34 protein-coding genes, 1 tRNA gene, 3 pseudogenes and 1 riboswitch are annotated in these 43,377 nt (G+C 37.4%); of the genes and pseudogenes, 14 read left to right on the top strand and 24 right to left on the bottom strand.

The window, feature by feature from the left end:
- Nucleotides 1-696: glycosyltransferase family 2 protein (locus FJR38_RS20450; RefSeq protein WP_168539091.1), on the top strand; the 696-nt coding region annotated here is incomplete at its 5' end.
- A gap of 204 nt (nucleotides 697-900) precedes the next feature.
- On the opposite strand, the gene FJR38_RS20445 is transcribed toward FJR38_RS20450, so the two are convergent.
- From FJR38_RS20445 to FJR38_RS20395, 11 genes and pseudogenes are all read right to left on the bottom strand, one after another.
- Nucleotides 901-974, bottom strand: a tRNA-Arg gene (locus FJR38_RS20445).
- A 33-nt stretch (nucleotides 975-1,007) separates the two neighbouring features.
- Nucleotides 1,008-2,106, bottom strand: a pseudogene (locus tag FJR38_RS20440) (tocopherol cyclase family protein).
- A 10-nt stretch (nucleotides 2,107-2,116) separates the two neighbouring features.
- Nucleotides 2,117-2,866 carry a M50 family metallopeptidase gene (locus FJR38_RS20435; protein ID WP_168539089.1) on the bottom strand — a complete coding sequence of 250 codons (750 nt, stop codon included), beginning with the start codon at nucleotides 2,864-2,866 and terminating at the stop codon, nucleotides 2,117-2,119.
- Between the two features lie 340 nt (nucleotides 2,867-3,206).
- On the bottom strand, nucleotides 3,207-4,124 hold the full coding sequence (locus FJR38_RS20430; protein WP_168539087.1) for a site-specific DNA-methyltransferase: 918 nt from the start codon (nucleotides 4,122-4,124) through the stop codon (nucleotides 3,207-3,209).
- 77 nt (nucleotides 4,125-4,201) lie between these two features.
- Nucleotides 4,202-4,636, bottom strand: coding sequence for a hypothetical protein (locus FJR38_RS28680; protein WP_371418254.1), 435 nt, complete (start codon nucleotides 4,634-4,636; stop codon nucleotides 4,202-4,204).
- Nucleotides 4,617-5,096 carry a Panacea domain-containing protein gene (locus tag FJR38_RS20420; protein ID WP_168539085.1) on the bottom strand — a complete coding sequence of 160 codons (480 nt, stop codon included), beginning with the start codon at nucleotides 5,094-5,096 and terminating at the stop codon, nucleotides 4,617-4,619. The genes FJR38_RS28680 and FJR38_RS20420 overlap by 20 nt, the downstream gene beginning before the upstream one ends.
- 38 nt (nucleotides 5,097-5,134) lie before the next feature.
- Nucleotides 5,135-5,536, bottom strand: coding sequence for a hypothetical protein (locus FJR38_RS20415; protein ID WP_168539083.1), 402 nt, complete (start codon nucleotides 5,534-5,536; stop codon nucleotides 5,135-5,137).
- 5 nt (nucleotides 5,537-5,541) lie between these two features.
- Nucleotides 5,542-5,760: a hypothetical protein gene (locus FJR38_RS20410; RefSeq protein WP_168539081.1), complete on the bottom strand. Its 219-nt coding sequence runs from the start codon at nucleotides 5,758-5,760 to the stop codon at nucleotides 5,542-5,544.
- Nucleotides 5,761-6,006: 246 nt separating this feature from the next.
- A complete protein-coding gene (locus FJR38_RS20405; protein ID WP_174764072.1) occupies nucleotides 6,007-6,612 on the bottom strand; it encodes a hypothetical protein in 606 nt (201 codons plus the stop codon).
- The gene (locus tag FJR38_RS20400; protein ID WP_168539079.1) at nucleotides 6,602-7,741 is read right to left on the bottom strand and encodes an XRE family transcriptional regulator; all 1,140 of its coding nucleotides are present in this window, start codon (nucleotides 7,739-7,741) and stop codon (nucleotides 6,602-6,604) included. The genes FJR38_RS20405 and FJR38_RS20400 overlap by 11 nt, the downstream gene beginning before the upstream one ends.
- A 107-nt stretch (nucleotides 7,742-7,848) precedes the next feature.
- Nucleotides 7,849-8,742: a hypothetical protein gene (locus FJR38_RS20395; protein ID WP_168539077.1), complete on the bottom strand. Its 894-nt coding sequence runs from the start codon at nucleotides 8,740-8,742 to the stop codon at nucleotides 7,849-7,851.
- 106 nt (nucleotides 8,743-8,848) lie between these two features.
- On the opposite strand from FJR38_RS20395, the gene FJR38_RS20390 reads away from it, so the two are divergent.
- Nucleotides 8,849-9,079: a hypothetical protein gene (locus tag FJR38_RS20390; protein WP_168492019.1), complete on the top strand. Its 231-nt coding sequence runs from the start codon at nucleotides 8,849-8,851 to the stop codon at nucleotides 9,077-9,079.
- On the top strand, nucleotides 9,069-9,416 hold the full coding sequence (locus tag FJR38_RS20385) for a type II toxin-antitoxin system PemK/MazF family toxin (protein ID WP_168492020.1): 348 nt from the start codon (nucleotides 9,069-9,071) through the stop codon (nucleotides 9,414-9,416). The genes FJR38_RS20390 and FJR38_RS20385 overlap by 11 nt, the downstream gene beginning before the upstream one ends.
- Before the next feature lie 168 nt (nucleotides 9,417-9,584).
- On the opposite strand, the gene thiC is transcribed toward FJR38_RS20385, so the two are convergent.
- The 3 genes from thiC to FJR38_RS20370 form a co-directional block, all read right to left on the bottom strand.
- A complete protein-coding gene (gene thiC / locus FJR38_RS20380) occupies nucleotides 9,585-10,958 on the bottom strand; it encodes a phosphomethylpyrimidine synthase (protein ID WP_168492022.1) in 1,374 nt (457 codons plus the stop codon).
- Nucleotides 10,959-10,966: 8 nt separating this feature from the next.
- A riboswitch (TPP riboswitch) is annotated at nucleotides 10,967-11,063 on the bottom strand.
- A 301-nt stretch (nucleotides 11,064-11,364) separates the two neighbouring features.
- Entirely contained in the window at nucleotides 11,365-12,357 is a 993-nt protein-coding gene (locus FJR38_RS20375) for a pentapeptide repeat-containing protein (RefSeq protein WP_168539075.1), read from the bottom strand.
- A 70-nt stretch (nucleotides 12,358-12,427) separates the two neighbouring features.
- Nucleotides 12,428-13,342, bottom strand: coding sequence for a hypothetical protein (locus FJR38_RS20370; protein ID WP_168539073.1), 915 nt, complete (start codon nucleotides 13,340-13,342; stop codon nucleotides 12,428-12,430).
- A gap of 566 nt (nucleotides 13,343-13,908) precedes the next feature.
- On the opposite strand from FJR38_RS20370, the gene FJR38_RS20365 reads away from it, so the two are divergent.
- The 3 genes from FJR38_RS20365 to FJR38_RS20355 all read left to right on the top strand — a co-directional run bounded on the left by FJR38_RS20365 (nucleotide 13,909) and on the right by FJR38_RS20355 (nucleotide 17,627).
- Complete coding sequence (locus tag FJR38_RS20365; protein ID WP_168492150.1) at nucleotides 13,909-14,901, top strand: iron ABC transporter substrate-binding protein; 993 nt, start codon at nucleotides 13,909-13,911, stop codon at nucleotides 14,899-14,901.
- Nucleotides 14,902-14,904: 3 nt separating this feature from the next.
- Entirely contained in the window at nucleotides 14,905-16,521 is a 1,617-nt protein-coding gene (locus FJR38_RS20360; protein WP_168539071.1) for an iron ABC transporter permease, read from the top strand.
- Between the two features lie 65 nt (nucleotides 16,522-16,586).
- The gene (locus FJR38_RS20355; RefSeq protein WP_168539069.1) at nucleotides 16,587-17,627 is read left to right on the top strand and encodes an ABC transporter ATP-binding protein; all 1,041 of its coding nucleotides are present in this window, start codon (nucleotides 16,587-16,589) and stop codon (nucleotides 17,625-17,627) included.
- Nucleotides 17,628-17,754: 127 nt separating this feature from the next.
- On the opposite strand, the gene FJR38_RS20350 is transcribed toward FJR38_RS20355, so the two are convergent.
- The 5 genes from FJR38_RS20350 to FJR38_RS20330 form a co-directional block, all read right to left on the bottom strand.
- Nucleotides 17,755-18,750 carry an aspartate carbamoyltransferase catalytic subunit gene (locus FJR38_RS20350; protein ID WP_168539067.1) on the bottom strand — a complete coding sequence of 332 codons (996 nt, stop codon included), beginning with the start codon at nucleotides 18,748-18,750 and terminating at the stop codon, nucleotides 17,755-17,757.
- Nucleotides 18,751-18,865: 115 nt separating this feature from the next.
- The gene (mgtE, locus tag FJR38_RS20345; RefSeq protein ID WP_168492032.1) at nucleotides 18,866-20,215 is read right to left on the bottom strand and encodes a magnesium transporter; all 1,350 of its coding nucleotides are present in this window, start codon (nucleotides 20,213-20,215) and stop codon (nucleotides 18,866-18,868) included.
- Nucleotides 20,216-20,523: 308 nt separating this feature from the next.
- Nucleotides 20,524-22,128 carry a murein biosynthesis integral membrane protein MurJ gene (gene murJ / locus FJR38_RS20340; RefSeq protein WP_168492034.1) on the bottom strand — a complete coding sequence of 535 codons (1,605 nt, stop codon included), beginning with the start codon at nucleotides 22,126-22,128 and terminating at the stop codon, nucleotides 20,524-20,526.
- Between the two features lie 41 nt (nucleotides 22,129-22,169).
- Nucleotides 22,170-22,676, bottom strand: a complete 507-nt coding sequence (locus FJR38_RS20335) for a pentapeptide repeat-containing protein (protein ID WP_168492036.1) — start codon at nucleotides 22,674-22,676, stop codon at nucleotides 22,170-22,172.
- A 79-nt stretch (nucleotides 22,677-22,755) separates the two neighbouring features.
- Complete coding sequence (locus tag FJR38_RS20330) at nucleotides 22,756-24,261, bottom strand: LCP family protein (RefSeq protein ID WP_168492038.1); 1,506 nt, start codon at nucleotides 24,259-24,261, stop codon at nucleotides 22,756-22,758.
- Nucleotides 24,262-24,647: 386 nt separating this feature from the next.
- Here FJR38_RS20330 and FJR38_RS20325 point away from each other — a divergent pair.
- The 7 genes and pseudogenes from FJR38_RS20325 (at nucleotide 24,648) to FJR38_RS20300 (ending at nucleotide 34,861) form a co-directional block, all read left to right on the top strand.
- Nucleotides 24,648-25,713 (top strand): annotated as a pseudogene (locus tag FJR38_RS20325) (mannose-1-phosphate guanylyltransferase).
- Nucleotides 25,714-26,020: 307 nt separating this feature from the next.
- On the top strand, nucleotides 26,021-27,649 hold the full coding sequence (locus FJR38_RS20320; protein ID WP_168539065.1) for an AarF/ABC1/UbiB kinase family protein: 1,629 nt from the start codon (nucleotides 26,021-26,023) through the stop codon (nucleotides 27,647-27,649).
- A gap of 202 nt (nucleotides 27,650-27,851) precedes the next feature.
- Nucleotides 27,852-28,807 (top strand): annotated as a pseudogene (locus tag FJR38_RS28670) (AAA-like domain-containing protein); the annotation flags it as partial.
- 36 nt (nucleotides 28,808-28,843) lie between these two features.
- Nucleotides 28,844-29,485, top strand: a complete 642-nt coding sequence (locus FJR38_RS28665) for a diguanylate cyclase (RefSeq protein WP_254449525.1) — start codon at nucleotides 28,844-28,846, stop codon at nucleotides 29,483-29,485.
- A 14-nt stretch (nucleotides 29,486-29,499) separates the two neighbouring features.
- Entirely contained in the window at nucleotides 29,500-33,030 is a 3,531-nt protein-coding gene (locus FJR38_RS20310) for an AAA-like domain-containing protein (RefSeq protein WP_168539063.1), read from the top strand.
- A gap of 48 nt (nucleotides 33,031-33,078) precedes the next feature.
- Nucleotides 33,079-34,059 (top strand): ATP-binding cassette domain-containing protein, encoded by a 981-nt coding sequence (locus tag FJR38_RS20305; RefSeq protein WP_168539061.1) that lies wholly within the window; start codon nucleotides 33,079-33,081, stop codon nucleotides 34,057-34,059.
- A gap of 13 nt (nucleotides 34,060-34,072) precedes the next feature.
- The gene (locus tag FJR38_RS20300; RefSeq protein ID WP_168539059.1) at nucleotides 34,073-34,861 is read left to right on the top strand and encodes an ABC-2 family transporter protein; all 789 of its coding nucleotides are present in this window, start codon (nucleotides 34,073-34,075) and stop codon (nucleotides 34,859-34,861) included.
- Nucleotides 34,862-34,873: 12 nt separating this feature from the next.
- Here FJR38_RS20300 and FJR38_RS20295 read toward each other — a convergent pair whose 3' ends face one another.
- From FJR38_RS20295 to FJR38_RS20280, 4 genes are all read right to left on the bottom strand, one after another.
- Nucleotides 34,874-35,131, bottom strand: a complete 258-nt coding sequence (locus FJR38_RS20295) for a hypothetical protein (protein ID WP_168492059.1) — start codon at nucleotides 35,129-35,131, stop codon at nucleotides 34,874-34,876.
- An 84-nt stretch (nucleotides 35,132-35,215) separates the two neighbouring features.
- A complete protein-coding gene (locus FJR38_RS20290; RefSeq protein ID WP_168539057.1) occupies nucleotides 35,216-36,070 on the bottom strand; it encodes an Rpn family recombination-promoting nuclease/putative transposase in 855 nt (284 codons plus the stop codon).
- A 9-nt stretch (nucleotides 36,071-36,079) separates the two neighbouring features.
- Nucleotides 36,080-37,786 (bottom strand): serine/threonine-protein kinase, encoded by a 1,707-nt coding sequence (locus tag FJR38_RS20285; protein WP_168539055.1) that lies wholly within the window; start codon nucleotides 37,784-37,786, stop codon nucleotides 36,080-36,082.
- A 49-nt stretch (nucleotides 37,787-37,835) separates the two neighbouring features.
- Nucleotides 37,836-38,675, bottom strand: a complete 840-nt coding sequence (locus FJR38_RS20280; RefSeq protein WP_174764070.1) for an alpha/beta fold hydrolase — start codon at nucleotides 38,673-38,675, stop codon at nucleotides 37,836-37,838.
- 176 nt (nucleotides 38,676-38,851) lie between these two features.
- On the opposite strand from FJR38_RS20280, the gene FJR38_RS20275 reads away from it, so the two are divergent.
- A complete protein-coding gene (locus FJR38_RS20275; RefSeq protein WP_168539053.1) occupies nucleotides 38,852-40,384 on the top strand; it encodes a SagB/ThcOx family dehydrogenase in 1,533 nt (510 codons plus the stop codon).
- A gap of 176 nt (nucleotides 40,385-40,560) precedes the next feature.
- Here the strand turns inward: FJR38_RS20275 and pheT are convergent, their stop codons facing one another.
- On the bottom strand, nucleotides 40,561-42,996 hold the full coding sequence (gene pheT, locus FJR38_RS20270; RefSeq protein WP_168492065.1) for a phenylalanine--tRNA ligase subunit beta: 2,436 nt from the start codon (nucleotides 42,994-42,996) through the stop codon (nucleotides 40,561-40,563).
- Between the last annotated feature and the right edge of the window lie 381 nt (nucleotides 42,997-43,377).

Raw genomic sequence — 43,377 nt, 5'->3', positions numbered from 1 at the left:
AACACAGGTATTAAAGCTGCTAAAGGTGAAATCATTGCTTTTACTGATGCTGATTGTCGTCCCCAACCCCAATGGTTAAAGACATTAATTCAACCTTTTATAAATTCCGAAGTAGTCATTGTTGCTGGTGAAATTGTAGCTCTACCAGGTACAAGTTTATTAGAAAAATTTGCAGATAAACAAGAAACATTATCTCAAAAACATACCCTTGCTCATAAATTTTGTCCCTATGGACAAACCGCAAATTTAGCAATTCGTCGTCACATTTTCCATACTTCAGGTTTATTTCGTCCCTATCTTACCACAGGGGGAGATGCAGATATTTGCTGGCGAATTCTTAAAGCTAACCTTGGTAAATTAGAATTTGCTCCCAACGCTATTGTTCAACACCGTCACCGCATCTCCATGAAAGAATTAGCCAGTCAATGGCGACGTTATGGACGTTCTAACCGTTATTTACATGAATTACATGGTGTTGAGTTAATGAAGGAAATGAACACCAAAGAATACGCTTATTGTCTACTGCGTTGGTTCTTGAAAGAAGTACCAAGAGAAACTATTAAAAATATTATTGGTAAAGCTAAATTGATAGATTTATTAAATACTCCCATTGGTTTATTCACTGCGAAAGCGCGATCGCAGGGACAAAGAGAGGCGCAGTTACCAGAAAATGCCAAAATCATTGAATGGTTGTAGTCAAATTAATTGACAATTGACAATTGATAATTGACAACGTTTAATAACTAACTCCTTCTTCTTGTCTCTTATACGGGCGTATCTCTGATGGGACTGGAAGCATCAGCATTCGGTGTAAGGGCGAAGCATTCGGAAAATAAACTTGGGAAAAAACTGATAATTGGTCGCCCGAATGCTTCGCCCCTACTAAATTATGGGTATAAACGGGATCGGTGCGGATCGAACGCACGGCCTAGCGCTTAGGAGGCGCTCGCTCTATCCAACTGAGCTACAACCCCAAAGATGAACCAAATATTATCATAGCAGTATTTTTAGTGAGACTGCCAGTAATTATCCCAATTATCACCACCGATTTCTAAACCGCAAAGATTACTACTTGCATTGAGGATAACTTGAGATTTACCACCATTAATTTCTCGTAATTCTAAATTTAGTTCCCCTTGCATTGTATCTCGACAACAAAAAGTTAAACCATCGGTTGTTGGTGCGCGGAGTGGTGTTCCTGGTAAATGAGTAGTTCCTGTCAGTTCAACTTCATAATTTAGGTTTTTGGCTTGCATTTGCCATCTACCCCCAAGGCTGAATTTGCCATTTTACTTCTGAGTTCCACGGAACAAATTCATAAAATTTGCCTTGGTGGTGGATACCAATCATCGCGACGGATTCCATCCACCATAATACACCACGTCTGCCACCGCCGGCTGTTAAAGCTAAGTCGGGTTGATTAATAAAAGAATTGCAATTTAGCCAAAACCATTTTTGCGGAAATGCACCACCCCAATTTTTTTCTGAGTATGCTGGGGCGTTTGTAAACTCATAAATTTTACCATGCCAATCTATCCAACCACTGGCTAAACCGTGAGCCATTAAAATTTGCCAACCGGGTTCAAATATCTGCGAAAATGATAGCCAACCTGCGGTTGATTGCTGGAGGCTATTTTGATTTCCCCATGCGTATACGGGTTGAATTTCGTACTCCCAACGGCAATAATTACCAGTAGCAGGATCAGTAATTATACCTTGATTTAAGGTGGCTGTAGCTTGATAACCTTCTTGAATATGGTGGGAAAATTCATTGGGGAGGAGATACAGGGGAGATACTTGTAAGTTAGTTTTTCCCCAATGTCCTAATGCTAAGTTATCCCTACTTGCCCAAAATTTGTGGACATCAGGAAAGGTGCGACAGAGGTATTCATCATTTATGCCCAGGATTTGGGCTGCACCACCGCTGTAGGGTTGATTACCGCTTGGATCTTCGATGGAGTACATGAAGGCGATAGTTTGACCAATTTCGGGCAGTGTGACGCGGTAATACCAACCTTCAAAGAAGCGACGACTGCTACCGTCCCAATGATAGCCGCTGTGGGGGGTTTGGGTTAAATTAAGGAGGTTTTTGGGAATATTTAACATAGGTGATATTTTATTGCTGCTTTGTGGAATAGGCAACGCGGAGACTTTGGACTAAGATAATGAGGGAGGCGATCGCCATTAAGAATCCCCAAAACCAATAAGGTAAAAACAAATATCGCTGCATTTGTCCTGTATCTGATAGTCCTAGTGGTCCTGCGGTATAGCTAAATAAATAATCAAGTTGATGATAGGTACTTACACAAGCTTGCACACCTAAAAATTTAATCGCAAATCCTTGTACCCAAAGAGGTGTTTTGAACGCAATTGCTAATACCATTAAACCTAACAGGGGAATGGCCACAAAACCAAACAAAGAACGCACCCAAATTAATGTAGATAGCAATAAAAACCCACCTAAAATCTTCAAACTCAAAGAAGCTGTCTTCAAACTACGAGAAGCAAGAATCAAGCTTGCACCAGCAAGAGGTGGACCCATTGGACCCGCAGCCGCGACTAAACCGATACCCAAGTATCCCCATGTTCTACTTAAAGAATAATGAGCTACACCAGAACCGTTCCCGAAAATTTCTAATCTTTGGAAATTTCCCCCTAACATCAAGGCCATCAAACCATGACCCATTTCATGAAACCAGGTTGCTAGTATAGAAAATGGGTATAAAATATAATTACCTATGGGTATTTGCCACATAATTGCAGTAACTACACCTGCTATTACTAGCCAGGTTAACCCCATTTCTTCTACTTCTACTGGAGTTTCTTGAGTAAATAGAGATTTGAAATTTTTACTTGGTTCTCTCATTAGTGGCTATCCTTGCAGTAATTACACCAATTAGTTGAGTATTCTTGAATCCATCCTAATTTACTTCCAGAGCAAGTAGGCAAATTCCTATAAAAATTAATCTTCGTCAGTAAATATTTTATAAAATAACGTAGTTATGACGTTTTTCTATATCTGCTGACCAAGTTTAGTTCTTCCTAAATTAGTTATGAACAACAAGATCCCCGATTCTTGCAATATTTACAAATAAAATAGGATTGCTATATCAATACCTTGTCCAAATCAAAAAAAGTCTTGATTTGTAGGTTGGGTTGACGCTCTTGTTACCCAACAAATGTAATCTTTATCAAATACTCTAGTTTTATCGAATAGACTCCCTCCGTTCTGAATTTTTTCGATCAAAGATGATCCATTCGGCCTTTGTCATGGGACGGACATTTTCTAATCTTTTAATTGCCCAAGAATTATAATCAATATTGAGATCACATCCCATCCAGCGACGATTAAGTTGTTCTGCAACCACAAGAGTTGTTCCTGATCCTGAAAATGGATCAATAATTAAATCTCCTTCCTGAGACGATGCAAGCACAAATTTTCGTAATAATTCTTCTGGTTTTTGAGTTGGATGAGGTGTTGTTTCACCCATTCCATTACAAGTAGTAGGAATCTCTATCACGTCTTTAGGCTTTGCACCTTTTGGGTGAGGTGTCCAGTTATTATATTTTTTAGTTTTACCTTTTCCATAAGCACTTGTTTCGGCTTGGGGATGGGTAGGATATTTTAATGTATGTGCGCTATAAGTAATTCGCACATCGTCAATATTAATTTTAGCTTGATCTGATTTACGAAAATGAATGATACTTTCATGGGATCTTCCCCAATCGTTACCTAAGTTAGCTTTGTTTTTATAATGCCAAATTAACCAACGACAATTTTTAAAATATTTTGATGCCGGATATTTTAAATCAGCTAATATTTCGGAAAAACCACAAATGTAAAGAGATCCGGTGATCTTGAGAATACGTGAAGCTTGACTAATCCATTCAATTGACCACTCAATATATTTTTCTTGGTTCTCAAAATTATCCCATTCAGCTTTTTTAATATTATAAGGTGGGTCAGCAAAAACTAGATCAACGCTTTCTGAATCAAGAGAAGCTAACCAATCTAACGAATTACCTTGATAAATCTTTCCGCAAGGATGGGTATATTGTAATTGAAATCCTTTTGTTAAAGGTGATAATTTTTGTTGACTGATTTGTTGATCTATAACTCCCATCACTTTCATTTATTACTATTATAATATTGGTATGAATCAGAATTTTCCCATATCTGAAGTAGTCATTGTTAATTTATTTAAGAATAAAGTTTGTGATTTGGATCTAACCAAACAATATAAAACACATTTTCAATAAAAAAACCATGAACTCTACCATATTCGTTGGATGAAAGTTGAAACTGATATGGTGTATCTACTAACTGTTCTTCATTCAAAAGACCAAAACCAGTTTCAGTGGTATCTTTCCAGTTTATTGGATGACAGCGCAAATTTTTGGCATTTTTTACTGTCATTTCGTTGACTGTCATACTTGATAAATCCCGCAATCTCTGAAGCAAAGTTTGTAAATATTTAGCATCTTTATCCTTAATCGAAAATTTATCATTATCATATTGAAAATAAGTGTAAGAGAAACTAATTCCTTTCGCAGTTTCAATTTTTGTAGGGTTTATTCCTAGTGATGAAATTTGGTTAATATTCAGTTTTTTAATTTTATTCTTTTTCTGCGGCACGTTTCTTGTAATACTCCCTCATTGACTCTTTACTAATAATTGCATTACAGGGGGCATCCATAGGTAGATTACCTCTAGCATTAATCCAAGGATCTTCTCGATGGATCATTTGCTCTAACTCAAAAGTATCACAACCAAAATAAATTTCTGTTACTTGTTCTAAAAACTCATTAATTTCATTAGAAAAATTTGGTTTTTCAACTTCTTTTAAAATTGGCATCCATGCAAATTGTTTATATTGTTCATATAATTTAGGAATTACTGAACCATGAATCCATGCTTCAAAATCATCATCAAATAAAGGTTGATCATAAATAGCTAAATACCAAGCTTGAGCATAATAAACAAGTTTTTGCAGTTTCAAGTTGCTGATATATGAGCCTGTTTCTCTAGCTTGCCAAATAAAGTAATTGGCAATTGTTTCTGCTGTTAATTGTGAAGTTCCGACTGTTGAAATCATGGTACTAATTTAAACATTTAGGGATAGAGGTTATTTTCCTAAGACTTAGGTTTAATCTCAAATTCAAGTTGGGAACGATAGAAAGAAACATCAAATTCCATAAAAAAGTTAGTTTGTCCCAAAATTAAAGGCGCATTTGGTTTACTCACCCATGCAAAAGCCAATCTAACTGAGGGAAATTCACCTATTTCAGCATTTGCGAAAAATGGCATGGCTGCTTGACTGAGATTACCTGCTAATTGGATAATGGCTTTACTCTCATCCCACACCCCACCTAATTGAAGCCCCATTTCATAAGGTAAAACATTGATAGTCGCACCACTATCTACTAAACCAAGTCCTTCTACTATTTGATCTCCTCGACGTAAAACTAATGGAACTCTTGGTAAACTATCAAATTCGTTTTGGCTGGGGTGGCTTGTTGAATACTTAAACCGCATAAAATTTAATCATTAGAAACTGAAACTGATTGATTTAGTGCTTCCATGAGAATTTCCCCAGCCCCGAAGTTATTATAAGGCGTTGGTAGGTGATATGTTTTGAAGGGTTCTAATGGAGAAATATCTTCAGCGGTGTCCAAATCTTCTGCAAGGATGCGAATTAATTTGAGCTTTTCTGGTGCTGAAAGTTGTCGAATTGACGGGAGTAACTCGGTTAGTGTCATATTTTACTGCTCAATTTTTTTAAGGGGTATCAGAGTCAGAATTACCTTATTCTATTTTATCTAAAAGCGATCGCACTCTCCAAAATCACCCTACGAGCGATCGCACTCCCAAAATCACACTACAGCGATCGCACTTCTCTAAAATCACATCACAAGCAATCGCTCTCCTCAAAATCTTACTACAAGCGATCGCATTCCCAAAATCATCCTACAAGCGATCGCACAAAAACTAATTTTTCAGGTTACTTATTTAGTATCATTTTCTTTTTCTATATTTAAATACGTTTTTGACCTGTAATCTAAAGCTCTATAATACATTTCAGTAAAGTATTGTGCTAAAGGACGCTTATATTTTTTATGATCATTAATAATTGGTTCTAAATCAGTATCACTCAAAAAACTTATAAAGACTAACCAGCCAAGCAAGTGGGGTGTAGTTTGCACAAGCTTAGGAGGTATAACTTCCACAGCAAGATTTCTAGCTTTTATTTCATCTGTCAAAAAAGCTTGATGAGTTTTCTTAGCAAATGCAATAGAGGTTAATTCTCCCTTTCCTAAATTTTTACGCTTTTGAAGAATTGAGACTTCTTGTAGATCTTCAATATCTAAATTATAGTTTTTGATTTTTCCTTCTTCAATTGCTTTTCGGATAATATTTTGTAGTTCAATACTTTCCGGTGTATACGTTGTTCTCGGTTTATCCAAACACTCATAATATACGAAGCTAGTACAACAGAAATGGCATCCTGCTGATTGAGCAGCTACGTAAAGAAGTGAAGATGAAAAAATATTATCAATAGCACATGAATCAACAACATTTAGTTTGTGAAATTCAGATGGATTAATCGCCATATGTTAAAGTTTGTCCGTAAATATTTGCAAGGTTTTGTAATTCAGAATTATCAACTAAAAGCATTTCTGCTAATCTACCTGCTGATATGAAATTTTGATAATAAGCATCAAAGCATAGTCCTACGTAAAAAGTTGATAGGCCTCTTTTTAGTAATTCCTCTTTACGCTGTCTAGATCCTGTTGATAAATCTTCGGGTAGTTCTGGATCAACTTTCATATATGATGGTACTTTAACTGATTTTACTTGTGTTTCATCAGATATCAAATTAGCACTCTTTAAGGCATAAGCTAAGGCTTCTGTGCTAACCTTTAATTTACTTGCCCACTCAATAGCCTTATCAGGATTCCAACTTCTAGAATCTGGAATATTGCTGAGGAACTCTGGAGGCATCAGATAACGAGATGCAAATGTATTTGCTCTGACTTCAACAAAATTTTTTTTGTCTGACACAAGGGAAAGAACAAAATCTTCTTCTTCGTCTAAAATTGCATGAGCAGATTCATGTGCTGCCGTAAATCTTTGTCTATAAACATCTTCACTGTAATTAACTAGCACACACTTACCAGCTACAGGATGTTTAATATATAAACCAGAGATATTTGAATTGCCTAATTCACGGCGGAAAATATGAAATCCTAAACGGCGAAAATCATCATAAATATTACTATTTACTTGATTCCAAGAATATCCTAAATGCTGTCGGAGTTTTTTTGCTGCTTCTTCCCCATGACCCTTGAAGTAATTTCCTACTGTGGTAAAGCTAAATGGTTTGTAGTCTTTTCTGGGAATTAGACTTAATAAAAAATCTTCACACTCGCAGAGAAAAAGAAACTCTTGAACAGCCCAACGGTCTTCTTTTGAAAACTCATCACCATGCTTTCTAAATAAAATTTCAGTTTGCTCAAAAGGTGCTAGTTTTTCATTTGATATAAAGAACTGGTAATCACATTTATAGTAATCTGCTAATATCAAAACTTCGTCGCCTGTCGGTTTTTTCTCTCCATTTTCAAGAGCAGTTAAAGATTGTATTGAAATACCAGTTGACACTGAAATTTCATCAAGTGAATTTTCAAATTGCGCTCTGTATTTTTTCAATTTTGAACTGAATAGGGCAAGATCAAATGTCATACAACTAATTCCCCATAACACAATTCTTTAACTCCGTCAACACATCAGCATCAAACAAAAATCAGCAGTTTGGGAAATCTCCTCAAACTGCCAAAAAATATATTACCCTAACCTTCCTCACTACTCAATCTTTGCAACAACTCCTCACGGGATAAATTACCCAAAGAAAGAAGTAACTGAGTGCGTTCAGAAATAGGAATGTTAGCAATCTTTTCCACCAAACCAGATAACTCAGCATCCAAACTACCAAAACGCCCTTCCAGAAGAGAAGTTATCAAATAAAGTTGTCCTTCTTGCTTCCATTCTTCTATTTGTTGTAAATAAGCTGGTGATAAGTTCATAATTACTTCCTCTTGTTCCTTACTTAAATTATCTCTCAATTCTAAATTCTTGCGCCAGTCCGCTAAAATTTCTAACAAATTTTCTCGGAAAGGGTTATTTTCAGGTAACTCAGTTAACTCCTCCACTGCTCTTTTCTGCGTTCCTCCTTTACCCAAAACTCTCAACCATAACGTATCTTCATTTTCTGGTAATTGATGAATCACAACTATTGCTGTTTTCAGGATATTCGGCAGAAAATAAACACCTTGAACCCAATCTTCGGCAATTTCAACTGCACCTAATCCGGTAATCATCCGAGATGAAAAAGTTGGTGTTAAAATCCATAAAATCGGTAATTCTGATTCAGCAATATTTCTGTTTTCCCGTTTCGCTTTCCTGACTACATCACCATGAACAGCATATAATTTAAGTAAACAACTGCGAATTTCTATTTCTGATGGTGGGTTGCGAAAAGGCTCAAATAAATATTGAGTTTTTGCCATCTTCCCTAATAAACCTAAAGGTAGATTTTCCTGATTTTGAGAAGGAAATGGTTCAAACCAAACATCAATTTCTTGAACTTCACTTTTAACTTTTTCGCTTTTTTTAATTGTTCCTAGAGGCGTTAATAATTCCTCTAGATATTCTTTGGCGAATTGATCATGAGATTGTCGAGTCATTTGATTATACAAAAAATCACACTAAACATGAAAAATGTTATATAATAAGTATGTTACTGTAGTAATTATACTTTTAATAGTAGTTTATACTCTAAAAATTAAACTAATGTTACAATCAATCGAAGGCATTTACAAAGACGGGAAAATTGAGTTAACTGAAACGCCAACAGGCATAAATACAGCACGAGTAATTGTTACCTTTCTTGATGCAAATGCTTCTATAAATTTGTCATCTCGCGGAATTAATGAAGAACAAGCCGCAAATTTAAGAGCTAGATTACAATGTTTTGCACAAGATTGGGATCAACCAGAGATGGAAGTTTACGATGCCTTATAATCGCGGTTCAGTAGTGCTGGTTTTGTTCCCAGACTCAAACTTAAAAACTGCTAAACGTCGTCCTGCTTTAGTTGTTCAATCTCACAATATTGGTACTGGTTTATCCCAAACTATTATAGCTATGATTACCAGTAATATTTCTCGTGCTGGACACCCTAGCCGAGTATTTGTGAATATAGCAACACCAGAAGGAAAACAAACGGGATTAATTACTGATTCTGTGATTATGACAGACAATTTAGCAACTGTTTTAGATACAGAAATTGATAAAGTTATTGGTTTTTGCTCAGAAATGTCTTTAGTAGATGCAGCACTCAGACATACATTAGAAATTTAACGTGGTGTTTTGTATAAAATAGTGTTTCTGCATTTGGTAAAAAATGGCTATTGCTCTAACAAATTATCTAAAATAATGTTAATATTTAGAGATTTTGATTCAAGCACAGTTAAACGATTAATATCGTTACCAGGTTTAACCCAGTAACGATGTTTAACGAGAATTATCTTAGCTTTGCGCTACAGGTTCTTTCGCCAAAAACTTCTCCAACTCAGTCAAAGCATCAGCATCAACCTTAGTCTGCATAGGACAGAACTTAGGTCCACACATAGAACAGAACTCAGCGGTTTTATAGATATCTGCTGGTAAAGTTTCATCGTGATATTCCTTCGCTCTTTCTGGGTCCAAAGATAACTCAAATTGACGATTCCAGTCGAAATTATAGCGAGCCGCTGAAAGTTCATCATCTCTATCTCTAGCACCAGGGCGATGTCTAGCAATATCCGCCGCATGAGCCGCAATTTTATACGCAATTAAGCCATTACGCACATCTTCAGCATTAGGTAAACCTAAATGTTCTTTAGGTGTCACATAACATAACATTGCAGTACCATACCAACCCGCCATTGCAGCCCCAATCGCTGAGGTAATATGGTCGTAACCAGGAGCAATATCTGTTACCAAAGGACCGAGAACATAGAAAGGTGCTTCCGAACACTCTTCCATTTGCTTGCGGACATTGAACTCAATTTGATCCATAGGTACGTGGCCGGGTCCTTCCACCATCACTTGGACATCATGTTCCCAGGCTTTGCGGGTGAGATTTCCCAGGGTTTTCAGTTCTGCTAACTGGGCTTCATCGGACGCATCATGGGTACATCCTGGACGCAGGGAGTCGCCTAAACTGAAGGAAACATCATATCTTTTGAAAATCTCAATGATGTCGTTGTAGTGGGTATACAGGGGGTTTTGTTTGTGGTGATGCAACATCCACCGCGCCAAAATTCCGCCACCACGAGAAACAATACCTGTAATCCGGTTTCTGACTAAAGGTAAATGTTCAATCAAAATTCCCGCGTGGATGGTTTGATAGTCTACCCCTTGCTGGGCGTGCTTTTCGATGATGTGGAGAAAGTCGTCAGCGGTGAGATTTTCGATAGTGCCGTGAACGCTTTCTAAAGCTTGGTAAACTGGAACAGTCCCAATGGGAACAGGTGAAGCGTTGATAATTGCGGTACGAATTTCATCTAAATTACCGCCACCTGTGGACAAATCCATCACGGTATCAGCACCGTATTTTACCGCCAAGTTGAGTTTATCAACTTCTTCTTGCAGGTTGGAAGAGTTAGGAGAAGCGCCGATATTGGCGTTAACTTTGCACTTAGAAGCGATACCGATCGCCATCGGTTCTAAGTTAGTGTGATTAATATTCGCAGGGATAATCATCCGTCCCCGTGCCACTTCGGCGCGAATCAGTTCAGCCGGCAGGTTTTCCCGCTTGGCTACGTATTGCATTTCTTCAGTGATCACACCCTGACGGGCGTAGTGCATTTGCGATACGTTTTTTTGTCCACGTCGCTTGGCTACCCATTCTGTACGCATTATGAAATTCCTCAAATATACAGCTTCCCTCCGCTGGTATTACCCAGACTCAGGTGTTAAGGGTTTGATCTCAGCTTGGTTTCTCAAGCACCCCTAGCATGAATGGAATTGTAGCATTTTGGTTATATTTGGGGGGCGGGACGTTATAAATTGTGAAGATTTGGATTGTGTGGTGCTAACTAATGGCGTTGCTGAATTTAGATATACTCAAAACGGCTTAATCATTTGATTCTATAGGTAGGGGTAATTCATGAATTACCCCTACACATCTAGGAGAGTTTTCCCAATTTTAGAAAAGTCCAAGTCCTAACCGTGTTTAGTATATAAACTTTAAAAATTCTATTTCTCAAACTCTTACTCTTTGCGCCTCTGCGTGAAACAAATTCAAACTTTCACTCAGCCACTCCTAACTAATTGTACCATCTGGCATAATCGCTTCATGCAAATTTGCGCCCATCAGATTTGTACTACTCATTTCGGCTCTCATCAAATTTGCCTTACTTAAATTAGCACCAGTTAAGTCTGTTCTCGCTAGATAAGCATCTACTAAATCTGCTTCAGTTAAATTAGCCTGACGCAGGTTAGCCCGACTGAAATCAACTTTACTCAACCTCGCAAAACTGAGATTTGCTAAACTCATCTTGGTTTTAGTCAGTATAGCACCGGGCATAATTGCTCCAGATAAATTTACCCTTGTCAGTTCAGCTTCACTGAGATTTGCTCGTTCTAATTTTGCATTCATGAGGTTAGCACTTTGCAAATTAGCGCCCTCTAGATTAGCGTCGGTGAGAAACGCACCTTGTAAAATCGCTGCACTCAAATCAGCACCACTCAAATCCGCACCACGTAGCATAGCCTCACTTAAATTAGCACCACTCAAATCAACCTTAGCTAAGTCTGCACCGGTTAAATTAGCGCCCCGCAAGTCAGCTTTATGCAGGTTAGCACCCCGAAGAATAGCACTACTATAAGCTCTTTTTTCTTCTCGCAAATTAGCGCCTCGGAGGCAAGCACCTGTTAAATTAGCGCCACTTAAATCAGCACCACGCAAATCAGCACCCATTAAGTTAGCATCTAAAAGATCAGCTAAAGTTAAGTTAGCATTCCGCAAATCAGCACTCTGCAAAGTTGCACCATGTAAATCGGCATCATGCAAGTTAGCACTCATTAACCGCGCTTGATTAAGATTTGCACCACTGAGATTTGTAGAAATTAGATTTGTTTGAGTGAGAATAGCCCTATTTAGATAACTAAAAATAAGAATGGCGTTACTTAATTCTGCCTTATTTAAGATAATACCAATCAAATCTGCACCAAATAAATTTACTCCATTTAAATTTACTTCACTAAATTGGATTTCTCCATTTGCATATCGTTTGAGCAGATCCTTAGCATTCATATTTTTCTCCTTGTAAGCGCCACATTTTTTATTGAATTTTATAAAAATTAATAATGATTAAAATTTGTTTTTATTGCTGGTTTTTCATATTCTCTATAGGAGGAACTATAAATTGACAGGTACTAGCCTCGTGGTCATCATCTTCATAAATATAATCATCAACTTCAGTAAATAGTATGGGATTATTAGTATTAACTAAGGGTCTAGTTTCTGGAGATGAATTATTATTTAATAGTTGATATGGGTTGGTGCTAACTGATATCTTACTATATAAACTTCGCATACATTGAATTATCGCCCCAGCAGCTTGAATATTTTCATCTATCTTTCCTAAAGATTTAACAGCAGTATTTAGTTTAGATTCAAGTTCTGAGATAGTTGGACAAGAAACAGATAATCTTTGCAATAAACTATCAAGTTCTTCTGTTCTTAGTTTAAACCAATCTTCCTGATTAAAAGTAAATTTATGATCAAGTGCAGAAAATATAACTATTTTAGCCCTTAATGGATTAGTATATTTCATAAGATTTTGTCGTAAATCAAAATAATTATATTGTGACGGTTTTATATAATTTGCTGATATTTTTTCTGGTTCAGAAATGATAGATTTTTTTTGAATAGGTTGATTTAATAATAATCCCGTTGCTTCTTCTTGATCAGATGGAGATAATATTCCTGTAGCTTCTTCAGAGTTTAAATATAGTTTTTGAATTTCATTAACAATTAGATTTGCAACTAGAGCGTATTCACCTGGTTTATTAAGAGTGTTGACAACATTAGATAATGTGGAATTTAAGTTATCAATAGTTGGATTTAAATTACATAATTCCCGAATTAATTTTGTTAATTCAAATCTATCGAGTGTATCTTGATCATTCTCCCAAATATTTTTACAAGCACAGAATATCAACTTTTTAATTCGTTTTGAGTTTTCATGCTCTTCTAAATAGTTTGCTACTTCATTAAGACTAGATAGAGTTATCATCGGTAAATCTCCAGCGCAGGTATCAGATAAAAATAGATTATAGCTGGATTTGCGCTCTAGTGAGTAGCAAAAGTTTTCGATTAGTTCAGTAAAAAGGGGAGACGATAAGTCAACTTATTTCAAAAAGCAAAAAAGAAACCCAACATTATTAACTGTAGAACATTTCGATACCCCTCAGCAGGAACTATATGATAATATTTTTCATCTGTGAGCTATTGTGTTTCCAGCATATACCAGATTTAATAAAAAATATTGTCAAGTAAATAGTAAGACTTAATTAACAGTATTTATCAATACCAAAAAATAAAAAAATCATCATGCTGTGGATTGCAGGCTCTACTACGCTCATAATTAGTGTCTAAATTCCTTGTGTTCTTGCTTGCGTAGAGGAAAGTTGATCTTGCTGACAAGATAGTTTCTTATTTAGAACGGGAAGGAAATCTAAAATTTATGAGAATACTTCTTGATTCATTGTACAGATTTATGGTATTGATTAAGACTGTGAGATTATTGCTTAAATTTCCTGTTAAACGAATTGGAGGCTAGAATTGAAAAGTTCAACATTGATGAAAGCATCGGCAGCAGGTTTAGCTTTGATGGTCAGTGCGGGCATAGGATTAAGTGTAAACGCGCAAACAAAAACCATAACTATCTATTCTGGTAGAGGGGAGAAACTGATTAAGCCATTGCTGGAACAGGCAGAAAAAGATTTAAAGTTGAATATTCAAGTGCGTTATGGTGATACAGCAGAGTTAGCGATCGCTATTCTGGAAGAAGGCAAAAATAGCCGTGCAGATATATTCTTTGCTCAAGATGCTGGTGCTTTAGGTACACTAGAAAGACAGAAGCGCACCCAAACCATTCCCCCCAACTTACTCAACCAAGTAGATGCTCGTTTTCGCTCACCCAAAGGACATTGGCTAGGTATTTCTGGACGCGCCCGTGTATTTAACTACAACACCAATCTCGTAAAAAAGAACCAACTACCAAATTCTATTTGGGACTTAACCCGACCACAATGGCGTGGTAAAGTAGCATGGGCCCCAACTAATGGCTCATTTCAATCATTTGTCACAGGGATGCGGGTACTAGAGGGAGAACCCAGAACTCTGCAATGGCTCAAAGCCATGAAAGCCAACGGAGTCAAAGATTACCGCAACAATACAGCAATTGTCGAAGCACTAGGTCGGGGAGAAGCTCACATTGGTTTGGTAAACAACTACTACCTAGCTAACTTCAAAAAGGCTAATCCTAACGTTCCTGTAGCTGCTCACTACACCAAAAAAGATGCAGGTTCAATGATTAACATTGCCGGAGTAGCAATTTTGGACTCTAGCAAGCAAAAATCTGACGCAGCAAGATTTATCAGTTACCTACTCAAACCAAGTTCACAAACATACTTTGCCAAAGGTACTAATGAGTATCCCTTAGTTAAAGGTGTACCAGGTCCAGCCAACCAAGTACCACTGAGCCAGATTAATCGCCCAAATCTCAACCTAACGAACTTGAATGATTTGCCAGGAACATTAGAATTATTACAGGAAGCAGGAGTTTTGTAGAAATTGAAATCGGTTCGCCCTCCATTATTTTTGACATTAGCGGCTGGAGTAGTGGCAGTAGCCATTGCTCTACCGTTAGTTTATTTAGTCATCCGTACCATAGGTATTGGTGGGGAAGAGTTATGGAAATTAATCTCTCGTCCTCGGAATATCTCAGTTTTTTGGAACAGTGCAGCAATGGCCGCAACAGTAACCGTATTTTCTGCGCTTATTGCTGTGCCATTAGCATTTTTAACTGTGCGGACAGACTTACCAGCCCGCAGATTTTGGTTAATAGTCACAACATTACCCCTAGCAGTTCCTAGCTATGTGGGTAGTTTTGCGTTAATTGCCACTTTAGCGCCCAGGGGTAGCTTTTTGCAGTTGTTACTAGCACCTTTGGGGGTAGAAGAATTACCTTCCATTTATGGTTTTCCGGGCGCAGTTTTAGGTATTACTTTGTTTACCTATCCATATCTGCTATTAAGTGTCCGTTCTGGACTCCAAGGTATCGATCCTTCCTTAGAAGAAGCTGCCCAGAGTTTGGGCTATAGCAAGCGGCAAACCTTCTTTAAAGTTGTTTTACCCCAATTGAGACCATCCCTGATTGCGGGGGGATTGTTGGTAGCCTTGTATGCCTTGCGTGACTTTGGTACACCTTCCTTGATGCGGTTTGATACCTTTACGCGGGTAATTTTTCTGCAATACAAAGCAAGTTTTAACCGAAATTCAGCAGCGGCTTTATCATTAATGTTGGTGATATTGGTGTTATTGATTTTATGGTTAGAGTATCGAGTGCGATCGCGCGCAGCATATTATAGTCGTGGTTCAGCTTCCCTCCGTCCACCAAAAATTAGCAAATTAGGTATTTGGAAATGGCCAGCCTTTGCATTTTGTCTACTCATTACTAGTTTAGGCTTGGTGTTACCAGTGGCTATTACCTTATTTTGGTTAAGCAGGGGATTAAACACAGGCTACAACTTTCCTAACTTAATACCTGCTGCCCTTAACTCAGTTTCCGCTGCTGCATTAGCGGCTTTAGCTACCATTATTTTTGCCCTTCCCATGGCGATTTTATCTGTCCGCTTTCCCAGTAAAATTACAGCCATGATTGAACGCTGTTCTTACTTGGGATTTGGTGTACCGGGAATCGTTGTCGCCTTATCTTTGGTATTTTTTGGGGCTAACTATGTGCCATTTTTATACCAAACCTTACCAATGCTAGTGTTTGCCTATTTGGTATTATTTTTACCGCAAACAGTGGGAACAGTCCGTACATCCCTATTACAAGTAAATCCCCAACTAGAAGAATCAGCCCGAAGTTTAGGGAGAACAGCTTGGCAAAGTTTAAAAGATGTCACCCTACCTTTAGTACAACCGGGTATACTCAGTGGTGCAGTTTTGGTATTTTTGACAGCTATTAAAGAACTCCCTGCAACTATGCTATTAGCACCAATAGGTTTTAATACTTTAGCTGTGCAAATTTGGCAAGCTACAGAGAATGTAGACTTTGCTGATGCAGCGGCTGGTTCATTAGTTATGCTATTAGTCTCTATAGGTGCAACTTTATTGGTGTTATCTCAAGAGAATATCAAAAAAGAAAAAGTCAATCCTAAACGAGAACTCCAAACCAAGTTTTAATTTCAGCAACGCCCTATTTTGAATTGTTCCCTATTCCCTGTTTTTTGAATTGATATAATTGAGCCATGCAACAACCAATCCTCCAATTACAGAATGTCACCAAGCAATTTTCCCAAAGTGTTTCTCCAGCGGTAAATAATGTATCTTTAACATTGCCACAAGGAGATATCTTGGCATTGCTGGGTCCATCTGGTTGTGGTAAAACTACACTTTTGCGGTTAATTGCTGGCTTTGAACGATTACAAGCGGGAACAATCCAAATAGCCGGACAGGTAGTAAGTAATACCTCAACTAGCATACCGCCGGAACAGCGCGATATCGGCGTTGTTTTTCAAGATTATGCCCTATTTCCCCATCTCAATGTTTCAGAAAATGTCGCTTTTGGCTTACAACAATTTGGTAAAGAACAAAAACAAAAGCGCGTAGCTGAAGTTATAGAATTAGTCAGACTCCAAGGTTTAGAAAAACGCTACCCCTATGAACTTTCGGGGGGACAACAGCAGCGAGTTGCATTAGCTAGGGCTTTAGCGCCTAAACCCCAGATTATGCTTTTAGATGAACCATTAAGCAATCTGGATATTCAAGTTAGATTAAGATTGCGGGAAGAAATCCGAGATATTCTCAAATTAGCAGGGACTTCAGCTATTTTTGTTACCCATGATCAAGAAGAAGCACTAGCTATATCAGATATAGTTGGAGTTATGCAGCAAGGAAATTTAGAACAATTAGGTACACCGGAAGAAATTTATACCCATCCAGCATCCCGATTTGTAGCTGAATTTGTGACTCAAGCTAACTTTCTGCCGGCTCGTCGTCAAGGTAATTTATGGGAAACTGAATTTGGTAATTTTAGCATCCCCACTGATCATAAATACGATACTGGCGAAATCATGATTCGCCAAGAAGATTTAATTTTAAACCCAGCTACAAATGCACCTGTTGTGATTAGTACCCGACGCTTTTTAGGACGTGAATATCAATACTGTTTAAAAACCCCTTCTGGAAAAGAGATTCATGCTCGCATTATGGCTAATCAAGCTTTAGCAGTAGGGACACCAGTAGAATTGTCCATAGCAGATAATAAAGTACATATTTTTCCCAATTAACAGATTAGAAACCTCCAATTAAAAATCTCTCAAACTCTCATTCCGACCTGTCCTCTGCGCCTCTGTGGTATGCGTTTCACGCACGCTACGCTAACGTTTCTTCGGGAATTTATTTTTTAGAAATCCCTTAAGCTTTACCGCTGCCGATAAAATACAATAACGCCATTCTGACAGCTACACCGCTAGTAACCTGCGATTGAATTAAGCTAAATTCGGGATCATCCATTAAATCAGAACTAATTTCTACACCGCGATTAACCGGTCCAGGATGTAAAACTTTGACATTAGGTTTACAGAGTTTTAATTTACTGCGAGTAATGCCAAATAGTTGATGATATTCCCGTAAACTGGGTAATAAATGGGCTGACATTCGTTCTTTTTGTAAACGCAATGTCATGACAAAATCAGCATCTTTTAAAGCTGGTTCTAATTGCCAATGAGTAAATAATCTTTGTGAATTTTCTGTGCATCCTAAATATTCAGCAAAGAATTTAGGTAATAATGTGGGAGGTGCGGCTAGATGGACTTCTGCGCCACTAGCGGTGAGACTCCAAATATTAGAACGGGCGACGCGAGAATGTAAAATATCACCAACAATGGCAATTTTTTTACCTGCTAATAATTCTATTTTAGGTTGTGCGGGATCAATTAATGTACAAATCGTAAATAAATCCAGTAATCCTTGAGAAGGATGTTCATGTTGGCCATCACCAGCATTGAGGACACTAACTTTTACACCTAAACGATCCATTTCGTGAGCGATCGCTTGAGGAACTCCTGCATCTTTATGGCGGATTACCATTATATCAGTTCCCATGGCCAAATAGGTTTTTGCCGTATCTAAAATTGTTTCTCCCTTTGTCATAGAAGATGTCGCTGCTGCAAAATTCAATGTATCTGCACTTAATCGTTTAGCCGCAATTTCAAAACTACTGCGGGTACGGGTAGAAGATTCAAAAAATAAATTTGCTACAACTTGTCCTTGTAATGTAGGGACTTTTTTCGTCCTGCGTGATAATACCTCTTGAAATGAAGCCGCTGTTTGTAAAACGGCGTTATATTCAGCCGTTGTGAAGTCAGCTAGAGAGAGAATGTGATGACGATTCCAGGTAGTAGTAGGCATTAAGATTTGAGATTTGAGATTATTGAGGTAATTGTTAATCAGTAATCACGAACAATTCATTATTACCAATTACCAATTACCAATTACCAATTACCAATTACCAATTACCCAACTTTCAAGTAGGTAAATTAAAGACTTTTAAAGCAATAGAGATCATACTCAGGAAAGTTAAAAAGCCAATGGTATCGAGGAGAGTTGTTACTAACGGACCACTCATTAAAGCTGGATCTAGTTTGAGATGCTTTAAACCCATTGGTAACAAAGTTCCTAGTGTAACAGCCACCATTGTATTTGTGGCCATAACCGCCCCAGCAATTAAAGCTACCCATCTTTCTTGGGGTTTAGCCCAAATCAGGGAAAGGGCAATCATCGTTATCCCTAAAGCTACAGCAGTTCCTAAACCTGCCAAAAGTTCTTTGCGGAGGATTTTTGAAGTATCTTCGGGTGTGACTTCTCCGACACCTAAGCCGCGAATGGTGACTGTGAGGGCTTGTATACCAACAGTTCCACCTGTATTAGAAAATATCGGCATGATCACAGCTAGAACTGGTACAGCCGCAATGACTTGTTGAAAGGGAGCGATCGCACTGGCAGCACCAATATACAATCCCATAATCCCCAATAACCAAGGCAACCGTTTCCGAATTGTGATATGTGGGGGAGATAAAGCTTCTTCGTCACCACTTACCCCCGCCAATTTTTGGATATCTTCTGTGGCTTCTTCTTCTAAAATATCAACGACATCATCAATCGTAATAATACCGACTAATCGATCTTCCCTGTCAACTACAGGCATGGCGATTAAGTCATAACGCTGCATCACGCGAGCGACTTCTTCCTGTGAGGTTTCTGTTCTCACTTTGACAACGTGGGAACTGGCAATATCTTCAATTAAGACATCGGGAAAGGTAAATAAAAGTTGACGCAAAGAAACAACACTCACTAAAGTCCGATTATCATCCGTGACATAAGCATAGTAAATTGTTTCCTTATCTTCATCTTGCAAGCGGATTTTACTGAGGGCTTCACCAACAGTTAATCCTCGTCGCAAGCGGACATATTCCGTCGTCATTACCCGTCCCGCAGTCCCTTCTGGATAGCCGAGAATCGTGGAGGTAGCTTGTCTTTGTTCGGGGCTGAGTTGTTGTAATAACCGTTTGACTACTCCTGCTGGTAATTCATCAAATAATTCTGCCCGTTCATCGGGACTCATTTCTTCAACAAGGTGGACTACTTGGGCATCATGGAGGGAATTGATTAGTTCTTCCTGTATTTCTGTGGGTAAATATTCAAAGACATCTATGGCTTGATCTTTGTTGAGTAATCGAAAAGCGATCGCTCTTTGTTTTTCAGGTAATTGGGTGACGTACTCCCCCACATCCACTGGCTGTAAACAATTTAAGTCAAATTTAAGCTGATTTAAATCAGCAATATCCAAGGAATTACGAACTTCCTGTGTAAGCATAATTAAAATCTCCTAAAGTCTCCCCCGCGCTGGGAGACTGTCTCGCCAGCTTAGAGGAGGATACTACTGCCATCTGGTGGACTTTTGTCCATAACCTTTTGTAAAATTGAATAGCGATATCAAAATTTGCAAAGCACTGCTAAGTGATTAGTTTAGCCCGAAATTTACTTTTCCGATAGATGCTGTCAGGATTCCCCAAAAATAAATTACCCAATAATTGTAAAGGGGATTAGCGATCGCATAACCCACCATTTTTAAAGATTTTATCAAGAAATAGAGATGTTCCGGTAGAAAATCTCGGCTTTAATTTATTTCTTCAAAAACTTTTGCTGCATCTTCATCACAAAAGTATTCACTTCTGGGATATTCATTCTAGAAGCAATGATCGCAAATACCCCAATTCCCACTAAAGCAGATATAGATAATTCGATTAGTAAATTAATTAAACCCTGTTTACCTAACATTTGCTGAGAAACAAGTAAAGTCCCAAAACTAGCTGCACCAGCCATCACACTACCAACTGTTAAACCCAAAATTGGTAAACACCATTCTTGCCAAGGTAAACCATTAAGTTTACGATTCAGCAAAAATAACAACATCAATATTGAACTACAATTAACTCCCACTGTGGCTAAAACTAAACCAGGCGCTCCAAAAGGTTTAACCAGTAAAAAATCTAATCCAGCATTGAGAAGAATATTAAATATGCTAATTTTAAAAGGTGTTTGTCCATCACCTAAAGCGTAAAATACTCTGACTAAAACATCACGTCCTAAATAGACAAACATTCCAATTCCATAGGCAATTAATAGAGAAGATACTAATTCAGTTGCTTCTTGTTTAAAAGCTCCTCGTTGATAAACTATCTGGACAATTGGCACAGATAAAGATACCATTAAAGCCCCTAAAGGTAGCATGGTAACAGCAGTTAATAAAAGTCCTTGACGAATGCGTAATTTTAACTCTTCCCAATTATCTGGGTGAGAAAGTTTGGCAAATATCGGTAATAAAGGCAGTAAAATAATATTAGAAATAATCCCCAAGGGAGTTTGCACTAAAAGATTAGCATAGTTAAAACCTGCGGCTGCACCAGCAATAGGACTAGCAAAATAAAGGTCAGTAGCGACATTAATCGGCATCATTCCTGATGATATTGTCGCTGGAGTCATGATTTTAATTACTTCTTGGACACCAGGAGCTTTAAAATTAAATCTCAGCCGTAATGTCCCCAATCCTAAGCGCCATTGGACAATTAACTGGACTAACCATTGCAGAATCCCTCCTGCTAATGTTCCCCAAGCTAATACCATGCCACCAATTAAAGCATATTCAGGATTAATAATTTCTTTGCCATATTGCCCTACTAAAATAGCAATACCAATGATAACAGTAATACTTGATAGTAAAGGACTAATGGATAATAACCAATATTGATTAGCTGCATTTAAAGTTCCAAAACCAATGCCAATTAAGCCAGCAAATAAGGCTAAAGGGGCCATGATTTGAATTTGGCGGATAGCGATCGCTCTTGTAGTTGCTTCTAAGCCATAACCAACTATATCAATAATATATTCAGCACAAAAAATTTGAATAAATGTCACCACAATCAACAACCCACCAACAAGAGTTGTTACTGTTTCTACTATCGGTGCAGCTTCTTCTTTTTTGTGTTTGGCTAAAACACTAACAATGGCACTATGTAAAGGTCCATTGACACCACCAAGTAAGATTAACAGAAAACCAGGGATAATATAGGCATAACTATAAGCAGTAGCAGCCGCACCTACACCAAAAGCTGCCGCAATTATTTGTTGTCTAATTAAACCAAATACTTTACTAATTAATGTTGCTGCGGCAACAATACCAGCAATGCCAGCAAAGGAACGAGAGGGTTTTTGATCTTGTTGTGTCACGAATATTATTGGTCAGTTGTTAGTTGTCAATTATTAGTTTTCTATCTACAACCCAAACTATCTTTTGTAGAAATACCTGTTACCGGATTTATACCACTTGCCCTTTCACAGAGTAGTGATACTTGATAACGATCAATAAGTGCATCTGTGAAATCAGCACCAGTGATATCCGCATCATAAAAACGGCTGCGGGTTAAAGTTGCTTCTGTGAAAATAGTGTTCTTTAGATTAGCATTATCTAAGGTAACTCGATCAACCAAAGCACCTGTTAAATTTGCACCTTCTAAATTTGCTTTTAATAAAACGCCTTTAGTCAAAATTGCATTAGTTAAATTCGCACCTTGGAAATTTGTTCCCCGCATTTCCGCTGCCACAAAAGTTCCACCAACTAAATCAGTATAAGAAAAGTCACGATTTTCTAAATTAGCATTACTGTAATTAATGGTATTAATTTGAGCTAAAGCTGGTTGGGGATTCATAATTACCCACAAAACCGCCAAAATTAAAATTAATATCAAACCTAAAAACTTTAAAAAAATCTTGTTCATAAATTTGTTAATTGTTTGTTGTCAGTTGTCAGTTGTCAGTCGTTTTTTTAACCACTGACTAATGACCACTGACTACTGACTATTTCCAGTCTTTACCAATGCGAATTGTGAGATCAGATTCCAAATCGCCATTTCCAGAAACTTCGATTTGTCCTAGTCCTAAAACTTGTTGGAGGTCAATTCCTGGTTGTCGGTTGCCTCTTTGGACAATAATCTGAGTTTGGCGTTGGGTATCTGGCCAATCGGGAATTGCATAAACATTAGTAAAACCTTTCTGCTTGAGATAGGTGATTACTTTTTCTGTTAGCTGGGGTTGATTAGTCGTATTTTGAACAGCTACTCGCTGAATAGAAACTGGCCGATTATCTGACTTAATACCGGGTACATCTACGCCAACATAATTATTTAATAAGTTTTGTTGGCCAGTCATATTTAACCAATAGCTATTGGGATCTTGACTGAATCGGCTGAAAGTACCAGGTAACATGGCCATTTGGAAATTATCCCGTTCCACATTGACGGAGAAATTTGCCAACGCCATCATTTCTTCCATTTTCAGGTTAGTGTCAAAATATTTTCGCATAATGCGAGTTAATTGTGGCAACCTGGGTAAAACGGTGGGACTATTGAGACGTTGCAATAAAGCAGTTATTAGTGCTTGTTGTCGCTGTACTCTCGATAAATCTCCCAGTCCTTCTTCCCGAAAACGGGCAAATTGTTCGGCTTGTTCACCATTGAGACTTTGCCAACCACTGACTAAATTCATCGAAAAGCCACCAGCCTGATCTTGATAATTCATTGTTTGGGGTACAAATACATCTACCCCACCCAATTGTTCAACTAACTGCCGAAAACCGCTGGTAGAAATACGGATATATCTATCTATGGGGGCATTATTTAAACTGCGACTAACTACCCGTGCGGCCAAAACTGGACCACCTTTGGCGTTAGCTTCAGATACCTTAGTTAATCCTTGTTCGGGGATTGCTATCATTGTCCCTCTGGGAATTGACAGTACCCGAATTGATTGATCACTGGGATTTAGCCTGACTAACATCATGGTATCGCTGTTACCAGTAAAACTTTCTGGTGAACCGTCTACAGTCCCAGGAACTGGTTCAATACCCATAATTAAAATATTCATGGGTTTTGATAGTTTGTACTGGGAAAGCTTAGTCCATAAATCTCCAGGTACTTTTACTTGATCTTGTCTATTAGAGCCAAATTCATCATCTTTGGTTTGATCTAGATTACTCCATAGAGGAGTCCATAGTGCTAAACTCGATACCAGTAATCCAGAGAGAATGATCCCTAAAACAACAGTTAATACCCACAATAACCATCGTGGTACGGATAAGCCCAAGCGGTCATATAGTTCGTTTGGAATAGCGCCCACCGAGTCAACGACGTTATGAGAAGAGTTAACGAATTGTTGTGTTTTAACCGGCGGATTTGGCGCTGGTATTTGTTGAGATGTTACCTGATGATCCAGTTGGTGAACAGGTTGCTGTTTTACTTCCTGTTCTGGTGCTGGGACTTGCTGAAGCGTTACTTGATTTTCTGAGACTTGAACTTGTTTAATCACAATTTTCTCCCCACTCAACCACTCCCTAAAGGTATGTTACTGCAAGCTACAAAGATTGCAATTTAAAACTCACTATGCAAATTCTAGATTTGAGAAAAGTTAATGCCAGACTTTTTTGCTGAAGTCGAACTCAGGTGTTTTTAATACCTTGTCCATGTTTGGTAGGTTGAGTTAAGTGACAGCGAAACCTAACATTTATAAGCATTTGTGGGGTAACATCCGTCAACCCAACCTACAAATCAAGACTTTTTTTGATTTAGACAAAGTATGGCGTTTTACTAGGTAATAATTGAAACATATACAACCAATCAAATTCAGCAATGGATACAATCCAAAATTGAATCAATGTACACTTATATTGTTCTAAGTTCAGTGTGTATGACAGCATGAATAATTTATTTTTTCCTGTAATTCTGGCTGGCGGTAAAGGTGAACGTTTTTGGCCTCTGAGCCGATTAGACCGACCTAAGCAATTTTTAAGTCTTGATGGTAGCTCTAGAAGCCTCATGCAAGCCACCGCTGATCGGTTGTTGACACTGACTGGCGGTTGGGAAAACCTGTGGGTAATTACTTCTAGTGCAATTGCTCAAGGAGTACGAGAACAACTTCCCGATCTACCAGAGTCAAATTTGTTAATCGAATCAGAGGGACGAGATACTGCTGCGGCCGTCGCTTGGACAAGTTTAGAAATTAAAAAGCGTTATGGAGAAGACGCTATTATTGGGTTTTTTTCCGGCAGATCACTGGATTGCTGACCCGGAGGTGTTTGCAGAAACTTTAGCTGCGGCTACCGAGTTGGCTACTAGTAAAAGAGCGATCGTTACTTTGGGGATCAAGCCTAATTTTCCATCAACTGGCTATGGTTATATTGAACAAGGTGAAAAGATAGGTAGCTTTAACGACTTGCCAGCTTATCATGTCAACCGTTTTACTGAAAAGCCCGACCGAGAAACGGCAGAAACTTTTTTATCAACGGGACGGTTTAGCTGGAATAGTGGTATGTTTGTTTTTCGAGCCGGGGTTGTTCTGGAAGAATTACGCACCCATGCACCAGAAATTATTGAACCCTTAGAACAACAAGGCCCTGATATTTATCCCCACCTGCCTAAAAAAAGTATAGATTATGCGCTGATGGAAAAAACAAGTCTAGCATACGTTTTACCGGTGGCATTTGGTTGGGATGATCTGGGCGATTGGAATGCGATTGAAAGGTTACTGAAGCAGGATGATAATCCTAATGTAGAACTTGCTACCCATGTGGGCTTGGATACCCAAGGAGCAATTGTTTATGCCTCCAATCCTGATGATGTCATTGTTACTATTGGTTTAGAAGATGTGGTGATTGTGCGCGATCGCAATGTTACCCTGGTAGTAAAAAAAGATCGTACCCAGGAAATTAAGCAAATCCTTAAAACCCTGCAAAACGATGGACGATTTACAAACCTATTGTAAAAATTAAAACTCTTGGTAGATGGCTCAAAGTATTGTTATTCATTATAACTAGACTGTCGATAGTATTTTGTGACAGTATATGTCAATTAACAGATTTGAGCCTTTTTTTTCGGCGATCGCAATCAAACTTTATGATTGCTGATCAAAAACATAATATTTCCCCAATGGGTGCGGGGGGAGCAGGGGAGCAGGGGAGCAGGGGAGCAGGGGAGCAGGGGAGCAGGGGAGCAGGGGGAATATATTTTCAACGGACAACTGACAACGGACAACTGACAACTGACAACTAACAACTGACAAATTACCAAAAATGTTCTTAACCCAAACTGTTCCTCGTCAAAGAGAAATTATTGAAGTATTCCTCCGCAATGGCTGGGATTACATGAGAAGACTGTTGACTGGTGGTAAAGCTGATCAACCCCAATTACCACCCCCGGCTGTGTTGAAAAATATTTTGGTAGATTTGGGACCTGTCTATGTCAAACTGGGTCAACTGCTTTCTACCCGTCCTGATTTACTCAGTGCTGCTTATATTGAGGAACTGTCAACTCTTCAAGATGAAGTTCCTCCAGTTTCTTGGTTAGAGGTAGAAATACTTATTCGTAAACAGCTAAAAAGTCCACTGGAAGAAACCTTTACTACTATTAATCATACTCCTGTAGCGGCGGGATCAATTGCCCAAACTCATCGCGCTACTTTAGCAAATGGTAAAGAAGTAGCTCTCAAGGTGCAACGTCCGGGAATTGATGAAACCATTGCCCAAGATATTACTTTAATTCAAGGGATTGCGGATTTGGTTGCACGCACAGAGTTTGGACAGACTGCTGATATTAAATCAATTGCGGAAGAATTTACCAAAGCTTTAGAAGCTGAGTTAGATTTCACCCGCGAAGCAGGTTTTACAGATCAATTACGGCGCAATTTATCCCAAAGTCGTTGGTATGATCCCCAGCAAATAGTAGTTGCAGAAATTTACTGGCATTTAACTACAGAAAAATTGCTAGTCATGGAATGGTTAGACGGTGTACCTTTCCTATTGGCAGATTTGGGAAGTGATCAAGAAAAGCGTAAAGAAATTACTACTTTACTATTTCGCGCATTTTTTCAGCAGATATATATTGATGGGTTTTTTCATGCTGATCCCCATCCTGGTAATTTATTTTATTTGATAGATGGTCGCATTGCTCTTTTAGATTGTGGGATGATGGGTAGACTTGATCCCCGCACTCAACAAATATTAACTGAAATGTTGTTAGCAATTGTTGATTTAGATGCACAAAGATGCGCTCAATTAACTTTACAACTTTCTGATTCTGCACAACCCATTCTTTTGCCCAGATTAGAAAGTGATTATGATCGAATGTTACGAAAGTATCATAATGTGAGTCTGACAGAAATGAATTTTAGTCAGGTAATTTACGAGATTTTGCAAATTGCCAGAAATAATCAAATTAGATTACCTAGTAATATGGGTTTATACGCAAAAACTTTAGCAAATTTGGAAGGAGTAGCCCGCACTTTTAATCCAGAAGTCAATTTATTTGATGAGATTAAACCATTAATTACAGATTTATTTCGTCGTCAGTTATTGGGAGATAGTCCAGTGCGATCGCTCTTACGCACAGCCCTAGATATTAAAACTCTATCTTTACAATCTCCTCGAAATATTGAATTATTATTAGACCGTTTAACCTCTGAAACTTTACAGTGGAATTTATCACTAAAAGGATTAGATGGTATGCGGCGGACATTAGATGATGCTGCTAACCGTCTTTCATTTAGTATCTTAGTAGGTTCACTGATTATGGGTGCTGCTATTATTTCTACTAAAACCCAAACATTACAGCTATCCTATATCAGTATTGTTCTATTTAGTGCGGCTAGTTTATTAGGATTATGGTTAATTATTAGTATTTTACGCTCAGGGCGTTTAAGGTAGGTCAACAATTGACAATTGACAATTGACAATTGACAATTAATAAGTTATTCAATGCCAGTTTGGGAAGTGTTAATTTTTATAACTAATTTATCTAATGTGCTTACATAAGTTAAAAAATGAGGGATTATACTTAAAATTTTATTATTTCAGATTTCGTAACGGAAATCAAAGATTAATACCAAACTAACAAGATAGATTGCAAATGAAGAAAAATATTACTTTACCAGGTGATCCACTACCATCTAATTCCCGATTTTATATTGAACGCCCTCCCATTGAAAGCGATGCTTATACAGAATTACTCAAACCAGGGAGTTTAATTCGCATTAAAGCACCACGACACATGGGCAAAAGTTCTTTGATGTTACGGCTAATTGATCAAGCTCAGGCAGTGGGATATTCAATAGTTACCATAGATTTTAAACTAGTAGATAGACAAACTTTCTTTAGTCTTAATAATTTTTACGTTGGTTTTGTGCGAATGTAGCTCGACAGTTATCACTTGTATCACTTTTAGATGATTATTGGGATGAAGAAATTGGTAGTAAAGTTAGTGCTTCAATTTATTTTGAGGGTTATTTATTAGAGCAAATTCAGAGTCCAATAGTTTTAATTTTACATGAAATAGATTATATTTTTGAGCATCAACAAATTGCCCAAGATTTTCTACTTCTGCTACGCAGTTGGCATGAACAAGCTAAACAAACTCCAATTTGGGAAAAAGTTCGGTTGGTATTATTGCACTCCACCGAAGTTTATATCCCTTTAAATATCAATCAATCTCCGTTTAATGTTGGTTTGTCATTGAAATTACCAGAATTTACAGTTGAACAAGTGACAAAATTAGCGAAACAGTACGAAATAGATTGGTTTGATAGTCAAGCTGTAGAAAAATTAATGACTTTGGTGGGAGGACATCCCTATTTAATTCATCAAGGTTTGTATTATCTCTACCAGCAGAAAATTTCTTTACCAGAAATTCTAGATAATTGGGTGCTTAATAATGGGATTTACAGTGAATATTTAAGAAGTTTACTAAATATATTACAAAAAAATCCAGAATTATCTCAGGCATATAATCAAATTGTTAATTCTATAGATGGCAATATATATTTGTCAAAAAATTTGGTTTATAAATTAGATAGTTTAGGGTTGATTAAATCAAATGGTGAGAATTATCAACCTTTTTGTGAAATGTATCGTTTATTTTTTCAACAAAATTTACTCATAGATGATCATGATATTAAGGTGGATAAACTAAAAAAAGAAAATGAGCAATTACAAGTATTAGTTAATATTGATCAACTGACTCAAATTGCCAATCGTAAATGTTTTGACGAAAACTTTAAATTAGAATGGCAAAGAATGGCAAATCTCCAAGAACCTCTCTCTTTAATATTAGCAGATGTAGATGAATTTAAATTTTATAATGACACTTACGGACATCAAAGTGGTGATGATTGTTTACGTCAAGTTGCTCAAGGGATTAATTCAGTCATCAAAGATCCCAATATTTTAGTTGCTCGTTATGGTGGTGAAGAATTTGCTTTAATTCTGCCACAAACAGAGGCAGAAGAAGCCATTATAATTGCTGAAGAAATCAGAGAAACAGTAAAATCATTGAGAATTAATATTTCTGGATTAACTAATAAAACTCAAGCAATGCACAAAACTAGATTAACTATCAGCTTAGGAATTGTTTGTGTTATTCCGTCAGGATATTTTTCTATAACAGAATTTTTTGAAGCTGCTGATCAAGCACTGTATCAAGCCAAGCAATTAGGACGCGATCGCACTATCTTAAGTTCTAAATTTAAATTTGGCTATTATGAATAGTAAATATTACTACTATGAATACTCATACATATCAAGTTGGTGGTAGCCTCATAAATAATGCCCCTAGTTACGTAGAAAGACAAGCAGATATAGAAATATATAACGCTTTAAAACAGGGTGAATTTTGTTATGTTCTCAACTGTCGTCAAATGGGTAAATCATCCCTGTTAGTGAGAACTAAACACCATTTAGAACAAGAAGGATTAAAATGTACCTCTATTGATATGACAAATATTGGGAGTGAGAATATTACCCCAAGTCAATGGTATAAGGGAATAATTGCCGATTTATGCAGAGGATTTAAACTTTTAGGAAAATTGAACTTAAAATCATGGTGGCAAACCGGAGATGATATTTCCTTGCTACATAACTTAAGTCGGTTTATTGCGGAATTATTAACTCAATTTCCCGAAGAAAAGTTAATTATTTTTATAGATGAAATTGATAGTATACTCCGCTTAGATTTTCCTGTAGATGATTTTTTTGCACTAATTAGATACTGCTATAATCAAAGAGCAATAGATCCAGAATATCAGCGATTAACATTTGCAATTTTTGGAGTAGCTACTCCATCAGATTTAATTCAAGATGTGCAAAGAACACCTTTTAATATTGGTAAAGCAATTGAATTAAAAGGATTTCAAATAGAAGAGGTAGATTCTTTAATTAAAGGATTAGAGTTGGTGATCCCTAATCCCCACTCAGTCATGAAACAAATTTTAGATTGGACAGGAGGACAGCCTTTTTTAACTCAAAAGTTATGTAATTTAATCATTAATTTTCAAATAAGTGATCATCATCTAGATTTTGCTAAAGGTTATGAAGAGTTTTGGTTAGATAATATTGTTAATGAATATATTATTAACAATTGGGAATCACAAGACGAACCAGAACATTTAAGAACCATAAAAGATCGGCTACTTTATCATCAACAGCTTGTCGGCAGATTATTGGGAATTTACAAACAAATTTTGCAAGGTGTAGAAGTAAAAAGCGATGATAGTAGAGAACAAATAGAATTATTACTCTCCGGTTTAGTAATTAAACAAGCAGGATTATTAATTGTTAAAAATCGCATTTATGCCAAAGTATTTAACTTAGATTGGGTAGAAAAAAAATTAGCTAATTTACGTCCCTACTCTCAAACTTTTGCTGCGTGGGTAACTTCCCGACAAACGGATGAATCTCGTTTATTAAGAGGACAAGCACTTGAAGATGCTCAAGCTTGGGCTTGGGATAAAAGTTTAACAAATTTAGATAATCAATTTTTAGCTAAAAGTGCAGAATTAGAACGAAGAGAACAACAGCTTGTTTTAGTAGCAGAAAGAGCCAAAAATATTGAAATTCAACTGCTGGAACAACAAAAAAATGCTCGCTTACAAAAAGTTCTCTTGGGAGTTATTAGTACAGCTTTTTTAACTGCTGTTAGCTTAGGAGGGATAACTTTCTGGTTATATCGCCAATCTCTCCAAAATGAAAAATCAGCAAAAATGAGCGAAATTGAAGCTCTAGCATCTTCATCATCGGCTCAATTTACTTCCCATCAAGAATTAGAAGCTTTACAGGGTGCGATTCAAGCTAAAACTAAATTAAACAATTTAAAAATTAACAATCCTGAACTAGAAGAACTAACAAATAATGTCCTCCGTCAAACAATTTATGGAGCGCAAGAATGGAATCGTCTTTCAGCACCTGGTCTTAGTTTGATTTGGGATATAGCCTGGAGTCTTGATAGCCAGATGATAGTCATTGCTAGTCAGAATGAAATTTGGTTATGGCAACAAAATGGTAAATTCATTCGCAAATTTAAACCGCATAATTCTACAGTTTGGGCAGTGGCTTTTAGTCCTGATGGTAAAATTATTGCTTCCGGTAGTGCCGATAAAACTATTAAACTTTGGTCATTAGATGGTGAAGAATTAGCAACTATTACTGTTAGTGAACAAGTTAAAAGTATAGCTTTTAGCCCTGATGGAAAACTACTGGCAATAGGGATAAATAATGGTAATTTAGGAATATGGCAGTTAGCAGATAAAAAACTCAAGATTATTCAAGCTCATCAAACGACGATCTCTAAAGTTTTGTTTACGCCCGATGGTCAGAAATTAATTACTGGTAGTGCTGATGGGAAAGCAGTTCTTTGGAGTCTTAACGGTAAAAAATTAGTTAGTTTCAATCGTGGTCAAGATGGTGTACGTGGTTTAGCAATTTCTGCGGATGGTAAATTGCTGGCTACAGGTGGTAATAATAAAAAAATTGAGCTTTGGAGTATTAATGGCCAAAAACTGAAAAACATTGAAGCCGGATATTCAATCATCGCCATGGCATTTAGTCCTGATCATAAAACCCTTGCTGCTGCTAGTTGGGATAAAGTGGTAAAACTTTATAGTCTTGATGGTAAAGATTTGGGTACGTTGACAGGACATAAAGAAGCTGTTTGGGCGATCGCTTGGAGTCCTGATAGTAAAATTTTGGCCACTGCTAGTCTGGATAGTAGCGTTAAACTTTGGAAGTCGCAAAATCCCTTAATCAAAGTTTTAAGAGGTCATCAATCAGACCTAGCAAAAGTTGCCATTAGTCCCAATGATCAAATTATCGCTACCACAGATTGGGATAATGTCGTCAATCTTTGGAAACCTGATGGTACGTTACTCAGAAGTCTTAAAGGACATGAAAATGGCGTAACCTCTGTTGTCTTTAGTCGTGATAGCGAGTATTTAATAACTGGGAGTTGGGATAAAACTATCAAAATCTGGAAAATTGATGGCACTCTGATAGATACACTTCCAGGACATACTGCGGGAGTTGAAGACATAGCACTTAGTTCAGATGGTCAAATTCTGGCTTCGGGTGGTTTTGATCGAACTTTACGGCTTTGGCAACGAGATCACAAAAAACCGTTTAGCTTTCGATTGCAAAAAACTATCGAAGCACACAGTGAACCAATCCTGGGTGTAGCATTTAGTCCCGATGGTCAGGTATTAGCAACAGGCAGTTATGATAAAACCATCCGCCTGTGGAGTCGAGAGGGGAAGCTGTTAAAGACCTTAGAAGAGCATAATCTAGCAGTTTTTGATGTCACCTTTAGTCCAGATGGACAGTTGATAGCCTCGACTTCCGACGATCGCACCATTAAATTATGGCAACGTGATGGGAAATTTTTAAGAACATTGGTAAATTCAAAATATAAATTAGGACCATTAAGATTTAGCCGAGATGGAAAAACAATTTTTGCCGCCGGTGGAAATAGCACAAATGCAATTCAAATCTGGGATCTGCAAGGAAAACTAATAATTACACTGTTTCGACATCTTGACGCTGTGTCTTCCTTAGCCTTTAGTGCTGATGGTAACACCTTAGTTTCCACTAGCCGCGATCGCACGGCAATTATCTGGAATTTACCCAAAATATTTGCTCTTAACGAATTAGATTATGCTTGTAATTGGATAAAAGATTACTTGCAGAATAATCAGGAATTAAAAAATTTAGAAAAAAATGATTCTCCTGGAGAGAAGCTTTCTATACGCCATCTGTGCGATCCTTAGTAGAGTGGAAAAACTCCAGGTCATTAAGTAGCAGGGGACAAAATTTTTATGTCAATTATTACAGCAGAAAACCTCAGTAAATCCTATCCAGTAGCAATTAAAGATCCAGGGATCAGGGGAACAATCACCCACTTTTTTCGCCGGACTTATCGCTCAATTCCAGCAGTTAAAAATGTTTCTTTTAGTATTGAACCTGGGGAAATAGTTGGTTTTTTGGGTCCTAATGGTGCTGGTAAAACTACCACTTTAAAAATGCTAACAGGGCTAATACATCCTTCTCATGGTACAGTTAAAGTTGGTGGATTTGTTCCCTTTAATCGTCAAGAAGCATTTTTGCAAAAAATCACTTTAGTGATGGGACAAAAACAGCAATTAATTTGGGATTTACCAGCCCTTGATTCTTTGAGAATTAACGCCGCAGTTTATAATATTTCTGACAAAGAATTTCAACGTCGAATAGGTGAATTAACAGAAATGCTGGCTTTATCAGGTAAACTCACCCAACCTGTGCGAAAATTATCATTAGGTGAACGGATGAAAGCTGAACTATTAGCAGCACTTTTACACCGTCCCCAAGTTTTATTTCTCGATGAACCAACTTTAGGATTAGATGTTAATGCTCAAGTCGGAGTCCGTGACTTTTTAAAAGAATATAATCGGCTGTATCAAGCAACTGTATTATTAACTAGTCATTACATGGCTGACATTACAGCTTTGTGTGAACGGGTGTTATTAATACACGAAGGAAAACTCATGTATGATGGCAGATTAGATGGATTATTAGAAAATTTTGCCCCTTATCGAGAAATTTATGTGGAGTTAGTTCAAGCATTACCACTAGAAAAACTTATGTCCTATGGTGATGTGCAAATGGTGGAAGGAAGAGCCGTTAGATTTATTGTGCAACAAGAAGCATTGACTCGCACTGTTTCCCAAATTTTAGCAGATTTAGAAGTGGTAGATTTAACAGTCACAGAACCACCAGTAGAAGAAGTAATTGGCCGAGTTTTTCAAAAAGGGTTTAACTAACTTATTAATAACCATGAAAAAAAAATTAAAAAAAGCCTTGACTTTTCTATCAGTATACTATGCCTATATGTTGGAATATAGGTCAGAATTAATATTATGGGTTTTATCTGGTTCTCTACCAATTATCATGATGGGTGTTTGGGTGCAAGCGGCTGAAGGTGGTATATTTGGTTTAGGACCTGTAGATTTTGCTCGGTATTTTTTCGCGGTTTTCATAGCTAGACAAATCAGCGTTGTCTGGGTAATTTATGAATTTGAAAAAGAAGTAGTAGAAGGTAAACTTTCACCAAAATTATTACAACCTATAGATCCAGTTTGGCATGATGTAGCTTATCATGCTGCTGAAAGATTAGCTCGAATACCTTTTATATTGCTTTTATCAATGTTATTTTTTGTTTTATATCCTCAAGCTTTTTGGTTGCCGAGTATAGCTAATTTATTGCTATTCATATTGGCAGGAATTATGGCATTTGCTTTACGGTTTATTATGCAATATACTTTTGCTATGTTTGCATTTTGGACAGAAAGAGCTACCGCTTTAGAAAATCTATGGTTTTTGTTTTTTCTATTTTTATCGGGTTTGATTGCACCTTTAGATGTTTTTCCTGAAGATGTCCGTAACATAGTTATGTTAACACCTTTTCCCTATATTATTGATTTTCCCGCTAGGATTTTGGTAGGATTACCTGTAGATTTAACAAGAGGATTTTTATCAATATTAGGTTGGTTTTTAATATTTTTAGGTGCTAATCGTGTTTTATGGCGTTTGGGTTTGAAGAAGTATTCAGGAATGGGAGCATAAATTATTGATAATTTAATTTGGTTCAGAAATGTGAATGTTCTGAATAATTTCCCGTAGTTGATCAAGACTATGTACCGTGAGAATATCCTTATGAATAATTTTTAATCTTTCCAAATCAGAAATTTGGGAGATTTCGGATATTAGTTCTAACCCTTCTCTGCCGAATTTTACATCTAAAGATAACTCAATAGCAGAAAGCCTTTCTTGCAACCGTCCTTCTTCTCTACCTTTATGCAAAATTTCCTGATAAAAGAAAGATTTTTCTAACACCTCTATACTCCCTCTACGAAATTATCTAATTGGATATTATTTCTCCCCTGATTAGGAGAGTAATACTAATTTAAAAACACAAGTTTAATTTCTTTGCAGAAACTGCTGTAATTCATCAAGAGTATTTACAGTTAGAATGCTTCTTTGAATATTTTTTAACTGTTCTAAATCAGCAATTTGTGATATTTCGGGCATGAATTGTAAACCTTCTTGAGCAAATTTCAACTCTAAAATTAGTTCAATAGATGACAGCATTACCTGTCTTCCCCCTTCTCTTCTTCCTTCTTCCTTAATCTGTTGATACCAAGGAGATTCTTGTAATATTGCCATATCCCACCTCATGATTTGTTGAACTAAGGCGCTATCTAATACGAATGTAGCAAAAAAAGCCATAACTGTTTCTAACTGGCTTAATTTTTCATCAGCACGAAGCATTTGTAATGCTTGTCTAACTGTTGATTCTCCTCCTCCACCTTTGAGAATTGGTACAAAGGGAAGCAGCGAGGGAATAGGTTGGCTTAAAGCTATTTCTACATCAACTTCCCAAAGATTGATCACCTGATAGTCTTGACGCGCCCGTAAACCTGCAAACTCTGATTCATAACGTTTAGGAATTTCTGCTTCACTTTCTTTCAGGATGTTAATTAATACGGGGTAGGTGGGAAGATCATATTTTTCTTCCGCTAATGCTGCATAAGCCCGCATTCTTTTGGGCATTTCTGGCTTATACCGTAATTGTAACTCATTGAGAACAAGAAATTCGCCGTACTGAGGACTGGTAGCTTTGATTAATACATCACTTTCTCTACTTATCCATTGAAATTCGGAGTTGAGAATTTCTCCGGTGGTAATATCGGGGATTTGTGTTACCCATTTTACCCAATTTTCGGGAGCGAGGCTGATTAATTTCTTGGTGCTGATATCTGCTTTTTTAATCATAAAGCACTACTATAAATTACTGGGGATAGTTTTAAACTTATCTGGTGAACCTAGAGAATAATCTTCTAATTTAAAATCAGCAAAAGGCTTTCTCTCTAATCTATCTCTTAAAGCTTCATCTAATATTACTCCTTCGGCTTGTTTTTTGACACCAATAATAATAATACTGCGTTGATAAGCTGTTGAGTCTTGGCTAGATTGACAATCTTTTCTTTGAAATTGTCCCAGATTTAATAAGCGATAACCTGTAACGCTGGGTGTATTACTAAATATCTTTTTTCCTAATAATTGGATTTGCTGAGAACGTTCTAACGCACGTCTTTGTTCAGCAGCGATATCACCTTCACAAGATGCTGTTCCTACGGAAATAATCTCGCTGGGATTTTCCATAATTTTCTGGATACCTTCTTGTTCTAAGTTAGATTTTAAGGAATCAAGGGTAATAGTTTGATCCTGATATTTAATTTGGTAAGTGCTACCTAATTGCCATTTATATTCTACTGATAAAACCGCAATATTAAATTCGGCAACTCTGCCTTGACTATCTTTCCCTTCTTCATAAGGAAAATAATCAACATTGCCTTTTTTCACTGGTGCTTGTCCATAGTCAGGAGGAAGAACGGTAAATTTATTATTTCTGTTTGCGAATGCTATCCACCAAAGTAATAATAAGGAAACAATTAAAGCTGTAAACCAGGCTAATATTGGTAACTTTTCTGGTTGTTTTTGGGGTGGAATAACGGTGTGATTAGTAGTTATTTTGTTAACTATTGCGGTTTTTAAATCTCCTCCAATATTCACAGTTGCAGATGTATTTTCTGTTAGTTGACACTCAATTTCTGCTAATCTGCTCAAAATTTCTTCAACATTGTGAGGACGTTTATTCACTTCCATTGACATTAACCAATCAATGAAATCTAATAATAATGGAGAAACATGATTTGTATGATGTCGCCATTGTAAAATATCTAAATGAGGATCATATAATTGTCCGGGTTGAAATCCCGTTAATAAAAATACAAATGTCCGTCCTAAAGCAAAGAAATCTGATTGGGCTATGGCTTGTCCTCGCATTTGTTCGGGAGGGCTATAACCAGATGATGAAATGGCTGTCATTCCTCCACCATTTGCTAGATAGGTTCTGGTGATTTCTCTGGCTGTACCAAAGTCAATTAATACTAATTGTCCATCAGGACGAATCATGATATTTGATGGTTTAATATCTCTATGGAGATATTGTTGGTTATGAACTAAATCTAAGATTTCTAATAATTGTTTTAACCAAACTATGGCTTGAGCTTCGGAAATTGGGCGATTTTGTTGTTGCTTTAACCATTGTTCTAAATTCGGTCCTTCAATCTTTTCCATGACCATACAATGTAAGATCACATTATTTCTGGTTTGATATGGAAAGTAACCTTCAGCTTTGGGAATACCAGGATGATTTAATTGTTCTAAAACATTTACTTCTTGTTGAAATAAGGAAACAGCTTTAGAATCATTTGCTAGTTCTTCTTTGAGGACTTTGAGAATTTTTGGTGTGTCTTGCTGGTAAGCTTCATAAACTTTGCTAAAACCAGTTTTGTCACTCAATAAACGTAAGACTCGATAACGTCCTATCAATTCCAATTGCGAACCACAACTTTGACAAAAGCGGTTTTCATCATTATCTGGGTGGTTGGGTTGAGGACAAACTGGATTAATGCAGAGGCTCATAAATAATTGACAATTGATAATTGATAATTGACAACTTGAGATGATTATCTCATTTTTGGGTTGCTAAAAAAGCAGCGACTGTTTGATTAAATTCTGTAGGGTTACTTAAAAATGGCCAATGATTTCCGGGAACTTGCAGGAAATTTAAGTTTTTGAGGTTGGTTTTGTAGGGTTGAATTTGCCAATTTTGGCGGTTGACACCTTTTTCTGGTTGTATAAAGAGGGCAGGTGTATCAACTGGGTTAATGAAACCTGGTACGTCCATTACTGCGTCAAAAATGCCGTCACGGGCGGCAATGGTAAATTTGCTACCCCAAGTACCATCGGATTTTTGTTCAATTCCGGCTTGAAAAACTTGCTGTTGTAAAGAACTCCAATTTAGATATTGGCTGAGTTGTCGAATTTTTTGTTCGGCTTCTTCGTAACTAGCAAAAGGTCCCATGCTTTTGAGGAAAGGTAAGACGCGGTACAATAGAGGAAATGTGATTTTGAGGAAACTGGGCATTTTCCAGATAAAAATGGGATCTACTAGTGTGATACTTTTTAACCTGGCTGGGTTTTTTCTAGCCCAAATAGCGGCTAATTTCCCTGTCCAAGAGTGACTGACGATATGAGCCGCAGACCATCCCATTTTATCCATTAATGCTTCCAAATCAGCGATCGCACTGTCAAAAGTATAATCTTTTTCTGGTTTACTACTCTCACCATGACCACGCATATCTGGTGCAATTATATGATAATCTGCTGCTAAATAATCTCCTAAACTAGACCAAACCAAAGCATTATCAGCCATACCATGTAACAACAGTAATGGTTCTTGACCTTGATTCCATTCCAGGTAAGAAAGTTGAATATCAGATGTTGATAGAGTGTGACGGACAGGTATCATTTTCTTAATCTTTTCGAGGACAACTGAGAGGGAATTTTAGCAGAAAAAATAAATTTTCAGGTTTGAACTTTTAGTTTCTAATTTTGCATGGTTGAAAATTGTACTGATTAGCACGAATTAATCGAGCAAATGAATGTCAAAATCAAGAATAGGAATACGAGGATATTAAAATTACTATGCCAGAAATCGATCAATCCATAGCTCAACATTATCACGACCGGACTAAATATGACCCCCAAACACTGGCTTCTAAAAGTCATAATTTAGACTGGGCTAAACAGCCTGTACCGTTTAAAGAGTACAAAATTGGTGCTGATATTGACCTCAAACCCTATCTGCAAGAAACGGTGGAAACAGTTGCTAATAAATTAGATACCCAATGGTGGTGGCGACTTTCTCAACTATTATTTCACAGTTATGGACTCACGGCAAAAATGCCTTCTATGGGTAGTGCTGTATACCTACGGTCTGCTCCCAGTGCTGGGGGGTTGTATCCGGCTGAGGTATATTTAGTTTCTCGTGGTACGCCATTATTACCACCGGGACTCTATAACTATCAATGTCGAAGTCATTCTTTAATGCACTTTTGGGAAAGTGATGTTTGGCAAACTTTACAAGCGGCTTGTTTTTGGCATCCTGCTTTAGAAAGTACCCAATTAGCTATTATTACTACTGCGGTTTTTTATCGTTCTGCTTGGCGTTATGAAGACAGGGCTTACCGCCGAATTTTTCTCGATACTGGGCATCTTTTAAGTAATATTGAGTTGGCTGCTAATATTGCTGATTATCGCGCTCATTTAATCGGCGGTTTTGTGGATGAAGCTGTTAATGATTTACTTTATATTGATCAGGAACAAGAAGGAACAACGGCTGTTTTAGCTTTGGCAGATTTGTTAGATGTGCGTCAAAATTTACCTCTAGGACGAACTGCTTTACCTTCAACAACTGATACTAATTATCCATCTATTCCTGATGGTGAATTGCTGAAATATTTTCATTTACATACCCAAATTTCATCTACAACAACTGATAAGTTAAATCTACCAAATGTCCAACCAGAAAAGTCTTTAGAAGATAAATACAATTTTCCTTTCTGTGAAAAGATTCCGACTCGAACTGCACCAATTTATTGGGGAGAACATTTATCAGAATTATCAAATACTATCTATAAACGCCGTTCTACCCGTGCGTATAATGGTGAAAATTTGAATTTTGATGAACTCAAAGCTTTACTGGATTTTACTTATCAACCTCAAAATTACATTGATCAAAATTTAGATCCTCATCCTGATCATTTCGATTTGAATTTAATAGAAACATTTATTGTTGTTTCTGGAGTGCAAGGATTAGATGCTGGTTGTTATTATTACGCACCAAAAGCGCAAGAATTACGACAAATTCGCTTTAAAAATTTCCGTCGAGAATTACATTTTCTGTGTTTGGGACAGGAATTAGGTAGGGATGCAGGAGCAGTATTATTTCATACCGCTGATTTAAAAAATGCGATCGCTCAATATGGAGATCGTGTTTACCGTTATTTACATTTAGATGCTGGTATTTTAGGACAAAGACTAAATTTAGCAGCTATTCGGCTCAATTTGGGTGTCAGTGGTATCGCTGGCTTCTTTGATGACCAAGTAAACGAAGTTTTGGGTATCCCTACTGATGAAGCCGTTATCTACATTACGACACTAGGAAAACCGAGGTAAAGAAGTCAGGAGGAAGAAGAGAGAAGGAAATTTCTCTCCTGCGTCCTCTGCGGTTCATTTCTTCATAATTTTGCGTAAGTCCTGTTCTTGTACCTCACTTAAATGGGAATTGCTATATACCCCAAATGGTAATGAGAATTGGGAATTACCTTTTTCCCATTACCAATTACCAAATTCTAACTTCTGAGACTAACACCAAATTTCTCGACTAAAGCCGTCCTCACCTTATCATGAACTGGTTCAATTTCAGTTTCAGTCAGAGTGCGATCGCTCACACGATAAACTAAGCGAAAAGCTAAACTGCGTTGTCCTGTGGGGACATTTTCACCACGATATTCATCAAACACTTCTACTGAGTCTAATAACCCCTTACCGGCTTTGTTAATGACCTTTTCAATTTCCGAGACTGTGATTTTAATTGGGGCAAAAAAGGCAATATCGCGATCGCTGGCTGGATAAGTAGAGTAAGATGTAAATTTGGGAGTTAATAACTCTTCACTACTTACGGCATCTAATAACGCATCTAAATCTAATTGAAACACATAAACGGCATCTGGTAAATCTTTTTCTCGCCGTAATTGGGGATGAACTTGACCAAATGTACCCAATCTATTTCCTCTTTCCCAAAGTGAAGCAGTGCGTCCAGGATGTAAGCGAGAATCTCGATTTTCTGGTTGAAATTCCACCTCTAAACCCAGTTGTCTAAAGACACTTTCTAAAATGCCTTTTGCTTCAAACCAAGTAATTGGTTCTTCTTTCCCACCCCGTAACCATTTACCAGAAGTTATATCACCACCAATAATCCCAGCCAATATTTCCGCTTCTTCTAAACCTTCTTCTTCGCGCCAGAAAATCCTGCCGATTTCAAAACCATTTAATGCCCCATTTCCTTGTTGTAAATTGTATTGAAAGGCATCAATTAAACCAGAAATCAAATCAGTGCGTAAAGCTGAATATTCAGCAAACAAAGGATTACTTAAAACTATTTGTCTATCTTCACCTGGTTTAACTAAAGAATAATGAATTAATTCCGTCAAACCTTCAGCCCTTAGACACGATCTTAACTTACGAACTAATTCTTGATCTAAAGGTAAATAACCAGCTTCAGATTTTTCTGGTAAAGTATCGCAGAATTTATCATAACCATATAAACGAGCAATTTCTTCAATTAAATCAATTTCCCGTTCTAAATCCCGATAACGATAAGGAGGTACTGTTACCTGCCAAATTTGTTCTTCAATTGTGATTAATTTACATCCTAAAGCAGTGAGGATTTTTTCTACATCTTCTGCTTGTAGTTCTCCTGTTTCTCCTGCTAATTCAATTGGACCTAGCACTTCATTGACTCTATCCAAACGCAAGGTAATAGAATGTGACCAAGTGGAAGCATCTGGACGATAATCGGAAATTTCCTGCTGAACAATTACCCCTGCTGCTAACTCACTAATTAAAGATAAAGCGCGGTGACAAGCTATTTCTAATTCTGCCCGATTTACTCCTCTTTCATATCTGCCAGAAGCCTCACTTCTTAACCCCGCACTCCGAGAAGAACGACGAATAGCCACAGAATCAAATAATGCAGCTTCTAAAACTAAACTTTGTGTACCTTCATGAACTTCCGTTTCCGCACCACCCATGACACCTGCTAAAGCCACCGCTTGATTATTAGCAGTAATTAATAAATTTTGGGTTGATAAATTCCGGTTATTTCCATCTAAGGTTTTTAAAGTTTCTCCCGTTTCCGCAAACCGCACACCAATAATTAAATTTTCTCCCCCACCTACAGATTGTAAACGCTCTTTGTCGAAAGCGTGGAGAGGTTGTCCTCTTTCTAACAACACATAGTTAGTGATATCAACTACATTATTAATTGGTCTGACACCCGCAGAACGCAAACGTTGTTGTAACCATTCAGGAGAAGGTGCAATTTTTACTTGTTCAACAACTGTACCAATATAAGCCGGACAAGCTTGGGTTTCGGAAATTTTCAAAGTGAGATTTTTTGCAGTTTTGGTATTTTCCACTTCTGCAATTTGGGGAATTGATAATTTTCCCCCAGTTAAAGCTGCTACTTCCCGCGCAATACCCACCATAGATAAAGCGTCAGCACGGTTAGCGGTAGCGGTGACATCTAAAATCACATCTTCCAAACCCAACAGGGGACGCACGTCACTACCCAGAACAAGATTTTCCTCCGGGAAGATATGAATACCGTCAATATCAGTGGGTAAACCTAGTTCCTTCAAAGAACATATCATGCCGTTGGAGGGAACACCGCGCAGTTTTGCAGGTTTAATTTTTAAATCAATGTTGGGTAAATAAGTTCCTGTAGTTGCGACGGGAACATAGATGTCTGCGCGGACGTTTCCAGCACCGCAAACGATATTTACAGTCTCAGCAGCACCAATATCAACTGTACAAACGCTCAGTTTATCTGCATTGGGGTGTGGTTGACGTTCTAGCACTCTTCCCACAACAACACCATCTGCCCAAGTGCGACGATCTTCTATATCTTCTACTTCAAACCCTGCCATTGTCAAGGTTTCCGCCAGTTCTTCTGGAGTCTGTTTGATTTCTACGAGTTCTTTTAACCAGTTTAGAGAAATACGCATGGAGTCTGTTTGTTTGGTTTTATCTTTCGCTTTAATTTTATATATTAAGTGAAAATTATGAGATTTTTTGGCTTTGCTAATTGAATGTATGAATTAGCCTCACGCCAAGGCGCAAAGACGCAAAGAATAAGAGTTAAAGAAATCTAATTTTTCGTTTTACAGTAGAAATGCGATATGGAAAGTCTCTACATTTTTTTTACGGGATGTCTATTATGATTAATTCATAGGACTTACGCAAAATATCTCTGAAACCCTATTTTCTTTGTGTCCTTCGCTCCTTCGTGGTTCGTTCTTTCGTGACTTGTGCGATAACGTTCCTGATTCAGTAGATATCAGAATCCTATCCGTATGGGAGATATGTCCACTATGGTACAGCAATTA

This window comes from Anabaena sp. UHCC 0253 (assembly GCF_009712085.1).
Classification (GTDB): Bacteria; Cyanobacteriota; Cyanobacteriia; order Cyanobacteriales; family Nostocaceae; genus Dolichospermum.
This window is presented reverse-complemented; position numbering and strand designations above follow the sequence as displayed.

What these genes read in the sequence shown, in the direction of transcription:
- thiC (WP_168492022.1), bottom strand. Translation starts at nt 10,958, where the DNA reads ATGCGTACAGAATGGGTAGCCAAGCGACGTGGACAAAAAAACGTATCG.
- FJR38_RS20395 (WP_168539077.1), bottom strand. Translation starts at nt 8,742, where the DNA reads ATGACTCGACAATCTCATGATCAATTCGCCAAAGAATATCTAGAGGAA.
- FJR38_RS20385 (WP_168492020.1), top strand. Translation starts at nt 9,069, where the DNA reads ATGCCTTATAATCGCGGTTCAGTAGTGCTGGTTTTGTTCCCAGACTCA.
- FJR38_RS28665 (WP_254449525.1), top strand. Translation starts at nt 28,844, where the DNA reads ATGTATCGTTTATTTTTTCAACAAAATTTACTCATAGATGATCATGAT.
- FJR38_RS20435 (WP_168539089.1), bottom strand. Translation starts at nt 2,866, where the DNA reads ATGAGAGAACCAAGTAAAAATTTCAAATCTCTATTTACTCAAGAAACT.
- FJR38_RS20335 (WP_168492036.1), bottom strand. Translation starts at nt 22,676, where the DNA reads ATGAACAAGATTTTTTTAAAGTTTTTAGGTTTGATATTAATTTTAATT.
- FJR38_RS20370 (WP_168539073.1), bottom strand. Translation starts at nt 13,342, where the DNA reads ATGATAACTCTATCTAGTCTTAATGAAGTAGCAAACTATTTAGAAGAG.
- FJR38_RS20355 (WP_168539069.1), top strand. Translation starts at nt 16,587, where the DNA reads ATGCAACAACCAATCCTCCAATTACAGAATGTCACCAAGCAATTTTCC.
- pheT (WP_168492065.1), bottom strand. Translation starts at nt 42,996, where the DNA reads ATGCGTATTTCTCTAAACTGGTTAAAAGAACTCGTAGAAATCAAACAG.
- FJR38_RS20430 (WP_168539087.1), bottom strand. Translation starts at nt 4,124, where the DNA reads ATGGGAGTTATAGATCAACAAATCAGTCAACAAAAATTATCACCTTTA.
- FJR38_RS20405 (WP_174764072.1), bottom strand. Translation starts at nt 6,612, where the DNA reads ATGGCGATTAATCCATCTGAATTTCACAAACTAAATGTTGTTGATTCA.
- mgtE (WP_168492032.1), bottom strand. Translation starts at nt 20,215, where the DNA reads ATGCTTACACAGGAAGTTCGTAATTCCTTGGATATTGCTGATTTAAAT.
- FJR38_RS20390 (WP_168492019.1), top strand. Translation starts at nt 8,849, where the DNA reads ATGTTACAATCAATCGAAGGCATTTACAAAGACGGGAAAATTGAGTTA.
- FJR38_RS20300 (WP_168539059.1), top strand. Translation starts at nt 34,073, where the DNA reads ATGAAAAAAAAATTAAAAAAAGCCTTGACTTTTCTATCAGTATACTAT.
- FJR38_RS20310 (WP_168539063.1), top strand. Translation starts at nt 29,500, where the DNA reads ATGAATACTCATACATATCAAGTTGGTGGTAGCCTCATAAATAATGCC.
- FJR38_RS20410 (WP_168539081.1), bottom strand. Translation starts at nt 5,760, where the DNA reads ATGACACTAACCGAGTTACTCCCGTCAATTCGACAACTTTCAGCACCA.
- FJR38_RS20320 (WP_168539065.1), top strand. Translation starts at nt 26,021, where the DNA reads ATGTTCTTAACCCAAACTGTTCCTCGTCAAAGAGAAATTATTGAAGTA.
- FJR38_RS20305 (WP_168539061.1), top strand. Translation starts at nt 33,079, where the DNA reads ATGTCAATTATTACAGCAGAAAACCTCAGTAAATCCTATCCAGTAGCA.
- FJR38_RS20280 (WP_174764070.1), bottom strand. Translation starts at nt 38,675, where the DNA reads ATGATACCTGTCCGTCACACTCTATCAACATCTGATATTCAACTTTCT.
- FJR38_RS20290 (WP_168539057.1), bottom strand. Translation starts at nt 36,070, where the DNA reads ATGATTAAAAAAGCAGATATCAGCACCAAGAAATTAATCAGCCTCGCT.
- FJR38_RS20415 (WP_168539083.1), bottom strand. Translation starts at nt 5,536, where the DNA reads ATGCGGTTTAAGTATTCAACAAGCCACCCCAGCCAAAACGAATTTGAT.
- FJR38_RS20350 (WP_168539067.1), bottom strand. Translation starts at nt 18,750, where the DNA reads ATGCCTACTACTACCTGGAATCGTCATCACATTCTCTCTCTAGCTGAC.
- FJR38_RS20375 (WP_168539075.1), bottom strand. Translation starts at nt 12,357, where the DNA reads ATGAATGCTAAGGATCTGCTCAAACGATATGCAAATGGAGAAATCCAA.
- FJR38_RS20400 (WP_168539079.1), bottom strand. Translation starts at nt 7,741, where the DNA reads ATGACATTTGATCTTGCCCTATTCAGTTCAAAATTGAAAAAATACAGA.
- FJR38_RS20365 (WP_168492150.1), top strand. Translation starts at nt 13,909, where the DNA reads ATGAAAGCATCGGCAGCAGGTTTAGCTTTGATGGTCAGTGCGGGCATA.
- FJR38_RS20420 (WP_168539085.1), bottom strand. Translation starts at nt 5,096, where the DNA reads ATGATTTCAACAGTCGGAACTTCACAATTAACAGCAGAAACAATTGCC.
- FJR38_RS20285 (WP_168539055.1), bottom strand. Translation starts at nt 37,786, where the DNA reads ATGAGCCTCTGCATTAATCCAGTTTGTCCTCAACCCAACCACCCAGAT.
- FJR38_RS20275 (WP_168539053.1), top strand. Translation starts at nt 38,852, where the DNA reads ATGCCAGAAATCGATCAATCCATAGCTCAACATTATCACGACCGGACT.